Below are 56,443 nucleotides of genomic sequence, written 5' to 3'. Positions count from 1 at the left end.
CGGCGCTCGCGCCGGGCGTGTTGGCGTTTCTGCAACGCGATGCGACGGCACCCGCGGCACCGCACGACACCGGCGCTGACGCCCACGACGCGCCGACCCACCGCTTCACCTGGCGGCCGGTCCAGATCGAGCCGCTGCCCGAGCTGCCGGCGGCCGAGCTGGGCGGCAAGCGGATCGCGATCGTCAACGGCCTCGGCCGCACGGTCGAGCGCGTGGTGGCGGCGCTCACGCGCGCGTGTGCGAAGCCGGTTGTGTTCGCACCGGCCGACGACGTGGATCCGGCGTCCGCCGCTGGCGCGTTCGTCGTGCAGTCGGGGCCGTTCGACGGCATCGTCGATCTCGGTGTCGAAGCGCCGTTTGCACTCGACGTGCGCGATCAGTGGGAGGCGCCGCTGCGCCGCACGGTCGCGTTGCTGCAGGCGTGCTACGGCGACTGGGTGCAGGAGGAGGCGACGTCGCGGCTGTTCTATCTTGCGCTGACCTGGCAGGACGGATTGATGGGATACGGCGACGGCCTGCTCGTGCAGCCGCTCGGTGGACTGTGGGCGGGGCTCGCGAAGACGCTGCCGCAGGAGTTGCCGAACTGCAATGTGCGCGTGCTGGACGTCGCGCCGGACGAAACAGGCCGCGTCGACGGGTTGATCGCGCGTGAGCTGTATCGCTGGGGGCGCTTCGAGGTCGGCCATCGCGGCGGGCGCCGCCACACGCTCGTCGCGACCCGCGACGACCTGCCGCCGCAAGCGGCGCCCGACTGGGGGCCCGACGACGTCGTGCTGTTCTCGGGCGGCGCGCGCGGCATCGGGTTCCTGGCCGCCTGCGAGATCGCGAAGCGTCATCGCTGCACGGTGGTCGTCACCGGCCGCGACGCGCTGCCGGCCGGCGACGAGCCGTGGCTCGCGCTCGACGACGCAGGCTTCAAGCGCTACGGGCTCGACCTGCTGCGTCAGGCGACGCCGGAACGGTCGCCGAAGGCGATCCGGCTCACGCTGCAGCAACTCGAGCGGCGCCGCGAGCTCTGGGCGTCGCTCGACGCCGCGGCCGCGCTCGGCCTGCCGGTGCGCTACCGCGTATGCGATGTGACCGACGCGAACGCCGTGCGCGCGCTGTGCGACGAATTCGGCGCGCGACTGCGCGGCGTGATCCACAACGCCGGCATCGATCAGCCGGTGCGGTTGCCGCGCAAGTCCGCGGACGAGTTCGTCGGGACCGTGCGCGTGAAGGTGCTCGGGTTCATGAACCTGTATGCGGCGGTGCGCGAGCGGCCGCGTGTCGACTGCTTCATCAACGTCGGTTCGCTGACAGGCCGCTGGGGCGGCATGACGGGCGAGACCGACTATGCGGCGGCGAACGAGGCCCTCGCGCGGCTTGGCTGGTGGGCGCGCCGCGATTCGCCCGCGCGGGCCGCGAAGACGCTCGTGTGGCCGACGTGGGACGGCGTCGGCATGATCACCAACCTTGCCGTCACGCGGCGCTATGTGACGCCGATGCCCATCGCCGACGGCGTGCGTCACTGGCTGGCGGAACTCGCGGCCACTACGACGGCCGCAACGTCCGGCGGCGGCGAACCGATGTACATCGGCGCGGTCGGCCGTGCGCTGACGCCGATCCAGCTGCGCGGCTTCGATGCGGTCGACGGTTTGCCGAATCTCGGCGAACTGGCGACACGCCGGCACCATGCGGGCGAACCGCGACGGTTCCGGCCGTTCGCGTTTTTCTCGACGCGCTTTCGCGTGGCCGGCGCGCCCTATGTGCGCGCATTCCGCTTGGGCGGCCGCGCGGCGGCGCCCGCATCGTTGTTGCTCGAGCACGCGCGCGTCGCCGCCGACTGGGTCGCGCCGCCCGACGGCGAGCGCGCTTACCTGCACGAGGCCGTCGACGTGACGATGGCGCTCGACGCGCTCGCCGACGCGATCGATGGCCACGGCGATCTCGCGCTCGACTCCGACGTGACCGGCCGCATGGCCGACGGCGGCTGGCGCGTGACGGTGCGTTGCGCATCGCTTGCCGGCCGCGCGCTGCTCGATGCGACGTTCGTCTACCGAAGCCGTCCGCCGGCAGGCGTGATGGTGACGCCGCCGCACGATGCGCGGGACGATGCGGTCCGGCCGACCGCGCGCGCGAGCTGGCGCGGCGACCTGCTGCCCGAGGCGCGATGGAGCGGCGCAATCGCGCAGGTCAGGGCCGCCGACGCCGACGCGCTGTGGCGCGCGCCGGGCGACGGCGACGAGTGCGGCGCGGCGCCGTGCCCGCAGTTGTGGCTGCCGGTCAATCATCTGGAGAACGTATTGAACGTGCTGCTCGGCGCATGGCCCGACGACGGCGAGCCGCCCCGCACCTGGCGCATCGGCCGCATCGTGTTCGGCGCCGTGCAGGCCGGCGATGCCGAACTGTTGTTGCGCTATCCGCACGGGCGCTTCGCGATCGCCGATCGCGGCGGCGCATTGATCGCCGACCTGCACGACGCGCGGCTGGCCGGCGCGACCGACAGGCAGGCCGCGGCCGCGTCGGCTCTTTGAACGGAACAGGAGATCATCATGACGGAGCGCAACGACGGCGCGCGGTACTGCATCATCGGCGCGGGCGCGGCGGGGATCGCCGCCGCGAAGAACCTGCTCGCGGCCGGGATCGGCTTCGACGTGATCGAGCGCGAGGACGACGTCGGCGGCAACTGGTACTACGGCCGGCCGAGCGGCGCCGTGTATCGCTCGATCCACATGATCAGCTCGAAGCGGTTTTCGGAGTACACCGACTTTCCGATTCCCGACGACTATCCGACGTATGCGCGCGGCGATCAGGCGCTTGCGTACCTGCGTGCATACGCGCGCCGTTTCGGCGTGTACGACCGGATCGAGTTCGGCCGCTCGGTGCTCGAGATCGCGCCGGTTGCCGGCGGCTCGCAGTGGCGCGTCGAACTGGATCGCGGCGAAGTGCGCACCTACCGCGGCGTGATCGTCTGCAACGGCCATCTGTCGCATCCGCAGTTGCCCGACTATCCGGGCCGCTTCGACGGGCTGCAGTTGCATTCGTCGCAGTACCGCACGCCGGAGATCTTTCGCGACAAGCGCGTGCTCGTGGTCGGCGCCGGCAATTCGGGCTGCGACATCGCGGTCGACGCGTCCCACCATGCGCGCGCGGTGTTCCACAGCACGCGGCGCGGCTACTACTACTGGCCGAAATTCCTGTTCGGTATTCCGGCCGACCAGTGGGCCGAGTGGCCGCTGCGGCTGCGCATGCCGCTGTGGGCGCGACGCTTCTTCGGCGAACGGCTGCTGCGGCTGACGACGGCCGGGCAGCCGGAGGACTACGGGCTGCGCAAGCCCGATCACAAGCTGTTCGAGTCGCATTTCATCATCAATTCGACGCTGTTCTACCACTTGGGTCACGGCGATCTCGACGCGCGGCCCGACGTGCGCGAACTGAAGGGCGACCGTGTGGTGTTCGCGGACGGCCGCGAGGAGCCGGTCGACGTGATCGTGTACGCGACCGGCTATCGGCCGAGCTTCCCGTTCATCGACCAGGCTCATCTGCAATGGCACAAGCAGCAGCCGTCGCTGTACCTCAACATGTTCGACGCGCAGCATCGCGACCTGTTCTTCATCGGGCTGTTCCAGACGTCGACCGGCAACTGGCCGCTCATGGACTATCAGGCGCAACTGCTCGCCCGCTATCTGCGTGCCCGCGACGCGGCGCCGCGCAAGGCCGCGCGGATCGACCGGCTGATCCGGCGCGGACGCTCGGACTGGAGCGGCGGCATCGTGTTTCATCGCACGCCGCGGCACGTGATCGAGGTCGAGCATTTTGCGTACCGGCTGCAGTTGCGGCGGCTGATCGGCAGTTTGCCGGCCGTGCCGGGCGCGGCGGCAACGGCAGCGCGCCCCGCGCAAGAGGCCCAAGGTGCACCGGCGTCGGCCGCGCGCGCGGGAGGTGCGTCGTGAGTCTTGTCAACGTCGAACACCTGTCGAAGACCTACCTGCTGGACAGCGTGCGCGTGACCGGGCTCGCCGACGTGTCGGCGACGCTCGATGCCGGCCGCTTCACCGTGTTGAGCGGGCCGTCGGGCAGCGGCAAGACGACGCTGCTGAACATGATCGGCTGCATCGATCGTCCCGACAGCGGGCGCGTGACGATTGCCGGCCACGATACCGCGTCGCTGTCCGACGATGCGTTGTCCGACTTTCGCGCACGCCATGTCGGCCACGTGTTCCAGACCTTCAACCTGCTGCCGGTGCTCTCCGCTTACGAGAACGTCGAGTATCCGCTGCTGATGGCCGGCTGGGCGCCGGCGAGGCGGGCCGCGCGGGTGCGCGACCTGCTCGATGCGGTCGGGCTCGCCGACAAGGCGCGGCACCGGCCGAGCCAGCTGTCGGGCGGCCAGCGCCAGCGCGTCGCGATCGCGCGTGCGCTGGCGGCCGAACCGGCGATGGTGCTGGCGGACGAGCCCACCGCGAACCTCGATAGCGTGACCGGGCACGCGATCATCGCGCTGATGCGCACGATCCAGCGCGAGCGCGACGTGTCGTTCATCGTGTCGTCGCACGATCCGCAGGTGGTGAGCGTTGCCGACGAGGTGATCCGGATTCTCGACGGCCGTATCGTCGGCCAGGAACGGGCCGACGACGACACGGCGACGCAGGAGGCGGCCCGATGATCCACACACTGATGCTCGCGCTGCGCAACCTGCAGCGCAATCGCCGGCGCTCGCTGACCACGCTGCTCGCGATGATCGTCGGTGTCAGCGCGATTCTGTTGTTCGGCGGTTTCAGCCGCGACATCACGCTCGGGCTGCAGACCGACTTCGTGCAGCGCAGCGGCCATCTGCAGATCCAGCGGCAGGGCTATTTCCTGTACGGCACGGGCGATCCGGCCGCATACGGGATCCGCAATTATCCGGCGCTGATCGACACCCTGCGGCGCGACCCGCAGCTCGCGCCGCTGCTGCAGGTCGTCACGCCGACGCTGCAGTTCGGCGGGATCGCCGGCAATTTCGCGGCCGGCGTGTCGCGCACCGTGATGGGCTTCGGTGCGATTCCGGACGACCAGTACCGGATGCAGCAGTGGAACGCGTACGGTTTCCCGCTGCGGCCGCGCGCGTTCGCGCTGCGCGGCAGCGCCGGCGACGCGGCGCTGGTCGGTCTCGGCGTCGCCCGCGTGCTGCATCTGTGCGAGCCGCTGCGCGTGCCGGATTGCCGCGATGCACCGCCAGGCCCTGCCGAACCGGCCGCCGCCGGTCCGGACGCGAATGCGCCGGCCGACGTGCTCGCACTCGCACGGGGCGAGGCCGGCACGCAGCCGGCCGACGACGGCGCGACCCATGTCGAAGTGCTGACCGCGAGCGCGGGCGGCGCCCCGAACGTCGGCCGCTTCTCGGTCGTGAAGGCCGAGCAGCAGGGCGTGAAGGAGCTCGACGACGTGTATCTCGCGGTGCGTCTGCCGCAGGCGCAGCGGCTCGTGTACGGCGGCGCCGCGCCGCGCGCAACCGCGATCGAGATCCAGCTCGCGCGCACGGCCGACCTGCCGGCGGCCCGCGCGCGCATCGGGCAGCTGCTGCACGGCGGCTTCGACGGTCAACCGCTCGACGTCGTCGATTTCGCGACGCTGAACCCGTTCTACGACCAGACCAACCGGATGTTCTCGGTGATCTTCGGTTTCGTGTTCGTGCTGATCAGTGCGATCGTGCTGTTCGTGATCAGCAACACGATGAGCACCGCGATCATCGAGCGCACGGTCGAGATCGGCACGCTGCGTGCAATGGGCATGCGGCGCGGCGGCATTCAGGCGCTGTTCGTGTGCGAGGGCGCGCTGCTTGGCGTGGCCGGCGCATCGCTCGGCGTGCTGGTCGCGCTCGCGATCGCCGCGGCCGTCAATCACAGCGGGCTGGCATGGACGCCGCCCGCGCGCATCGACGCGGTCGCGCTCACGGTGCGCGTGTGGGGCGAGTGGCGAACCATCGCCGTTACGTTCGCGGGGCTGGCGTGCGTGGCCGGCCTGTCCGCGTGGCTGCCGTCGCGGCACGCGGCACGGCTGTCGATCGTCGATGCGCTGCGGCATGTGTGATGCCGTGCCGATGCGGTTTTTTTCGTTCATTTCACTTTCGGGAGAGCGCTCGTGCGTCGCCTGTTCGTTTCATGCTGTCTGAGTCTTTCGTTCCTGGCCGGCGTAGCGCTTGCGCAGCCGGCGCCCGATCCGCAGAAGGTGCTCGCGGCGAGCGACGCGATCCGCACGCCGGAGAAATCGTTCGTGCTGACCGCGACGCTGATCGAGTACCGGTCGGGCAAGCAGGTGGACGGCAACACGCTGTCGATCTATTCGAAGCCCGACGCGCCCGGCGGCGCGTTCCGCACGCTGGTGCGCTTCGTCGCGCCGGCGCGCGACACGGGCAAGCTGATGCTGAAGAACGGCAACGACCTGTGGTTCTACGATCCCGCGAACCAGGCGAGCGTGCGGATCTCGCCGGATCAGCGGCTGCTCGGGCAGGCCGCGAACGGCGACGTCGTGACGGTCAATCTCGCGCACGACTACACGGCCGAGCTGAAGGGCATCGAGGATATCGCCGACGGCGACCGGCAGACGCGCCGCGCGTACCGGCTCGCGCTCACCGGCCACGGCGATGGGCTGACGTACCGCCGCATCGAGCTCTGGGTCGACGTGGCCAGCAGCCGGCCGCTGAAGGCGCGCTTCTATGCGGAAAGCGACCGGCTGCTGAAGACCGCGTTCTACCGGCGCTACACGATGCAGCTCGGCGTCGAGCGGCCGACCGAGACCGTCATCATCGACGGGCTCGACAGCAACTGGGTCACCGTCATGCGTTTCTCCGACTACGCGTGGCGCGACATTCCCGATGCCTGGCTGCAGCGCGACTACCTGTCCCGCTTCCAGGCGCAATGACGATGCGGCGTCGCTGTCGAATCGCCGCGCTCGCGTGCGTGCTGCTGCCGGCGCTCGCGCGTGCGGCGGCGGCCGACGGCGCGGACGCGTCGAGCAGCGCCGGTGGCGCGGGTGGGGTGGGCGCGGCCGACGCGGCGGCGCTCGATCTCGCCGATCGGCCTGCCGCGGCGCCGGCCGATACCGCGAAGCCGTGGAAGCTCGACGTGCAGGAGGCGTTGCGCGCGAGCCGCTACCGCGACGGCGGGGATGCCGGGCGCAACCAGCTGTCGATCGAATTCGAATACGGGCAGTGGCTGACGCCGACGTTCGCCGCGCACTTCTCGATGCGTTTCGACCGCTTCGATCCGCTCGCCACGTCACGCACGTCGTCACGCGACGTGACGCTCGTGAAGGAGGCGTATGCGAGCTGGCGCACGACGCCGACCTTCGTCGTCGACGCGGGGCGCGTGAACGAGCGGCTCGGCGCGGCGATCGGCTACAACCCGACCGATTTCTTTCGCGCGGGCGCGGTGAGCCTCGACGTGCCGCCCGATCCGGACAGCCGTCACACGAACCGGCTCGGCACCGTCGCGCTGCGCGCGCAACAGGTGTGGGATACGGGCTCGCTCTCGGTGCTGCTGTCGCCGCGGCTCGAGCGCCGCAGCCGGCCGGGCGATCCGGCCGCGTCGTCCGACCTCCAGCGCACCAACGGTGTCGATCGCTGGATGCTCGTCGCGAGCCAGCGGCTGAGCGCGGCGCTCCAGCCGCAATGGATCGTCTACGGCGAAAGCGGGCAGGCGCCGCAGTTCGGCCAGAATCTGAGCGTGCTGCTCGGCAACTCGGTGGTCGCCTACGTCGAATGGACGGGCGGCTACCGGCGCTCGCTGATCGCACGCGCGACCGATGGGGCGGCCGACAGCGCATTCCGCACGAGCTCGTCGGCGGGCGTGACGTGGACGCTGCCGGTCGACCTGTCGCTGACCGCCGAATTCCAGAGCAACGGTGGTGGCGCGGACGCCGCGCAATGGCGCTCGCTGCAGCACGCGAACGCGGCCGCATGGGGCCGCGCGGTGCAGACGTCGATCGCCGCGCAGGAACTGCAAACCCGTCACGGCGTGTTCCTCATGGCCGCATGGCGCAATATCGGCGTGCGCCGTCTCGATCTGTCGGGCTTCGTGCAGGCCGATCTCGGCGGCGGCAGGCAATACTGGCTCGAGCTGCGGCGGCGCTTCGACCGGTTCGACGTCGCGCTGCAATGGCTGCATCAGGGGGGGCCATCGTGGAGCCGCTTCGGTGCGATGCCCGAGTCGAGCAGCGTGCAGGTACTGGGTATTTTCTATCGATGATGCAAGGAGAGTTCGAATGAGCAAACGCGCGCTTCAGGCGGCGACTGCCGTGCTTGCGCTGGTCCCGTCGATCACGGGGGTGCTCGGCATGATGGGCATCCACGATCCGCTGTACGGGTCGCTTGGCATCGCGCTGCCGGCCGACGCGACGCTCGACGGCAACCTGCGCTTCTACGCGGGCGTCTGGTTCGGGCTCGGGCTCGCGGCGTTCTCGGTGATCCCGGCGATCGAGCGCCAGGGGCGGCTGTTCGCGACGCTGTGGATGATGATCTTTCTCGGCGGCATCGGCCGGCTGATCTCGCTCGCGTCACTCGGGCTGCCGTGGCCGCCGTTCGTCGGCTTCACGGTGCTCGAAGTCGTCGGCGCGCCGTTGTTCATCGCATGGCAGCGGCGGGTGGCCGCTCGCGCAACCCTGGAGAACGCACATGCATGACGTCGTTATCGAACGACGCGCCGCGACGGCGCGACGTTTTTCGCGCGCGTGCGCGCGGCTGCTGTCCCGCGTCGCGCTGGCCGCCTCGCTGGTCGCAGGGTCCGGACTGGCCGCGACGCCCGCCGGCGCGCAGACAGCGGCCGGCGCCCCGGTCGACGACTACGCGGCCGCCCGCTATCCGATCATCCTCGTGCACGGCCTGACGGGTACCGACGACTATTTCGGCGTGGTGCCGTACTGGTACGGGATGCAGGCCGACCTGCAGCGGCACGGCGCGACGGTCTACGTCGCCGACCTGTCGGGGTTCCAGGGCGATCTCGGTCCGAGCGGGCGGGGCGAGCAGTTGCTCGCCTATGTGAAGCAGGTGCTCGCGGTTACGGGTGCGGCCAAGGTAAACCTGATCGGGCACAGCCAGGGCGGCCTGACGTCGCGCTACGTTGCGTCGGTCGCGCCGGCGCTCGTCGCGTCGGTCACGACGATCGCCACCCCGCACCGCGGCTCGCAGTTCGCCGATTTCGTGCTCGGCGCGCTGAAGCTCGACCCGACCGGCATCGCGACGCCGGTGTTCGGCGCGCTGCTGAACGTGTTCGGCATCCTGACCAGCGACAGGCACAACACGAACCAGGATGCGATCGCGGCGCTCAACGCGCTCGGCACGACACAGGCCGCGCAGTTCAACCAGCTGTTCCCGAGTCCGGGCCTCGGCGCGGGCGCATGCCGCGCCGGCGCGCCGTCGGAGACGATCGGCGGCAACGCGCACCTGCTGTATTCGTGGAGCGGCGCCGCGTACCAGCCGGTGTCGCTGCTCGGCATCGTGACGGGCGCAGTCGACACCAGCGTGATTCCGGTTCTCGATCCGGCGAACCTGCTGGATCCGTCGACGCTCGTGTTCCTGACGGCCGGCGGCATCATGGCGCTGGCCGGCGCGGGACCTAACGACGGCTTCACGTCGACCTGCAGTGCGTTGTTCGGCACGGTGATCTCGACGCGCTACCACTGGAATCACTTCGACGCGATCAACCAGTTGCTCGGCATTCGCGGCGCGTATGCGGAAGATCCGGTCGCCGCGCTGCGCGTGCATGCGAACCGGCTGAAACTGCAGGGCGTTTGAGCGATGAAGGTCCGCAGGATCCTGTCTCGCGCGGTGCTCTACGCCGCCGCCGGCGCGGTTGCGGCCGCGGTGGTTTGGCAAGCGCTCGGCCGGCCGGCGGCTTCGCCGCGCGCCGTCACGTTGCCGGCCGCCGGCGCCGTGAAGCCCGACGCGGCGCCGCGGCCCGCGCCGGCCGCGTCCGATGTCGCGCTGCCGGCGTCGCTGGCGGGTTCGCGTGCGCCTCGCCTGCCGCTCGGGCTGGACGGGCATCTCGCGAAAGCGCATGCGGTGCGGGACTTCTTCGATTACTTCCTGCTCGCGCAGCACGACCTGACGCCGGCCGCACTCGACGCGCTGGTCGCGCGCGAGATCGACGCACAGCCGATCGGCGCGCCGGCGCGGCGCGAAGCGCTCGACGTGTGGCCGCGCTATCGCGCGTGCCTCGCTGCCTTCGATGCGCAGCCGGAACCGGGGGCGGTGCAGTCCGGCACGCCTGTCGATCCGGATGCGATCGCGGGCGAACTCGAACGGCGCGCGACGCTCGCGAGCCGCTGGCTCGGCGACTGGAGCACGCCGTTCTTCGGCGCCGAGTTGCGGCAGCAGCGTGACGATCTCGACCGGATCCGGGTTGCACGAGATCCGGCGTTGAGCGACGTGCAGAAACGCGACCGTCTTGCGGCGCTCGATCAGTCGCTGCCGCCGAGCATGCGCGATGCACGCGAGCAACTGGCGCGGCAGCGGGAGACGATCTCGACGGTGGCCCGGCTCGACGCGCAGCGTGCGACGCCCGATGCGCTGCGTGCGCAGCTCGGCGCCGAGGTCGCCGCACGCGTCGTGCAACTGCGGCAGGACGACGATGCGTGGCAGGCGCGTTATCGCGACTACGCGGCCGAACGCGAGCGCCTCGACACGCAGCAGCTTGCGCCCGACGCGCGCGATGCGCAGCTCACGCAGCTGCGGCAGCGCGCCTTCCCGGAACCGGCGGACGCGTTGCGCGCCGCTGCGCTCGACGCGGGCGGCGCCGTGCCCGCGCAACCGCACGCGAGGTAGCGTGCGGCACCGCCCGACTCGCCTGCGCCGTTCCGCCCGTTCCACGTTCGCCGTCCGGGAAGTGTGCGCTACGCCACCCAGCCCGCATTATTTCGATGCAGGAGTGATTTTGATTTTAAGAGTTAATTGCATTCCGGCGTATTGGTTGTTGCGGGCCATTTTCAATGATCCATCGGTGAAACATCTTTATAAGGCCGGTATTTAAATAGTCACTATTTGATTGACGATACAAGAGTCTTCAGGCGGCGGACGAAACTGTCAAATTACTTCATGTAACAAGGTCCGAACGCCTATGACGGCAGGGCTGCGTGATACCTTTTTGCCCAATGCACCGGAAAGAAAACGGCAAGGCCGGTTGGTTTTAAAACACTATGAAGTTTCGGTGTCCAAGGGCGGGGATATAACGTACGAGGTGCGTCGTGACACACCAGGCAAACAATGTCATCGAGCTGCCGCAGGCACTGGGTGCCAATCATTTCCTGTCTGCACTGGATGGAATAACCCGGTCGGAATTGGCGCCGCATTTACAGCTTGCGAATCTCAAGACCGGTCAGGTGTTGTGCGATGCCGGCGAGGATCTGGAGGCCGCCTATTTTCCCGTGACGGCGGGTATTTCGCTGCAGTACACGGCGGGCGGCAGGATGACGCTCGGCGTGACGGAAATCGGCCGCGAGGGCGTCGTGTGCGACGACGTCGTCGGCAGCGCGATGGAGCGGCGCGTGGTCGTCTATCGCGGCGGCTTCGCGTACCGGCTGTACGCGCGCCATTTCGCCAGCGCGTGCGACGCGTCGGCCGCGATACGGCAGCAGGTGTTCATGCGCATGCAGCTGATTCTTTCCCAGGCGTCGCAGGTGATGTTCTGCGGCCGCCATCACGTGATGCGGCAACAGCTCGGCCGATGGCTGCTGGTCGCATACGAGCGCTCGCGCAGCATCGAGATCCCGGTCACGCACGGGATGCTCGGCCAGATGCTGGGCGTGCGGCGCGAGACCGTCACCGAAGCGACGCGGCAGCTTCACGAACTGGGCTTGATCGATCAGCACCGCGGCGCGATCGTGCTGACCGACCTCGCGAATCTCGAACGGCAGGGGTGCGATTGCCACCGGGTCATCCGGGACGAGACGCGCCGCATTCTCGCGATCGATCCCGCGACCGGCGGCGCCGCCGCATCGTCACGCCGCATCGGGACGAACTAGCTGTCCGCGCCGCGCACGAGCCGAACGGTGCAGGAGGGAGGTGGGAGGAGAGAGGCACCCATGCCGGAAGTCCGGCAGGCGCCGGGCCGTCGGCGTCGAGAATAATCAGAAATTCAGTATGGAAAACTTATCGAACCTCCAGAGTCAGCGCAGCTCGTTTCACGTGTGGCCGTGGAGTCCCGCGCTCGGCATCCTGCCGATCGTGGTCGTGATCGGCGCGCTGGCCGGCTTCGTCGCCGTCAGCCTGATCGTGATCATGTCGCTACGCGTGTACGTCGGCGGCGAAAGCAGCTGGTCGAAGGCGCAGAAGGACGAGATCATCCTGCTGACCCGCTACGGGCAGACCGGTGATGAAAAGCTGTTCGACGACTACCTGGCGGTCGACCGGACCCTCGCGTTTCTCGGCGTCGCGCGCCGTGCGATGACCGGCTTGCCGGCGGATCGCGGCACCGCGCGCCGGGCGATGATCGAGGCCGGCATCAACCCCGTCGATGCGGCGGCGGTGGTGTGGTTCTATCCGATCCTGAGCAGCTTCGCAGGCCTGAACGTCGCACTGCAATACTGGGAGAGCGCGGACCGGCAACTGGTCGACCTGCGCGCGGTGGCCGAGGCGCTGCGCGAGTCCGTGCACGCCGGCGACTTGCGCCGCACGTACCGCCTGAACCGCGAGATCTGGAATCTCAATTCGCGCATCGAGCCGCTGCCGAAGCGTTTTTCCGACGAACTGAGCGCCGAATTCCGCTCGGCCGTGATCCAGTTGTTCCTGTCGTACCTCGCCGCGTCGCTGCTGATCATCCTGCTGTCGGTGCGCTGGGCGGGCCGCGCGCAACGTCAGCAGGTGTCGATGCAGACCGAGCTCGACCGGAGCCAGGCGTTTGCCGAAGTCGCGCTGCGCTCGGTGGCCGACGCGATCGTCACGATCGGTCTCACGCGCAGCATCGAGACGGTCAACCCGGCGGCCGAGCAACTGCTAGGCGCGTCGTCGGAGCTGTGCGTCGGCAAGCCGATCAACGACGTGCTCGACCTGATCGACACGTCGACGGGCATGTCGATCAAGCTGCTCGCGTCGCTCAGCAACAGCGGCGACCACACGTTCACGCGCGATCTCGACCTGCTGCGCGTGGGCGGCTCGGCGGTGTCCGTGCGCGCGTCGTTGTCGAAGATGGACAACGCGGCGGGCCGCTGCGTCGGCTACGTGCTGATCCTGCGCGACATGACGCGTGAATACCAGTTGATCGAGAAACTGACGTGGCAGGCGTCGCACGACGCGCTGACCGGACTGATCAACCGGACCGAGTTCGAGCGGCGCCTGGGCGACGCGCTGACGGAGCGTGCGGGCGGAATGCTGATGGTGCTCGATCTGGACGGCTTCAAGGAAGTCAACGACGTATGCGGTCACGCGGCCGGCGACGCGCTGCTGCGCGATGCGGCGGCGGTGTTCCGGCGCTGTCTCGACGCCGCCGACCTGGTCGGCCGGCTCGGTGGTGACGAATTCGGCATCCTGCTGCCGGCCGCCCGGACGAGCCCGCCGGACGGCGGCAAGGCCGAGCGGATCCGCGCGGGCGTCGAGGATTTCACGTTCCTGTGGCAACGCGAGCCGTTCAAGATCAGCGTGAGCATCGGCGTGCTGGACCTCGCGTGCCGGCCCGAGAGCGTCGAAGCGGCGATGCAGATGGCCGACATCGCGTGCTACGTCGCCAAGGACAGCGGCCGCAATCGCGTGCACGTCGCCGATTCGCGCGACATGAATTCGAGCCGCCAGGCGTATCACATGCAATGGAGCCGCCGCGTGAAGACGGCGCTCGAAACGAACTCGTTCCAGTTGTATGCACAACGCATCGTGCCGATCCAGTCGGGACAGGACGCACCCGAGCGTGCGGAGATCCTGCTGCGCATCCCGGACGCCGACGGCAAGCTGATTTCGCCGGTTTTCCTGCCCGCCGCCGAGCGATACGGCCACATGACGATGATCGACCGCTGGGTCGTGCGCACCGTGATCCGGCGTCTTGCGCGGCTGGAGCGGCGCCGCTACGTCGAATACAACGTGAACCTGTCGGCGATGTCGATCACAGACGAGCGCTTCGTCGAATTCGTGATTGCCGAGCTGTCGGCGTCGGGGCTCGACCCGTCGCTGCTCTGCTTCGAGATCACGGAGACGAGCGCGGTACGCAACCTGGAAGTCGCGTCGCGCTTCATGTGCGAACTGCGCGATCTCGGCTGCCGGTTCGCGCTCGACGATTTCGGCGCGGGCATGTCGTCGTTTTCATACCTGCGCCAATTGCCGATCGACTATCTGAAGATCGACGGCAGCCTCGTGTCGGACATGACGTCCGACGGCATCAAGCGCGGCATCACGTACGCGATCAACGACATCGCGCACGTGATGAAGTACCGCACCGTCGCCGAGCACGTCGAGGACACGACGACGGCCGACATGCTGCGTGCGATGGGCGTCGACTATTGCCAGGGCTATTACTTCGGCCGCCCCGCGCCCTGGCAGGAAGGGGGCTTTCATTGAACAAGCGAGGAACGAACGCATGAGTGCTCCATTTGAACTGACCGGCGACCTGATGGACCTGGCCAGCTATCCGGGCTGGCTGTGCGACGTGGTCGGCGCGACCGACGAGCTGAAGGCCCGCATCCTCGCGCATCCAGTGTTCGCGGCGATGAGCGCCGGGACCTTGCGCGCAGCGCAGTTGCGCGCGTTCTTCGTGACCGGCTGGGCGGTGGTCAGCCAGTTTCCGGAGTACATGGCGATGAACCTGGTGAAGACCGCCGCGTACCGGTCGCGCGGCGACGAGAAGGCGCGGCGTTATCTGATCCGCAATATCCGCGTCGAGCAGAATCACGTCGATCACTGGGCGAACTGGGCCGCGGATTCCGGCGTGACGATCGACATGATGCTGCGTGGCGATGCGCCGCTGGACGGATTCGCGCTGAGTCACTGGTGCTGGAAAAGCGCCAGCGCGGACGCGCTCGCGCCGAGCATCGCCGCGACCAACTACGCGATCGAAGGCGTGACGGGCGAGTGGAGTGCGCTGCTGTGCGCGTCGCGCTACGAAGAGCGGTTCGACCCGGCCGTGCGGCATCGCGCGATGCGATGGCTGAAGCTGCATGCCGACTACGACGACCGGCACCCGTGGGAGGCGCTCGACATCGTCGCGACACTGCTCGGCCGGTCGCCGGCCACCCGCGACGTGCGGGACGTCGAGACGTCGATCCGCAAGAGCCTGAGCTATTTCATGACGAGTCTCGATTGCTGCATGCACGTATAGGCGGCGGCCTCGCGCGATCGCGGGTTCGGGCCGGCCTCCCCGGCCGTTGCGGCCGGATGGTGACGCCGCGTGACGTCGCGATGCGCTGTCCGGGCCGACGCGTTGGATGATTTCTCATGGCCATCCAGGTTCTTGTCGTAGAGTCCGATCCGCACACGCGCGACATGATTCGCGCGTTTCTGCGCGACTGCCGGATCGACACGTCGGTGCTCGACGATGTCTCGATGCTGTTGCAGCACGTGAGCGCGGCGCCGCCGACCCTGATCGTGCTGCGGGTCGAGCGACCCGCCACGACGGTCCACATGGCGCTCGGCGCACTGCGGCGCGCCGGTCACGACATGCCGGTGATCGTGATCAGCCGTGGCGCGCACGTGGTCGACAAGGTCGTCGCGCTCGAAATCGGCGCGGACGACTACGTGGTGGAGCCGTTCGAGCCGATGGAGCTGGTCGCGCGCGTGCGCAGCGCGGTGCGCCGTTATGCGCCGACGCGCTTGACGCCGCCGCGCGAGCCGGGTTTTCCTGAACCCTATGCATTCGGCGACATCAGCGTGAATTTCGCGACCCGGCGCGCGACCCGCGCGGGCGACGACCTCGGGTTGCGCGCCAGCGAATTCGCGCTGCTCGAACTGTTCATCTCGCGGCCGATGCGCGTACTGTCGCGCGCGGAAATCCTCGCGCTTTTGGGGCGCAATGCGGCGGGACGCTCGGAGCGCGGGCTCGACGTGCTGATCTTCCGGCTGCGCAACCTGATCGAGCAGGCGGTCGGCGACTATCGCTACATCCGCACCGTGCGCGGCAAAGGCTACATGTTCGTTCCGATCGACACCCCGGCGGACGCTGACGACGCGCAGCCGCCGCCCGCATGACCGGCGCGTGACGCGGGCGCGCCGCGCACCGGGCAGGCGCCGGTCGCCCCCGCGCATGCCGCGATCGTCCCGATTCGTCGCCGGGGTGATTCGCCATTGTCGTTTTAGAACGACCGTGCTAAATTTCCCGCCAGCATTTGCAGTCACCGACCCACCCATCCGGTTCCGGCAACCGGAGCGAACGGGCGCGCCGACGCGCCGCCCGACAGGAGACAGACGTGATGAAGCCTGTATCGATCGAGCGCGCGCGGATCGGCCGGCGCGGGCAGGGCAGCGGCCACGCGTGGCGCTCGCCGGCCACGCGGAGGGCGTCGCGATGAGTCTGCTGATGTCGCGACGCGATCTCGCGTTCCTGCTGTATGACTGGCTCGACGCGGAAGCGCTCGTCGCGCTGCCGCGTTACGCCGAGCTCGGTCGCGAGACGTTCGACGCGGTGCTCGACACCAGCGAGCGGATTGCCGAAGACCTGTTCGCGCCGCATGCGGCGCGTGGCGATCGCGAGGAACCGCAGTTCGACGGCGAGCGCGTGACGCTGATCCCGGACGTCGCACCGGCCGTGCGCGCCTTTGCGGACGCCGGGCTGATCGCCGCGGGCCATGACGAAGCGCTCGGCGGCATGCGCTTGCCGAAGCTGGTCGAAGCCGCATCGTTCCTGTTCTTCCAGGCCGCGAACATCGCAACGTCCGCCTATCCGTTCCTGACCGCCGCCAACGCGAACCTGCTCGTCGCGCACGGCAGCGCCGCGCAGATCGACGCGTTCGCGCGCCCGGAGCTCGAAGGGCGCTACTTCGGCACCATGTGCCTGTCCGAGCCGCAAGCCGGGTCGTCGCTGTCCGACATCGCGACGCGTGCGGATTTCGAGGGCGACTCGCCGCTCGGCCCGCGCTACCGGCTGACCGGCAACAAGATGTGGATCTCGGGCGGTGAACACGAACTGACGGAGAACATCGTCCACCTCGTGCTCGCGAAGATTCCGGACGAACATGGCCGGCTGCAGCCCGGCACGCGTGGCATCTCGCTGTTCATCGTGCCCAAGTACCTGCCGGGCGCCGACGGCGCGGCCCTGGGCGAGCACAACGATGTGGTGCTGGCCGGGCTGAACCACAAGATGGGCTACCGCGGCACCACCAACTGCCTGCTGAACTTCGGCGAAGGCACGCGCTACCGCCCGGAAGGGCGCGCAGGCGCGATCGGCTATCTGGTCGGCCAGCCGAACCATGGCCTCGCATACATGTTCCACATGATGAACGAAGCGCGCATCGGTGTCGGCGCGGGCGCGGTGGCGCTCGGCTACACGGGTTATCTGCACGCGCTCGACTATGCGCGCAACCGGCCGCAAGGGCGCCCGCTCGGGCCGGCGGGCAAGGATGCCGCCGCGCCGCAGGCGCCGATCGTCGAACATCCGGACGTGCGGCGCATGTTGCTCGCGCAGAAGGCCTATGTCGAAGGCGGTCTCGCGCTGATCCTGTATTGCGCGAAGCTGGTCGATGAAGCACGCGCGCACGACGATGCGGACGTACGCGCCCAAGCGACGCGCCTGCTCGACATCCTGACGCCGATCGCGAAAAGCTGGCCGTCTCAGTGGTGTCTCGTCGCGAACGACCTCGCGATCCAGGTGCACGGCGGCTACGGCTACACGCGCGATTACGCGGTGGAGCGGCTCTATCGCGACAATCGTCTCAACCCGATCCACGAAGGCACGCATGGGATCCAGGCGCTCGACCTGCTGGGCCGCAAGGTCGCACAGGACGATGGCGCATTGCTGCACGCACTCGATGCGCGGATCGGCGTGACGGTCGAACGCGCGCGAACGCTCGATGCCGGCCTGCGCGAACAGGCCGACGCGCTGGCAAAGCGCTGGGCGCGGCTCGTCGAGGTCACGCGGCAACTCGGCGCGATCGGCGATCCGCAGGCGCGGCTCGCGAACGCGAGCGTCTATCTGGAAGCGTTCGGCCATCTCGTCGTTGCGTGGCTGTGGCTCGACGTGACGCTTGCCGCGCACGGGCACGCCGACGATTTCCATGACGGCAAGCGTGCGGCGGCCCGCTATTTCTTCAACTGGGAATTGCCGAAAGTGGATGCGCAGCTCGATCTGCTCGCGAGCGTCGACACGACGACGCTCGACATGCGCGACGCGTGGTTCTGATCATCGCTTCACCGATATTCCGGAATGCAGACGATGTCGCGGATGCCGGATCCGTCGGCTGTTGCGTATTCGCCGTGATCCGGCCGTGCGGGCGTGCCCCGCGGGATGACTCGATGCGCGGCGAAGCCGCACAAGGAGAGAGACGAACATGAAAGCCCTGTTGTGTACCGCATTCGGCCCGATCGACAGCTTGCGCATCGAGGACGTGGCGATCCCCGAACCGGGCGCGGGCCAGGTCCGGGTTCAGGTGAAGGCCGCATCGCTCAATTTCCCCGACGCGCTGATCGTCCAGGGCTTGTACCAGGTGAAACCGGCGTTGCCGTTTTCGCCGGGCGCGGAATTTGCCGGCGTGATCGACGCGGTGGGCGAGGGCGTGACCGCGTGGCGGCCGGGTGATTCGGTGGTTGCGTTCACCGGGCACGGCGGGTTCGCGCAGCAGTGCGTGGCCGATGTGCACCAGATTGCCGCGCTGCCGCCGGGCATGACGTTCGAGCAGGGCGCGGCGCTCGTGCTTGCGTACGGCACGTCGCTGCACGCGTTGCAGCAGCGCGCGCGGCTGCAAGAAGGCGAGACGTTGCTCGTACTGGGTGCGGCGGGCGGCGTTGGCCTCGCCGCGATCGAGATCGCGAAGGCGCTCGGTGCGCGCGTGATCGCGGCGGCGTCGAGTGCGGACAAGCTGGCGCTGTGCCGTGAAGCGGGCGCCGACGAGACGATCGACTATGCGACCGAAGACCTGCGCCGCCGCGTGGACGAGTTGACCGGCGGGCGCGGTGCGGACGTCGTCTACGATCCGGTCGGGGGTGCCTACAGCGAAGCGGCGTTGCGCGCGACCGCGTGGCGCGGCCGGTTCCTCGTGGTCGGCTTCGCCGCCGGCGAGATCCCGAAGCTCGCGCTGAACCTGGCGCTGCTCAAGGAGCGCGACATTCTGGGCGTGTTCTGGGGCGACGCGGTGCGCCGCGATCCGAAGCAGCATGTCGCGAACATGCGCCTGCTTGCCGAATGGTTCGCGGCCGGCAAGATACGACCGGCAATCACCGAGCGTGTGTCGCTGGCCGACGCGGCCGATGCGATCGCGCGGATGGCCAACCGGCAGGTGAAGGGCAAGGTGGTGATCCTGCCGGACGCGTGACCGGTTTCCCCGCGCGTGGCGTGTCGCGTTTGGGCACGCGCCGCGCGGTTGCGCTGAGGCGCTCATGTGCGTAACGCGATCTGCTGCGGAAGGGCCGCGACCCGCTGCCCGAGCGCACGATGCCGGTCGGCCGCGAAGTGAACGCCTTCGCGTGCGAACCGCTCCAGTACGCCGGCACGCGTCATCAGGCGTGTGCCGTGCGTGTTCGAATCGCCGCAGCAGCGCACGGTTTCTCCGTCATCGGCATTTCCTCCGCCAATCGTTCAGTCGTTCAGTCTTTCGGCAAGCGCAGCACGTCGAGCGCATGCTGTGAGAATTCGACCCAGAACCGCTCGTTCGCGATGCCGGCCTGCAGGACCAGGTGCTGAAGGCGCTTCGTGCGCGAATCGGCGCTTTCCGAGAAATCGCGCGCCTCGATCTGCAGATACAGGTCGAGCTTCTCCTGGTGCAGCGCGATGCGCCGCCTGATTTCGTCCTCCAGGCCGGCCGGGCCGAGCACCGCTTCCGCACGCAGGCGCACCATCAGCGCTTCGCGCAGCGGCGTCGGATCTTCCTGTTCGGCGATCCAGCGCCGCAACTCCTTCTTGCCGGCCGGCAGGATCCGGTACGCGCGCTTGCGGCCGCGCCCCGATTCGGCCGGCAGCGATTCGATCCAGCCCGTTTCCTCGAGACGCCCCAGCTCGCGATAGATCTGCTGGTGCGTCGCCTGCCAGAAATAGCCGATCGAGCGATCGAAGCGGTCGGCGAGTTCGGAGCCTGAACCCGGGCGTTCGGCGAGAGCGGTGAGGAGTGCGTGGGGCAGGGACATGTCGGATCGGAGGAGGCCGCGGAATGAACCGCATCTTGCCATATCGGGGCCACAGTACAAGATGTGGGACGCGTTTGTGCAACGGGTTGCATAAACGAAAGTGGTCGACTACTATCTGTGCAACTTGTTGCATAAAAACGGAGACACCTCATGACGTCGCGTTATCCGCATCTGACGACCCCGCTCGAGCTCGGCTTCACGTCGCTCAGGAACCGAGTGCTGATGGGGTCGATGCACGTGGGCCTCGAGGAAGCGCCGAACGGCTTCGAGCGGATGGCGGCGTTCTATGCGGAGCGTGCGCGCGGCGAGGCCGGCCTGATCGTCACGGGCGGATTCGCGCCGAACGAGCGGGGCCGTCCGGCGCTCGGCGGCGCGATGCTGACGACCGAAGCGGAAGCCGAGCGTCATCGTGTCGTGACGCGCGCGGTGCACGCGGAGGGCGGCAAGATCGCGCTGCAGATCCTGCATTTCGGGCGCTACGCGTATCACCCGGCACTTGCCGCGCCGAGCGCGCTGAAGGCGCCGATCAACCCGTTCACGCCGCATGCGCTGAGCAGCGATGAAGTCGACGAGACGATCGCCGATTTCGTCCGATGTGCGGCGCTCGCGCAGCACGCGGGCTACGACGGCGTCGAGATCATGGGGTCCGAAGGCTATCTGATCAACGAATTCATCGCCGCGCGTACGAACCATCGCGACGACGCATGGGGTGGCGCCTACGAGAACCGCATCCGCTTCCCGGTCGAGATCGTGCGGCGCGTGCGCGAGCGGGTCGGCACGAACTTCATCGTCATCTACCGGCTGTCGATGCTCGATCTCGTCGAAGGCGGCTCGACGCTCGACGAAGTGATCCGGCTCGCGCAGGCGATCGAAGCGGCCGGTGCAACGATCATCAATACGGGCATCGGCTGGCACGAGGCGCGCATTCCGACCATCGCGACGAAGGTGCCGCGCGCCGCGTACGCCTGGGTCACGCGGCAGTTGATGGGCAAGGTCGGCATCCCGCTCGTCGCGACCAACCGGATCAACACGCCGGAAGTCGCGGAGCAACTGCTGGCCGACGGCTACTGCGACATGGTGTCGATGGCGCGGCCGTTCCTCGCCGATGCCGAGTTCGTCCGCAAGGCGCGGGAAGGGCGCGCGGACGAAATCAACACGTGCATCGGCTGCAACCAGGCCTGCCTCGACCATACGTTCAGCGGCAGGATCACGTCGTGCCTCGTGAATCCGCGTGCATGCCATGAAACCGAGCTCGTGATTCGCCCCGCCCAGCTGCGCAAGCGGATCGCCGTGGTCGGCGCCGGGCCGGCAGGCCTCGGCTTCGCGGTCACCGCGGCCGAGCGCGGTCATGCGGTGACGCTGTACGAAGCCGGCGCGGAGATCGGCGGCCAGTTCAATATCGCCAGGAAGGTGCCCGGCAAGGAAGAGTTCAACGAGACGCTGCGCTATTTCAGCCGGCAGATCGAACTGCGCGGCGTGACGCTCCATCTCAACACGCGTGCGACCGCCGAGATGCTGCTGCAACGCGAATTCGACGAAGTGGTGATCGCGACGGGCATCGTGCCGCGCACGCCGCCGATCGACGGTGTCGGCCATGTCAAGGCGCTCGGCTATCTCGACGTGCTGCGCGACGGCAAGGCGGTCGGCCGCAATGTTGCGATCGTCGGCGCCGGCGGGATCGGCTTCGACGTCGCGGAATATCTCGTGCATCGCGAAGGCGCCGAGCACGTCGACGCGGACCGCTTCTTCGCCGAGTGGGGTGTCGACCCGTCGTATGCGAACGCAGGCGGCTTGCGCCATGCGCGGCCCGAGCCGGCGGCGCGGCAAATCCATCTGCTGCAGCGCAAGGCGTCGAAGGTCGGCGACGGCCTCGGCAAGACCACCGGATGGATCCACCGCACGGCGCTGAAGGCGCGCGGCGTCGGGATGTCGTCGGCGGTGAGCTACCGGCGCATCGACGACGAGGGCTTCCACGTGACGATCGACGGTGTCGAGCAGACGCTGCCGGTGGACAACGTCGTGATCTGCGCGGGGCAGGAGCCGCAGCGCGAACTGGCGGAGCAACTGGAGGCCGCCGGGCGCAAGGTGCACGTGATCGGCGGCGCGTACGAAGCGGCCGAGCTCGATGCGAAGCGCGCGATTCACCAGGGCACGACGCTGGCCGCCACCCTTTGAAACTGATTCGTTTCTTTTCCGCCCGACGATACTGGAGCCTTCGATGACGAACGCACCGCTGCATCTTCAACCCGCTGTCGCGCAATCGCTCGACAAGTGGCATGCAATGATCGAGCGCAAGGATTTTGGCGCGCTGGAGTCGATCGTCCATCCGGACGCCGTGTTCCGTTCGCCGATGGCGTTCAAGCCCTATGGGCCGGCGCCCGCGCTATTGCTGGCGCTGCGCACGGTAGTCACGATTCTCCAGGATTTCACCTACTACCGGCAGTTCGTCACCGACGACGGCAAGAGTGTGGTGCTGGAGTTCAGCGCTGCCATCGGCGACAAAGCGCTGAAGGGGATCGACATGATCCGCTTCGACGACGAAGGGCGGATCGTCGAATTCGAGGTCATGATCCGGCCGTTCAATGCGCTGCAGGCGCTCGGCGCCGAAATGGGCGCGCGGCTCGCGCAGCAGTTGCCGGCGTTCAAGCTCGGCGGTTGAGCGGGGCGATTGCGGGGCGGCGGGCGCCGCGCGCTTGGCGCCCGAGTTGTGCCAGCGCGCGTTCGGATTCAGTTGCGCCCGCAACATTCCACCTCACGACGTGGCGGATCACGCGGTGCGCTCCGCGGGATTGAGCACGAAGTCGTATTCGAGCGTGTAGAACGGCGTGTCCATGCGCGAGCCGTCCGGCGCGATGCCGGGCGCGTGCCGGGCCCAGTCGGCGACGAGCGTCGACCGTACGCCGAACACCGCATCGGAGTCGAGATAGCGGTCGCCGTCGCGGAACACGTGCGTGATCAGCGTTTCGTAGCCGCGCGCCTCGATCATGAAGTGCAGGTGCGCGGGGCGCCAAGGATGACGGCCGAGCGCGTCGAGCATCGCGCCGACGGGGCCGTCGTGCGGAATCGGATACGGCTCGGCGAGGATCGAGCGGAATGCGTAACGGCCGTCGGCATCAGTGCGCAGCCGGCCGCGCGCGCGGTGCGTGACCGAGCCGTCGTCGGCCGGAAGCTGCACGTCGTAGTGCCCGTCCTCGTCGGCTTGCCAGACTTCCAGCGACGCGTGCGCGATCGGCAGGCCGTCGATGCCGCGCACATGGCCCGACACGAAGCAGGGCTCGCCGCAGGCGCCGTTCGCGATGTCGTCGAACATCCCGAAGTCGCGGCTGCCTTCGACGTAGAACGGACCGAATACGGTCGCCTCCGTGCAGCCGGCCGGCTTCGCGTGATTCTGCGCGGTGACGAGGGTCGACAGCCCGAGCACGTCGGACAGCAGGATGAACTCCTGGCGCTTGTCGTCGGTGATGTGACCCACCGCCGTCAGGAAGCCGATCGCGCTTTGCCATTCGGCCTCGGTGAGCTTCGTCTCCCGTGCAAAGGAATGCAGATGCTGGACGAGGCTGGTCATCACCGTGTGCAACCGCTCGTCGCGACAGCCGCCCAGCGACGCGATCACGGCCTGTGTGATGGTGTCTTCGTCGAGATTGCGCATAGGGGGTGTCTCCTGATGTCGTTGGATAGCGCGTTGACGTAACATTAATTCCTCCCTGGATCGTAAAAAAGAGGGTTTGCGGGAGTTTTGTTCTCCGCCAGGTGGAAGAATCGAGCGCATGGACAAGTGGACGCAGATCGAATTTTTCGTGCAGGTGGCCGAGCTGGGCAGCCTGTCGAAGGCCGCCGAGCGGCTCGGGATGTCGAGCGCGGCGGCGAGCCGCTGCCTGAACGCGCTGGAGGAGAGGCTGGGGGCGCGGCTCGTCGAGCGCACCACGCGGCGCCTGTGGCTGACCGACGCCGGGCATGAATACCATCGGCGTTGCGTGGCAATCCTGATGGAACTGTCGGAGGCCGATGCGGCGGTCAACGAAGCGAGCGTCAATCCGGCCGGCACGCTGCGTGTGACCGCGTCGGTATCGTTCGCGTCGATGTATATCGCGCCCGCGTTGCCGGAGTTTCACCGGCGCTACCCGAACCTGAACGTGCAGATCGTCGCGGCGAACCGCTATCCGGATTTCATCGAGGCCGGCATCGACGTGGCGATCCGCACGCGCGAGCATGAGGCGGATTCGGGCATCACAGTGCGCAAGCTTGCCGAGACGCGGCGCGTGCTGGCCGCGTCGCCCGGGTACCTGGCGAAGCACGGCGCGCCGGTGACGCCCGATGCACTATGCGACCACCGGATGCTGGTCTACAACCTCGCGAACGATCCGTACGTGCTGCATTTCCGCCACGGCGCGAAGAAGCAGTCGGTCACGATCAAGAGCGTGCTCGATGCGAACGAAGGGCAGGTAATCCGCGCGGCGGCGCTTGCCGGGCTCGGCATCCTGATCCAGCCGCTCTACATCGTTCACGACGACATCGTTGCGGGGAAGCTGGTGCCGGTGCTCACCGACTGGCAACTGCCGGCGCTCACCGTCAATATTGCGTACCAGAGCCGTCGTCACCAGCCGGCGAAGATCCGCGTGTTCACCGAGTTCCTGATCGAGCGTTTCGAACGCCTCGGGCTCGCGCGCAAATGGAAGGAAGTCGGCCGTTGATTGGAGGCCGGCGCCAAGGCCGGGGCGGACTGCTTTCGCGGGCAAGCGGCCGCGATCGGCCGCAGCTGCGCGACATGTGGGCGCCGGCGTCGGTCGCGGTCGTGAAATACCAGCACGCGTTCGCGGTGCGCAACCGGCTGCGGGGCGACAAGCCGTGGGGGCAGTTCTGTTTCCCCTTGCAGGCGCGACGTGCGGCCACGGCCGCGCACCCGGCCGGGACAACCTGACAAAATCCTGACGAATCAAGATGATATATTGTATCATCTGACGTTTGCGCCACCGGCGGCGCCTGGCGGCCGGGCACGGCCGCGTGCGACGCCACCCTCCGAAGATCGATACGACGTGACGAAAACCAGACACACCCCGGCGCGCGGGGAGCGGCACCGCGCCGCATCGCGCCGGAACGCCGACGCCTGGCGCGTTCGCGCGGCACGCGGCTGTACGACCCTGCTGGGCTGCGCGATGGCGACCTCCGGCGCGTTGGCTGCCGAAGTGGCCGCACTCGCACCGGACGAGCGGCATGCGCTGCCGGCGATCGACGTCAGCACGCGATCCGCACCGGCCGACCCGCTGACGCAACCGCTCGAAACGGGCTCGCGGCTCGGGCTCGCGAGCCTCGACACGCCCGCGAGCGTCGAGACGGTCACGGCCGACACGATCGACGCGCGCGGCGATCGCACGGTGCTCGATGCGGTGACGCGCACGGCGGGGTTCTCGAGTGCGATGGCGCCCGGCACGGGTGGCACCGCGTTGAGCGTGCGCGGTTTCCGCGGGCAGGAATCGGTGATGACGCTGTTCGACGGCGTGCGGCTGATGCCGGCCGCCGACACGATCACGTTCCCGTTCGATACGTGGTCGGTCGAGCGCATCGAGGTGCTGCGCGGCCCGGCGTCGGTGCTGTACGGTGAAGGGGCGATCGGTGGCGTCGTGAACGTGGTGCCGAAGCGGCCGCAGCGCACGAGAGAAACGACACTGCAGGTTGGTGTTGGCCCCGACGGCGCGAAGCGCGCCGCGTTCGATACGACGGGCGCGCTTGGCCCGCGGCTGTCGTATCGCTTCCATGCGAGCGACGCACGCGCGAACGGTCTCGCCGAGCGGGCCGATACGCACACGACGGCCGTCGGCGGCGCGCTGAAGTTCGACGCGAGCCCGAAGCTCACGCTGACGCTCGACTTCGACTATGGCCGCCAGATGCCGGCGACCTACTACGGCGTGCCGGCACCGAACGGCGTGCTCGATCCGTCGCTGCGCAAGGTCAACTACAACGTCGGCGATGCGTCGATTTCCTATTACGACCAGTGGACGCGCCTGTCGGCCAGCTACCGGCCGGCAGCCGGCGTGACGATCGACAATCAGCTCTACTACCTGACGTCGAATCGCCAGTGGCGCAATGCCGAATCGTATGCGCTCGATGCCGCGACGGGCCTCGTCACCCGAAGCGACTATCTCGACATTGGCCACCATCAGCGGCAGATCGGCGATCGGCTGAGCGCACGCTTCGACGGTACGCTGTTCGGCCGCGCGAACCGCTTCGTCGTCGGCACGGAATTCAGCCAGATCACGTTCAGCGGGACCAACAATTCGCCGTACGGCGGCGAATCGACGGTGCCCGCGCACGGCTTCGATCCCGGCGTGTTCACGAGCCCCGACCCGACGGTGCCGCAGTTCAGCACGCGGGCGCGGCAGGCCGCGGTGTTCGCCGAGAACCGGCTCGAAGTGCTGCCGCGGCTCGCGTGGGTGAGCGGCCTGCGCTACGACCACATCGCGTTCAGCCGCGAGCAGGCGGCAACCGGCGCCGGCTTCGACAAGCGCTTCGCGAACGTCGGCTGGCGCACGGGCTTCGTGTTCGAGGTCGCGCCGACGCTCAGCGTGTATGCGCAGTACACGACGGGCGCGGAGGGCCTCGGATCGCTCGTGACGCTGTCCGCGTCGCAGGCGAGCTACCGGCTCGCGACCGGCGAACAGTGGGAAGCCGGCGTCAAGCAGGCGCTGCTCGCCGGCCGTGCATACTGGACGTTCGCCGTATACGACATCACGAAGCGCAACCTGCTGAGCACCGACCCGTTCAATCCCGCGCTGCGCCAGCAGGTCGGCCGGCAATCGTCGCGCGGCATCGAGCTGACGGGCGGCGCGCGGCTGCCGCACGGCTGGACCGTCGATGCGAACGTCGCGCTGCTGCGCGCGCGCTATGACGCGTTCAACCAGAAGGTCGGCAGCGCGACGGTGTCGCGCGCCGGCAATGCGCCGGCCAACGTGCCGCAGCAGACGGCGAACCTGTGGCTCGGCTGGGCGTTTGCCGAGCGCTGGCAGGCGAACGCGGGCGTGCGCTACGTCGGCGCGACCTATGGCGACGACGCGAACCGCGTGCAGGTGCCGTCGTACACGGTGTTCGACGCGTCGCTGCGCTGGCAGCCCACGTCGCGCACCGAACTGGCGCTGACCTTGCGCAACCTCGCAAACCGAACGTATGCGGTGACGACGTCGAACGGCGGCGAGCAATGGCTGCTCGGCCCGTCGCGCTCGGCGGAGCTCGTCGCGACGATGCGCTTCTGATGCGGCGCGGCGAGCCTCCCGTGAAGCACATGCTCGACATCGAACGCGTGAGCTGGTCTCCCGGCAGGGCGATCACCGTGCTCGATTCGGTGACGTTGAGCGTGGCCGAAGGCGAGTTCGTCGGGCTGGTCGGCCCGAACGGCAGTGGCAAGACGAGCCTGCTGCGCTGCGTGTTCCGTTACGCGCGGCCCGATGCCGGCCGCGTCGCGCTCGATGCGCAGGACGTGTGGCGCATGCGGCCGCGCGCGGTCGCGCAGCGCATCGCGGTGCTGCAGCAGGAGACGCCGGACGACTTCGGGCTGACGGTCGACGAACTGGTCGGCATGGGGCGCACGCCGCACCAGCGGCCGTTCGATGCGGAGACGGCGGACGATCGCCGGATCGTCGAATCCGCGCTGCACGACGTCGGCCTCGTCGAGCGCCGTGCGCAACGCTTCGCGTCGCTGTCGGGCGGCGAGAAGCAGCGTGCGCTGCTGGCCCGCGCACTCGCTCAGCAGCCCGAACTGCTGCTGCTCGACGAACCGACCAACCATCTCGACCTGCGCCATCAGCTCGAACTGCTCGCGCGCGTGCGGCGCCTCGGCATCGCGACGCTCGCCACGATTCACGATCTCAATCTCGCGGCCGCGTATTGCGACCGGCTCCACGTGCTCGCGCACGGCAGGGTCGTTGCCTCGGGCACGCCGGCCGACGTGCTGACCGAAGCGCTGCTGCGCGACGTGTTCGGTGTCGTCGCGCTCGTCGATCGCCATCCCGTCACGGGCCGCCCGCGCATCACGCCGCTTCATCCGGAATGACCGCCATGCCGATTCCTGTCTTGTTCTCCGCTGTGTCTTCTGCTTTATCGCCCGTCTTATCGCCCATTTTCCGCCGGCTGGTTGCCGCGACCGTGCTCGGCTGCGCGGCCGCCCAGGCGGGAGCCTATCCCGTCACCGTGCGCAGCTGCGATCGCGACGTGACGTTCGAGCGCGCGCCGACGCGTGCCGTGAGCAACGACGTGAACCTGACCGAAATGATGCTCGTGCTCGGCCTGAAGGACCGGCTCGTCGGCTACACCGGGATCGGCGGCTGGAAGACGGGCACTGCGCGCGTGCGCGATGCGCTGCGCGGCGTGCCCGAGCTGGCGAGCCAGTATCCGTCGCTCGAGGTGCTGGCGGCCGCGCGCGCGGACTTCTATCTCGCGGGCTGGAACTACGGGATGCATGTCGGCGGCCCGGTGACGCCCGCGACGCTCGCGCCGTTCGGCATCCGGTCGTACGAGCTGACCGAATCGTGCTCGCACGTGATGAAGCAGGCGGCCGCGTCGTTCGACGACGTGTTCCGCGACCTGAACAATCTCGGCCGGATCTTCGGCGTCGACGCGCGCGCCGCGCAGGTCGTCGCGGCGATGCGCACGCGTCTCGCGGCGGTGTCACGTGCGATCGGGCATCCGGAGCCGCTGCGCGTGTTCGTCTACGACAGCGGCACCGACAAACCGATGACGGCCGGCGGGCTCGCGATGCCGACCGCGCTGCTGGCGGCGGCCGGGGCGCGCAACGTGATGGCCGACCTGCCGCGCAGCTGGACGCAGGTGAGCTGGGAAAGCGTGGTCGCGCGCGATCCGCAGGTGATCGTGATCGTCGACTATTCGGCCGTGACGGCCGCGCAGAAGCAGCAGTTCCTGCTGAGCCAGCCGTCGCTCGCGCACGTGGCCGCGATTCGCGACCGGCGCTTCATCGTGATTCCGTACGATGCGGCGACACCGGGCCCCGAGAACGTCGCGGCCGTCGAGACGCTCGCCCGCGCGCTGTACCCGGCCGCGTTCGCCGGGCCGGCGCGATGAGCGTGCACGTGCGTGCATCGCGGCCCGCCATGCGCGTGGTGCTGCCGGCGCTGGCGCTGCTGTTGATCGTGTCGATCGTCGCGTCGGCCGCGTTCGGGTCGGCGCCGATCGCGATGCCGGCTGCGGTGCGGATCGTCGCCGTGCACATCGTGTCGGCGTTCGGCGACGCCGGCGCATTTGCGGCGGGGGCGGGCGACGACAGCATCGTCTGGTTGATCCGGATGCCGCGCGCGCTGCTGGCCGCGATCGTCGGCGCGACGCTGGCGGCGGTCGGCGTTGCGCTGCAGGCAGCGACCGCGAACCGCCTGGCCGATCCGCACCTGCTCGGCGTGAGCGCCGGCGCGATGCTCGGCGCTGTCGCGGTCACGGTGCTGGCCGGCGCGGCATTCGGCCCGTTCACGCTGTCGGCTGCCGCGTTCGCGGGCGCACTCGCGGCGACCGCGTGCGTCATTGCGCTCGCTTACCGGCGCGGCCGGCTCGAGTCGGACCGGCTGTTGCTCGCGGGCGTATCGGTGTCGTTCATGATGGCCGCGTTCGGCAACCTGCTGCTGTATCTGGGCGACCAGCGCGCCGCGTCGTCGGTGCTGTTCTGGATGCTCGGCGGCGTCGGGCTCGCGCGCTGGGATCTGCTGCCGGTGCCGGCCATCTGCGCGGCGTTCGCCGGCGGCGCGTTGTACGCGCGCCGGCGCGAACTGAATGCGCTGATGTCGGGCGATGTTGCCGCGGCCGCGCTCGGCGTGCCGAGCGCGCGGATGCGGCGCGAGGTGTTCGTCGTCGCGTCGTTCGCGACGGGCGCGATGGTGGCGGTGAGCGGAGCGATCGGCTTCGTCGGGCTCGTGACGCCGCATCTGTGCCGCCGCGTCGTCGGTGCCGAGCATGGCCGGCTGCTGCCGGTGGCCGCGTTGACCGGTGCGATCCTGCTCGTCTGGGCCGATGTGGCCGCCCGCACGCTCGCGGCGCCGGAGGATCTGCCGATCGGGATCGTGACCGCGATGTTCGGCAGCCTGTTCTTCGTTGCACTGCTGCGCCGCCGCTGAGCGGCGTGCAGGTTAGGCGAGGGCGGCCGGGGCGCCTCCCGCCGGGCGCCTCATTGCCGCGGGATGGCCATGCCGGTGCTGCCGCCGAACGCGCCGGCGTGCGTGAGGGCATCCGGCAAGTCGAACAGGTTGTCCGGCAGCGACAGCGCGGGCAGCGTGATCACGAAGCGTGCGCCGCCGAGCGGTGAATCCTCGAGCCGCACGTCGCCGCCATGCACCTGCGCGACGCGCCGCACGATCGCGAGCCCGAGCCCGAAGCCGCCGGTCTGCCGGTCGCGGCTGGAGTCGAGCCGCTGGAACGGCTCGAACACGCGGGCGCGTTCGGCGGCTGGAATGCCGGGACCATCGTCGTCGACGCTCAGCACGAGCGCGCCCGACGCGTTGCGCTTGGCGGCGAGCAGCACCGTGCGCGATGCGTAGCGCGCGCCGTTGCGGATCAGGTTCAGCAATGCGCGGGCGACCAGCTTCGGGTCGCATACGTGGGTCGCGGGCGCGCCAAGCGCCGACACGTCGAGCGTGACGCCGCGATCGGCGACGTCGTTCGCGACGTTGCCGGCGACGCTGTCGAGCAGCGCATCGACGACGACTTCCATCGGCGCGAGCTGGCTCGCGCCCTGTTCGAGCCGGCCGATCGTGAGCAGCTCGGTGACGAGCTCGTCGAGTTCGCGCACGTCGCGCCGCAGCGCATCGCGGCGTTCGCGCATCCGTCCCGTTTCGTCAGCTTCCGCGAGCAGCGCGAGCCCGAATTCGAGCCGTGCGAGCGGCGTCTTCAGCTCGTGCGAGATGCCGTGCATCATTTCGCGCTGCTGCTTGATCGATGCCTCGATGCACTCGGCCATGTCGTTGAACTGTTGCGACAGTTCGTAGATGTTCGACTTGCCGGACAGCTTCACGCGCGTCGACAGCGTACCGGCGCCGAATGCGCGTGCGGCTTCCTGCAGCCTGCGCAGGTCGCGCCAGTGATAGTGAACCCACAGCACCACCGCGAACAGCGCGCTGAGCGCGAGCAGCATGTATGCATAGATCTTGATGTCGAGGCTGAATATTTCGATCGGCCGCGCATGCAGCACCGAACCATCCGCGAGCGGCATGTAGTAATCCTTGCGGTCGTAGCTGATCGCGATCCGGCCGGCGTCGAGATCGCGCAGCGGCTCGCCGCTCAATTGCGCGCGGGCGGTGGCCATCGGCATGAAGTCGAATCGTTCGTTGCCGTGTTTCGCGAGCTCGCGCAGCGCGAACTTGCGCTGCTCGCCCGGGTGGCGTTCGAGGTAATCGTTGAGCACGAACGCGTAGGTCGTCAACGATTCCCGCTCCGCCTGCGCGCTGCGATCGTAAAAAATCCGGTCGAACGACAGCTGGACGAAGATGATCGACGAAGCGACGAACAGGATCACGACGAGGTAAAGCCGAATCAACGGGCGGAGCATTTATTCGTCCCACGCGGAAGGGCTGAACAGGTAGCCGCGGCCCCAGATCGTCTTGATCTTGTGCGGCTCCGACGACGCATCCTCGAAGCGGCGGCGCAGCTTCGAGATGCCGGAATCGACCGAGCGGTCGAGACCGTCGAACTCGATCCCGCGCAGCTGCTTCAGGATATCGTCGCGGCTCAGCACGGTGCCGGCCGCGCGGGCGAGGATCAGCAGCAGGTTGAATTCGGCTGTCTTCAGGTCGACCGGCTCGCCGCGCCACGTGACGGTGCGGTTCGGCGGCGAGATCGCCAGTTCGCCGAACACGAGCGCTTCGGGCGCGGCCACCGGCGCTTCCGCGGCGGCCGGCTGCGCACGGCGCAGCAGCGCGCGGGCGCGGGCGACCAGCACGCGCGGTTCGATCGGCTTCGTCACGTAGTCGTCGGCGCCCGTCTCCAGGCCCGCGACCTGGTCGTAGACGTCCAGGCGCGCGGTCAGGATCAGCACGGGGACGTTGGTGAACGCACGGATGCGCCGGCAGACTTCCATGCCGTCGAGGTTCGGCAGCATCAGGTCGAGTATCACGAGGGCCGGCTGGTGCTCGCGCACCGCGGCGACGGCGAGGTCGCCGCGTCGCACGACCGTCACCGCGAATTCATAGCCGTCGAGGTACTCGCGGACGAGCTGGGCCAGGCGGTCGTCGTCTTCGATCAGCAGTACACGGTATTTGAGTGGGTCTTCGTTCATGGTCTCCTCGGGGCGCACGCGCGAACTCACGCCCTGGCAAGCCGGTGCGTGGCGCGGCACGCGAATTCTATCCGGTGCACCGAAGGCCGGGGGAGCGGGGCGACAATCTCGAACAATCGAACACAATTGGGCACAGATTCCCCGAATATTCAGGACAGTTGCGGCGCAGGGCGGCACCTAGACTGCGGGCTCCGTCACTCTTATCTCAATATTGTGCGCCCAATACTCCGCCGCTACCGCTATTGCATGCCGCTCGCCGGCCTGACCCTCGCCGCCGCCGCCCACGCGGAAAACCAGTATTCGCTGTCGCTCGGTGGTGGTTTCGCGCCGCGCTACCCGGGCAGCAACCAGTATCGCGGCGTCGCCGCACCGGGTTTCTCTGCGAAGTTCGGCAATGGCTTCTTCATCGACAGCACCCAGGGCGCGGGCTACCGGCTGGACCTGCCGCACGGCGCGTTCGTGTCGGCGGCGGTGAGCTACGACGCGGGTCGAGCCGACGAGAACCGCTTCGACATGCCGGGCTCCGACTACCTGAAGGGCATGGGCCGGGTTCCGGGCTCGGTGCTGGTGGGCGTGCGCGCGGGCGTGACGCTGTTCAACGCGGCGGAACTGAGCGTCACGATCGACTCACCCGTGACGCACACGTCGCGCGGCGTGTCGGGGCACATGGATCTCGCGGTGCCGGTGTTCAAGACCGCACAGCACGAGATCATCGTGACGGGCACCGTGCATGCGGGCTCGGGGCGCTACACGCAGACGTTCTACGGCGTGACCGATGCGCAGTCGATGACGAGCCGGTTCCGGCCGTATTCGACGAGCGGCGGGATCGACAGCGCGTCGATGGCGGTCGCGTGGAACTGGACGCTGTCGCAGCACTGGTCGGTGCTCGCGACCGGTGGCGTGACGCGGCTGCTCGGCCGTTACGGCGACAGCCCGATCGTCCAGTCGCGCAGCAACTACTACGCCATCGCGGGCGCGACCTACAAGTTCTGAGCGAATCGTCGCGGCACGCATCGTGTGGCGCAGTCGGCCTGCAGGTGCCGTCGCGCCGCGCGGCGTGCGGTAACATGCAGGCGGCTTCGGCGGCAGGCCGAACCCGCGGCCGGGGGCACGCAGAATCGCGTGGCCCGGGCGCGCGGACCGAACATGCATGCAACGCCCGGTCGGCGGGAACGCCGCACAGGTTCCACGGGGCGCAACAGGGAGAATCCGATGAAGAAGACGATCGCGATGATGATGGCACTGGTTGCGGGCGCAACGTTTGCGGGATGCACGGACATGAAAACGAAGAATGCGACTGCGGGCGGCATGGTGATGAATGGCGAGCCGGCACGCACGTCGCAGGCCTGCAAGGCAGACGCGGGGCCGGACGACGCGCTGGTCGGCAAGACCGAGGCCGATGCGGCGGCGCAACTGGACGGCTGCCTGTGGCGCGTGCTCGAGCGCGACGGCAAGTCATTGCCGGGCACCATGGATTACCGGCAGGAACGCCGCAATCTCGGCATTCGCGACGGCAAGGTGATCTGGGTGCGGCGCGGGTGAGCGGTGTGGCCGGTGGCGGCGTGCGTGCGGGTACGCGCGTAAATGTTGTCGGCATGTGTGCGGCGCTGGTCGTGCTCGGCGTGCTGGCCGGATGCGGACGACATGACGACGCAGCGTCGCCGGCGCGTCGCACCGTTTGCATCACCGGCTATAACGAGTACACCCGCAAGCTTCACGAGTTCTGGCTCGACAACGAACACCGGTCGGGATGCTTCGGCAATCCTTCTGCACGGGAGGCAGGCGAGGCCTTCGGCGGTGGGGGCGGGTTCGCCTGCGGCTGCCAGGTGACGCCGGGGCAAGCGGCGAAGCTCGCGTGGGTGTTCGCGCAACCGCTGGACGAGATCGAGCGCGGCGTCGCGGCGGAGCACAAGACGATCGACGTGACGATTCCGCAGCCGGAATCGTCGACGTCGCGCTATCTGCGCGTGTATTTCAGGAAGAACGGCACGGCCGAGCTGCAATGGGTGGACGACATGAACGCGCCCAAGCTGCCGCCGACCGTGGCGCAATGATCGCCGCGCGACGCGTGCGATCGGCGGTGCGCTACTTCGAGATGTACCACAGCGCATCCGCGCTCGCGCGCGAAGGCTGAGCGGCCGCAGCCGGCACCTGGGCCGGCGCGGGCGGCGGCGTGTTCGACGTGATCGCGGTCGGCAGCGTGGCCGGAATGTTCGCGGTCGACGGCGAGGCCGCCGTGGTTCCCGACGTCGACGGCGTATTCACGTACCACAGCGCATCGGCCGACGCCGTGCGTTTTGCCGCTGTCGCGGTCGTTGCCGTCGGATTGGCGGCTGCATTCGTCGCCGTGTTCGCCGGCTTTTTCGATCCGGCGGCCGGAGCCGCGCCCCCCGTCCCGGCCTGCGCCGTCATGCCGGCGCCATTGCCCGCGCTACGCTGCGCGCGCGCCTCGAACGGCCCGAGCTGGAAGATCAACGTTTGCGCGGGGCGCGTCAGGACGGCATACGGAAACTGCAGCTCCCACGACATCAGCACGCGCCCGGACGACGTCTCGGTGAAGATCGCCGGCACGTGCTTCATGTCGCTGAACTGCACGTAGATCCGTGCGCCGTCGTCGAAGACCTGGGTCGGCTTCGCCTGGTCCGCGCCCGTGACCGTCCATCCGAAGTTGTACGAGCCGGCCGGGCCGGCGGGGCCGCCCTGCGGCGGAGGCGGCGGCGGGGCCGACGAAATCGTGCGCGGACGCGTGACCTGCTGCGGGGCGGACACGCTCAGGCTGGCGAACGGGTTGTACGCCTCGGCCTGTTGCGGCGGCGTAAAGGACGGTGGAAGGATGGGCATGGGAGTATCCGGCGAATCCGGCATGGTCCGGATTGCATCATAGACCTTGCGCGCATACGCGAGGCGCTTGTCGGGCGATGCGGAGTTGTACGCGCCGATCGCGTTCCAGTTGGCGCCGAGCTGGCGAATGTTCTGCGACAGGATCCACGCGCCGACATACGCGTTCGTGCAGGCATCGAACAGGCTTTCCCGCGTGATGCCTTCGCGCGCGAGCGTCGGCAGCCAAGTGCTGTTGATCTGCATCAGGCCGATGTCGACCGTGCCGTTCGTGTTGGTGTTGACGGCGCGCGGATTCATGCCCGATTCGACCTGCGCGATGCCGCGCATCAGGCTCACGCTCACGTGCTGGAATGCGGCCGCGTCGTCGAGGCAATCGGCCCGCGCGACACCGTGCAGCGCGCACGACATCGCAATCGTCGCGGCGATTTTCAGCGTGGCTCGGCTGATCGAACGGGTTGTATGACGCGGCATGGCAGGATGGGGCGGAATCCGTCCGCCCGATGCAAGGAAATTACGCAGACGCGAAGTGTGCCATAGCGGGCAGGCAAATGGCGCGCGTCAAACTTTCCTTTGCATTTCCCCATGCGTTCGCCACGCATTTTTATCGCGGCCGATCACGGGGTTCGGCGACGCATTATCGGTAAAAATGGCCGGATTTTCGAGCGAATGCCGGGGTAGTGGCGGCGCCGGAATAATGACGCGCTGCGTCATTCGCATGGGGAAATCGGTGCTGAATCAAACCGGACGGAAATCGGGCGGCAGGCGGGTTGAAAAAGGTGAAGAAAAGGCCGTTCGAAAGCATCGGCAGCCGAAGCTGCCGTTTCGGTGAAAGCGGATTCGACCGGCCGCGCGGCGCGCAGCCGGCCGTGTTGCATCAGAAGCGGTGACGCAGGCCGAGGTTGACCATCGTCTGCGAGCTCGTGCCCGCATAGCCGTACGAACCGATCGACGCCTGCGCGGCCATCGAGCCGCCGTTGCCGTCGCCGGTCTGGCCGCTTGCGTGCTGGTACGCGGCGGTCACGTAAACGTCGGTGCGCTTCGACAGGTTGTAGTCCGCGCCGGCCGATACCTGGTGATAAGTGGCCGACGTGTCGCCGCCCGAGCGCGTGTAGCTGTAGCCGACGCCGACCAGCAGTGCATTGGTCGCCTGGTAGTTCACGAAGCCTTGCCCCGTGTTGTAGTGCTCGTTCGAGCCGAACACCGAGCTGCCGTCGCGGCGGTACTGCGCGTTGCTGTAGCCGAGGCCGAACGTGAACGGGCCGGCGACGTACTGGCCCGCGACGCGCGCGATGCCGATCGAATGCGCGCTCGCATAGCCGCTGTTGACCGGGCCGTCGAACGTGCCGTCCGACGAGCTGGTCCAGCCGCTGCGCTGCGTGTTCGACGCGGGGCTGTTGGTCGTGTGGAAGTAGCCGCCCGCGACGCTGAACGGGCCGTTGTTGTACGACACGGCGGCCGAATACGAATTCGCGGCGCCGGTGCTGCCGGCGATGCCGCCGAACGAGTACATCGCCGAGAACTGCAGGCCCGAATAGACGGCCGACGTGTACTTCACCGCGTTGTCGACGCGGAAGCTGTTGTCGTAGTTGTCGACGTCGCCCGCCGTTGCGAAAACGCTGCCGAGATAGTTGTCGGCGGTGATGCCCTGCACGAGATCGACGAGCGGATCGTACTGGCGGCCGAACGTGAGCGTGCCGTAGCGGTCGCTCGTCAGGCCGACGAACGCCTGCCGGCCGAACATGCGGCCGCCCTGGCCCATCCGGCCGTTGCTCGGGTCGAAGCCGTTCTCGAGCTGGAACAGCGCCTTCAGCCCGCCGCCGAGATCCTCGGTGCCTTTCACGCCCCAGCGGCTGCCGGCCAGGTTGCCCGCGCTGCTGTTGCCGAGCATCCAAGCGTTGTCCTTGCCCTGTGCATGGTTCACGTAGGTGATCGACGTGTCGATCACGCCGTACAACGTGACGCTCGACTGCGCATGCGCGGCGGGTATCGCCGCGAATGACGCGACGGAAATCAGCGAGAGGGTCGTGCGTTTCATGTCATCTCCTTGCGCATTGGCTTGTGTTCGTGATCCGGAATGGCAGGAGACTACCGAGCCCGATTAAAACGGCAAAAATGAAATTCTCTTTTGTGGCCTGACGCAGACAGGGGTGTCCTCCGATCGACGCGATCGAGGGATTTGAATTGTTGAAAATTGCGTATCAATCGATTGGCATTTCGCGATTTCGCCATTTGCGGCTTGCATATCTCGCGATAATTTCGCGCAATCCAGGGAGGAATTGAGACGGCCGGGAAATTGTTATCGATCCGTCAAATAACTATTTAATGGATCGAATTGGCCGGGTTGTAATGAATGTGTTAATTACGCGGCGCGCGCGTCCGGCGACGGCCTCGCGGCGGGTGCCGGGTTCCTCATCGTTGGCGCTGCGTGTGTGGCACGCCGTGCGTGTGGTACGCCGGCGCACGCCAGCCACCACCGCGCACCGAAACGCCGGTCGCCGACCTGGTTTTGTATATAATAATCATTCTCATTTACAAAATCGTTGACGCCTGCGCACTCCGGAACCCGGCCATGTCTGCTGACAAGCTGTCTCTCCATCGAGAAATCGACGCCCTTTATACCGGCCACCACGCGTGGCTGCGCGGCTGGTTGAGCCGGAAGCTCGGTTGCGCGCACCGCGCGGCCGATCTCGCGCATGACACGTTCATGCGCCTGCTTGCGCGTGACGAGCCGATCGGTGCCCACGAGCCGCGCGCGTTCCTGACGACGGTCGCGCAGCGCGTGCTGAGCAACCACTGGCGGCGCGAGCAGATCGAGCGCGCGTATCTCGATGCACTCGCGCTGCGCCCCGAAGCGCATGCGCCGTCGCCGGAGGAGCGGGCCGTCGTGCTCGAGACGCTGCTCGAAATCGACCGGTTGCTCGACGGCCTGCCGCTCGCCGCGAAGCGGGCGTTCCTGCTCGCGCAGCTCGACGGGCTCACGCAGGCCGAGATCGCGCGCGAACTCGGCGTGTCGCTGGCGACGGTGAAGCGCTATCTCGTGAAGGCCGGCACGCAGTGCTTCTTCGCGATGGCGGCCTGACCGATGGCTGCCCCGGGAGCGCCGGCGGTGCCGCCGCACGTGGCGCGGCGCGCGGTGGAATGGTGGGTCGACCGGCAGGCCGGCCGCACCGACGAAGCGTTCGACGCCGCGCTCGCGCGCTGGCGCGCCGAGGATCCGGCGCACGACGCGGCATGGCGCCATATCGAAGCGATGCAGCGCAGGTTCGGCGGGCTCGCGGCCGGGCTCGACCCGCAGGCCGCGCAGGCGGCGCTGCTGCCGCCGCGTGCGGGCCGCCGCCGCGCGGCCGTGAAGACTTTGGCCGTGCTGCTGTGCGCGGGCGGTGCCGCATGGATGGCCGAACCCGCGCGGCGCGCGGCGATCTGGCCGGCTGACCTGCGCACGGCGGTCGGCGAGCGGCGCACGGTGACGCTCGCGGATCGCACGGTGGTCGTCCTCGATACCGACACGGCGCTCGACGTGCGCTTCGACGATGCGACGCGCGGCCTGCGCCTGTTGCGCGGCACGATCATGGTGACGAGCGGCCACGACGAGCGCGTGCCCGCGCGGCCGCTGGTCGTCGCGACGGCACAGGGTGAACTGCGGCCGCTCGGCACGCGCTTCGCGGTGCGGCAGCGCGACGGCGCGACCCGCGTCGAGGTGTTCGCCGGTGCCGTGCGCGTGCAGCCCGACGATGCGACGGCCGACGCGCGCGTGATCGCGGCCGGGGAGGGCGCGGATTTCACGCGCGACGCGATCGACGCGCCGGCGCCGCTCGATGCGTATGCGTCCGCGTGGACGGGCGGCATGCTCGTCGCGTCGCGGATGCGGCTGGCCGACCTCGTCGCCGAGCTCGACCGCTATCGCCGCGGCAGCCTGCGCTGCGACGCGGCCGTGGCCGACCTGCGCGTGTCGGGCACCTATCCGCTCGACGATCCTGCGCGCGTGCTCGACACGCTGAAGGCGACGCTGCCGATCGACGTTCACTACCTGACGCGCTACTGGGCGACGGTCGTGCCGGCCCGTTCGTGAGCTTTTTTAAAAAAATGTCTGCCGACCTGAGCTGTTTCTCGATGTTCGCGTGACATGGGTAATGAAAGCAGCACTGGCCCATCGTCCACCGACCTCCCGATCATGGTTTCCATCCGTCTCACGTATCGGCGCCGTCCGGCGCCCGCCCGACATCTGCCGCGCGCGTCGCGCCCGGCTGCATCCGCCGCACCTGCCGCGAAGGGGCGCCTCGCGCGCCGGCTGGCCGGCGCGGTCCTGATGTCGGCGCTGCTGCCGCTGCCCGCGCTGGCCGACACCGACACCGATGCGGCGCCGGCCGCGCAGCGCGCGGCGCGTCGTGCGTTCGACATTCCGGCCGGGCCGCTCGAAGCGGCGCTGAACCGGTTCGGCCGCGATGCAGGGATCCTGCTCGCGTTTCCCGCCGAATTGACGGCCGGCCTGACGAGCGGCGGCGTGCAGGGGCGCTTCGACGTCGACGGCGCGCTCGACCGCCTGCTCGCCGGCACGGGGCTCGTCGCGTTGCGCCAGCCGGCTGGCGGTTACACGCTCAAGCGCGCGGACGGCTCAGTCGCGCGGCCCGCGGCGGCCGGCGTCGCTGCGGGCGCCGAGTTGCCCGCGATCGATGTGCGCACCAGCGCGCTGCGCGCCGAGAGTTATCGCGCGCCGAAGGAAGCGGGCGTGCTGCGTTCCGAGATCCCGTTGCTCGATACCGCGCAGGCCGTCAACATCGTGCCCGCGCAGGTACTGCGCGACCAGCGCCCGCGCAATCTCGACGACGCGCTCGGCAACGTCAGCGGCATCACGCAGGGCAACACGCTCGCGGGCACGCAGGACACGATCATGAAGCGCGGCTTCGGCGGCAACCGCGACGGCTCGATCATGCAGAACGGGATGCCGCTCGTGCAGGGGCGCGCGTTCAACGCGGCGGTCGACAGCGTCGAGGTGCTGAAGGGGCCGACGTCGCTGCTGTACGGGCTGATGGACCCGGGCGGCGTGGTCAACGTCGTCACTAAACAGCCGCAGCTCAAGCGCTACAACGCGATATCGCTCGGCGCGTCGACGTTCGGGCACGGCAAGAACGGCGGCAGCGCGACCTTCGATTCGACCGGGCCGGTCGGCGATTCGCGGCTCGCGTACCGGCTGATCGTCGATCAGTCGAACGAGCAGTACTGGCGCAACTTCGGCGAATACCGGCAGACCTTCGTCGCGCCGTCGCTCGCGTGGTATGGCCGCGATACGCAGGTCGCGGTGTCGTACCAGTACCGCAAATTCCATACGCCGTTCGATCGCGGCACCGCGCTCGACCCGCGCACCAACGCGCCGCTCGACATTCCCGCGCGGCGGCGCATCGACGAGCCGTTCAACAACATGGACGGCGAATCGCACCTCGCGCAGCTGAGCGTCGATCACCAGTTCAACGCGGACTGGAGCGCGCATTTCGGCTACAGCTACAACCGCGAGACCTACGACGCGAACCAGTTGCGCACGACCGGCGTCGATCCGGTGAAGGGCACGATGACGCGCAGCAACGACGCGACGCACGGCTCGCTCAGTACCGACAGCTACGGGATCGGCTACGTGAACGGCAAGCTGATGCTGGGCGGGATGCAGCACGACGTGCAGGTCGGCTTCGATACCGAATACCGCCGCATCTACCGCAAGGACATGCTGCGGCAGGCCGTGAAGACGCCGTTCAGCTATCTCGATCCGGTCTACGGGCTGCTGCCGCCGTCGAGCACGGTGTCGGCGAGCGACAGCGACCAGACCGACACGCTGCACGATGCGTCCGCGTTCGTGCAGGACACGATCCACCTGACCGACAAGTGGATCGTGTCGGGCGGGTTGCGCTACATCACGTACAACCAGGTCGCGGGGCGCGGCCGGCCGTTCGTCGCGAACACCGATCTCAGCGGCTCGAAGTGGCTGCCGCGCGCGGGTGTCGTCTACAAGTGGACCGACACGTTCTCGCTGTACGGCAGCTATTCGCAATCGCTGAAGCCGTCGTCGTCGATCGCGCCGATGACGGGCTACATCATCGACGGCGCGACGCCGCCCGAGGAAGCGACCGCATGGGAAGTGGGCGGCAAGCTCGACCTGCCGGGCGGGATGACGGGCACGCTCGCGCTCTTCAACATCGACAAGAAGAACGTGCTCGTGTCGCAGTACAACGACGCGACCAAGCTGACCGACTGGCGCACGTCGGGCAAGGCGCGCTCGCGCGGGATCGAGCTCGACGTGTCGGGCAAGATCGGCGAGCGCGTGAACGTGATCGCGAGCTACGCGTACATCGACGCGAAGACGACCGAAGACCCGCTGTACGCGGGCAACCAGCTGTGGAACGTCGCGCGTCACACCGCGTCGCTCGCGGCCGTCTACGACTTCGGCACGGTGGCAGGCGGCGACGACCTGCGCATCGGCGCGGACATGCGCTACGTCGGCGCGCGGCCCGGCGATTCGGCGAACAGCTTCACGCTGCCGTCGTATGTGCTCGCCGATGCGTTCGCGACGTACGACACGCGGATCGGCAAGCAGAAGCTGTCGTTCCAGCTCAACGTGAAGAACCTCTTCAATCGCACTTATTACCCGTCGAGCGCGAACCGTTACTTCGTCGCGATCGGCGATGCGCGACAGGTGTCGCTGCTCACCACGCTGCAATTCTGACCATGCAATCGCCGCGCGGCCGTCACGGCGGCGCGCGGCTTCGGAGAAGATCCAGATGAACCGGAACATGAAGACCGGCGCCGTGCGCGCCGTGGCCGCCGGTGCGCGGCGCCGCGCATTGCGCGCGATCGCGGGCTCGGTGCTCGCGATCGGCGCGGGCCTGGGCCTCGGCGCAGCGGTGGCCGCCCCCGCGTTGGCGGCCGATGCGCCGCAGGCCGTCACGCGCGTCGCGATGCTCGTGCAGTTGCGCGGCCCGAACCTGAAGGTCGACGAACGCATCGTCCAGCATCTCGGCGAACGCGGCTACGCGGTGCGCCTGATCGACGAATCGTCGACGCCCGATGCGGCGCGCGACGCCGATCTCGTCGTGATCTCGTCGACGGTGTCGTCGAAGAACGTGCGGCCCGGCTGGCGCGCGCTCGACAAGCCGCTCGTGACCTGGGAGAACGACCTGCTCGACGATCTCGCGATGACGGGCAAGCGTCACGACGTCGACTTCGGCGAAACGGGCAAGGAGCGCTACCTGTGGCTCGTCAATGCGCCGCACCCGATCTCGGCCGGGCTGCCGGCCGGCACGACGAACGTGTACGGCAAGCAGGCGCCGATGAGCTGGGGCAAGCCGGGGCTCGGTGCGATCACGATCGCGACCGTGTACGGCCAGCCCGACAAGGCCGCGATCTTCGCGTACGAGAAGGGCGCGACGATGGACTACGAAGCGCTTGCGCCGGCGCGCCGCGTGATGTTCTTCCTCGACAACGACACGTTCGTGAACCTGTCGCCGGCCGGGGTCGCGCTGTTCGACGCGGTCGTCGACTGGGCGGCCGGGCGGCGCTGATCTTCACCGTCGGCGCTACGCCGACTGCCGCGCCGCCGCCTCGATCAGTTGCGCGAGCATTTGCGCCGGCTCCGACATCGTGCGCCGCGCGCGATGCACGAGCCCGATGTCGCGGTGGAACGTGTGATGCTCGAGGTCGATCGCGCGCACGCCGGCCGGCCAGCGGCGATACACGGCGGTCTGCGGGACGATCGCGATGCCGACGCCGTTTTCGACCAGCTTGACGATCGCGTCGAGCTCATCGAGTTCGCAGGTGTCGCGCACCGCGATATGCATCTTCCTCAGAAAGCGGTCGACCTGGCGGCCGCCGAACGACGCGCGGTCGTAGCGCACGAACGGCTCGCGCGCGAGCAGCCCGGCCCAGTCCTTGCCCTTCACGCTGCGCGGCACGATCAGCCGGAACGGTTCCTGCACGAGGGTCGTCCAGTGCAGGTCGCTCTGCAGCGAGAACGGCGGCCGGATGATCGCGGCCATGTCGATCTCGCCCGCATCGACCCGGTTGACCAGTTCGATCGACAGCCCCGGTATCACGCGCGTGCGGCACGCGGGATGCCGGCGATGGAAATCGGCGAGCGCGGCCGGCAGCAGCGCGCTCTGTACCGATGCGATCGCGCCGATCGTCACGCGCACGGCGGCCGGCGAGCCGGGCGACGTCGAGCTCAGGTTCTCGTACAGGCCGATCAGCGCCTGTGCCTGGTCGAGCACGTGATGCCCCATCTCGTTGAGCCGCGCCGACCGGCCTTGCCGGTCGAACAGCGCGAAGCCGAGCTCGGCTTCGAGACGCTGCATCTGCGCGCTGACGGCCGCCTGCGTGAGCCCGATACGGTTGCCGGCCGCGGCGAACGTGCCTTCCCGGGCGACGGCGACGAGGGTTTTCAGTTCGCGGATCATTCATCGATTTCGTTTGTGAATGACGCAACTATATATTGATTTAATTTCTGCTCGACCTTGACTACCATGGTGCCGTCCTCGCGCCACGCGAGCGTTCCATCACGAGGCCACCATGAGTCTTTCCCCGTTTCACCTGGCGATTCCCGTCTACGACCTGCCGGCCGCGCGCGATTTCTACGGCCGTGTGTTCGGGCTGTCAGAAGGGCGCTCGAGCGCGCAGTGGGTCGACTTCGACTTCTACGGGCATCAGCTCGTGATTCACGAGCATCCGAAGACCGCGTCGCAGGAAGGCGCGCATACGAACGCGGTGGACGGTCACGACGTGCCGGTGCCGCATTTCGGGATCGTGCTCGACTGGCCGAGCTGGGAAGCGCTGGCCGAACGGCTGAAGTCGTTCGGCGTGACCTTCGTGATCGAGCCGTATGTGCGGTTCCAGGGGCAGGTCGGCGAACAGGCGACGATGTTCCTGTTCGACCCGTGCGGCAATGCGCTCGAGTTCAAGGCGTTTCGCGATATCGGCCAGTTGTTCGCGAAGTGACCGGCGGCGCCGTCGGCGCCGATCGACATTGGGTGCGAGAATGCGGCCTCCGGCCCGGTTGCGCGGCTGCGCACCGGCCGGCACCGCGCCGCACGGCATCCGTCCGTGCGAGCCGTTCTCCAAGGAACCCGTATGGACAGTCACATCGCTCCGGTGGAGCTGAAGAAGGCCTACCGTCTCCTCAACCACGGCCCGACCGTGCTCGTGTCGGCCCGCCATGACGGCGTCGACAACGTGATGGCCGCCGCCTGGGCGTGCGCGCTGGACTTCCTGCCGCCGAAGCTGACGGTCGTGCTCGACAAGACCGCGAAGACGCGCGAGCTCGTCGAGCGCAGCGGCACGTTCGTGATCCAGGTGCCGACGGCCTCGCAGTTGCAGCTCACGCATGCGGTCGGCAGCCACAGTCTCGCGGAGCGCCCCGACAAGCTGCGCGAAGCGGGTGTCACGCTGTTCGACGTCGAAGGCCACGACCTGCCGTTCGTCGCCGGCTGTTCGGGCTGGCTGGCGTGCAGGCTGATTCCGGAGCCGCACAACCAGCAGGCGTACGACCTGTTCATCGGCGAGGTGGTCGCGGCGTGGTCCGACACGCGCGTGTTCCGCGACGGTCACTGGTATTTCGAATCGGCCGATCCGGCGCTGCGCAGCCTGCACTACATCGCGGGCGGCAATTTCTATGCGATCGGCGAATCGCTGCACGTCGATCCGGACACGAAGTAAGCGTCGGGCGGGCGACCGGTTCCGCCGATCCGGGCGCGCGGTTCACGCGCGCTTGTTCAGTTCCGTCAGCATCGCTTCGGCGAACGCCTGCGCGACGCGCGGCAGCGTGCGGCCGCGCTTCGCGACGAGTGCGATCGGCCGCACGAACGCCGGGTCGTCGATCGGCTTCGCGACCAGTTCGGGCTCGGCGCGCACCTCGCGCGCGGTTGCCGGCAGGATCGTCACGCCGAGGCCGCCGCGCACCATCGCGACGGCCGTCATCATGTAGGTCGGCTCGCACGCGATGTCGGGCGTGCAGCCGGCCGCGTCCAGCGCGGCATCGACGACGCTGCGCACGCTCGTGCCCCGTGCGGTGAGCACGAGCGGCACGGCTGCGACGTCCGCAGTGGTCAAGCGGCGCTTGCGCGCGAGCGGATGATCCTTCGGGCACACGGCGACGAGCCGGTCGGCGCCCGCATACAGCACCTCCAGCGACGCATCGAAGGTGTCGCCGCCGGTCAAGCCGAGATCGGCTTCCTCGTTGCGCACGAGCGCGGTGACGAGGCTCGCGACGCCGTCGCGGATCTCGAAGCCCGCGCGCGGCACCTCGCGCCGAAACGACTGGATCAGCTCGGGCAGCACGCTGGACGCGAAGGTCGGCAGGCACGCGAGCCGCACCGTGCCGCTCGCGCCTTCGCCGAGCGCACGCGCATCGCGCAGCACGCGCTCCATGTCGTCGAGCGAGCGCTGGAGCAGCGGCAGCAGCTCGCGCCCGGTCTGCGTGAGCGCGACGCTGCGGCTGTTGCGGTCAAAGAGGCGCGCGCCGACGATCTCCTCGAGCCGGCGAATCTGCACGGTCAGCGCCGGCTGCGACAGGTGCAGGCGTGCGGCCGCGCGCGTGAAGTTGCCGGCCTGCGCGACGGTGACGAACGCGCGAATGTCGCGGAGATTCAGATCCATAACGGTTCGTGATTGCTGCGATCAAATCATTTCAATTGTGCTATCGCTGCGCCGACCTTACGCTCGTCTCCAACAAAAGACAAGGTAGGAGACACGGATGCTGCCGTTACTCGGGCTTGGCACGATCGTCGTGCTGCTGGCCGCGATTCTGTCGAAGCGGATGTCGCCGCTCGTCGCGCTGATCATCGTGCCGATCGCCGCGTCGCTGATCGGCGGTTTCGGGCTGCACACCAGCAAGTTCGTCATCGACGGGCTGAAGGGGCTCGCGCCCGTCGTCGGGATGTTCGTGTTCGCGATCCTCTATTTCGGGACGATCACCGACGCCGGCACGCTCGACCCGATCATCGACCGCATCCTGCGCGCGGTCGGCACGCGGCCGACGCGCATCGTGATGGGCACGACGCTGCTCGCGCTGCTGATCCACCTCGACGGTTCGGGCGCCGTCTGCTTCCTCGTGACGATTCCGGCCGTGTTGCCGCTGTACGACCGGCTGAAGATGGACCGGCGCGTGCTGGCCGCCGCGGTGTCGATGGCCGCGGGCATCAACTTCCTGCCGTGGACGGGGCCGATGATCCGCGCGTCGGCGTCGCTGCACCTGCCGGTGTCGGCGCTGTTCAATCCGCTGATCCCGGTGCAGGCGATCGGGCTCGTGTTCGTGTTCGGCGTCGCGTACTGGCTCGGGCGGCGCGAGGAGAAGCGGCTCGGCCTGTCGCGCGACGATGCGTCGATCCCGCTGCCCAAGCGCGAGCTGACGCCCGACGAGCAGGCGCTGCGCCGGCCGCACCTGTTCTGGTTCAACCTCGTGCTGACGCTCGTCGTGCTCGGCACGATGGTCGTGATGGGCGAGAAGATCCCGCCCGCGATCATGTTCATGGTCGGGCTGTGCATCGCACTGATGGTGAACTACCCGGACGTCGACATGCAGAGGAAGCGCATCGACGCGCATGCACGTGCCGCGCTGATGATGGCCGGCATCCTGCTCGCGGCCGGCGTGTTCACCGGGATCATGCAGGGCAGCGGGATGCTGAAGGCGATGGCGCAGGCGGCGGTCGGCTTCGTGCCGCCGTCGATGGCCGGCCACATTCCGGTGGCGCTCGGCCTCGCGTCGATGCCGCTCAGCATGCTGTTCGATCCCGATTCGTTCTACTTCGGCGTGCTGCCCGTGATCGCGGAAGTGGCCGGCCAGCTCGGCGTGCCGGCCGTGCAGGTCGGACAGGCCGCGCTGCTCGGGCAGATGACGACGGGGTTCCCGGTCAGCCCGCTGACGCCCGCGACGTTCCTCGTCGTCGGCCTGTGCGGCATCGAGCTGGCCGAGCACCAGAAATTCACGTTCCCGCTGCTGTTCGGCGCCTCGATCGTGATGACGATCGCGTGCGTCGTGCTGGGCGTCTTTTGATCTTTCCCGGCGGTGACATCCGCCGGACGACGGTACGGACATGACAGCAAAGCAACCTGAACGGCGCGTGCGCATCGGCGCGGGCGCCGGCTACTCGGGCGACCGGATCGAGCCCGCGGTCGAACTGGCCGAACACGGGCAGCTCGACTATCTCGTCTTCGAATGCCTGGCCGAGCGCACGATCGCGATCGCGCAGCAGGCGCGGCGCAAGGATCCCGCGCTCGGCTACGACCCGCTGCTCGATGCGCGGATGCACGCGGTGCTGCCGGTCGCGGCACCCAAGGGCGTGCGCATCGTGTCGAACATGGGCGCGGCGAATCCGCGTGCGGCTGCGCGGCGCACCGCACGGATCGCGCAATCTCTTGGCTTCGCGAAGCTGAAGGTCGCGGCGGTCGAAGGCGACGACGTGCTCGACGTGGTGCTGCGCGGCGCATTCCGCTTCGAGGAATCGGGCGACGACGTCGCCGCGTATCGCGACCGCATCGTGTCCGCGAACGCGTACCTCGGCGCCGCGCCGATCGTCGATGCGCTCGCGGCCGGCGCGGACGTCGTGCTGACCGGGCGCGTCGCCGATCCGTCGCTGTTCGCCGCGCCGCTGATCCACGCGTTCGGCTGGCGGATGGACGACTGGGACACGCTTGGCGCGGCGACGGTCGTCGGCCACCTGCTCGAATGCGCGGGGCAGGTGACGGGCGGCTATTTCGCCGATCCCGGCTACAAGGACGTGCCGAACCTCGCGCGGCTCGGGTTTCCGATCGGCGAAGTCGCGGCCGACGGCTCGGTCGTGATCACCAAGGTGCCGCACGCGGGCGGCCGCGTGAGCGCGGCGACCTGCAAGGAACAGCTGCTCTACGAGATTCACGACCCGGCGCGGTATCTGCAGCCCGATGTCGTCGCGGATTTCACGCAGGTCGCCGTGGCCGAGGAGGCGATCGATCGCGTGCGCGTGACGGGCGGGCGCGGCACCGCGCGGCCCGACACGCTGAAGGTATCGGTGGCTTACGTCGACGGCTGGATCGGCGAAGGCCAGATTTCGTACGGCGGCCCGGGTGCGCTCGAACGTGCGTGTCTCGCGCGCGAGATCGTTCGCGAGCGGCTGGCAATGACCGGCGTCGCCACGACCGAGTTGCGCTTCGACCTGATCGGTGTCGATTCTCTGTATGGCGATGCGACGCCGGCCGCGCGCGGGGTGCCGGCCGAGGTGCGCGTGCGGGTGGCCGGCCGTGCGGCGAGCGCCGCCGAAGCGGCGCGCATCGGCAACGAAGTCGAGACGCTCTATACGAACGGGCCGGCCGGCGGCGGCGGCGCGTTCAAGTCGACGCGCGAGGTGATCGCGGTGCAGTCGGTGCTGCTGCCGCGCGCGGCCGTGACGCCGTCGTTTTCATTCGTGGAGGCCTGATGCAACTGCGTGAACTCGCGCATGCGCGCACCGGCGACAAGGGCAATACGCTGAACGTGTCGGTCGTCTGTCACGATCCGCGTCATTACGATCACCTGCGCATGCATCTCGATGCCGACGCCGTGAAGGCGTGGCTCGCGGGCATCGTGCACGGCGACGTCGTGCGCTACGAATTGCCGGCGCTCGGCGCATTCAATTTCGTGCTGCGCGATGCGCTCGGCGGCGGTGTCACGCGCTCGCTCGCGCTCGACGCGCACGGCAAGTCCGTCAGTTCGGCGCTGCTGGCGATCGAGGTGCCCGGCCCGGCGTGACGGATGTCGCCGCCGCAGGCGGGCACGCGCTTACGGAATCAGCAGTTCGCGCAGGCCGTTGGCGTGCTCGATGCGTTCGCCGGCGATGTGCAGGCGCTGATCCCGGCGATAGTCGTAGACCGCGCGCGACGCGGCGAGCTGGTCGAAATCGAGCTCGACCGCATGACGCGATTCGGCATTGCCGGCCTCGAAGATCAGGTTGCCGAACGGATCGGCCGCGAGGCTGCCGCCCGCGAACACGACGTCGTGCGAGCTGCCGCCGACGCGGTTGGCGACCACCGCGAACACCTGGTTCTCCATCGCCCGTGCCGTGGCCGACGTGCGGTGGACGGGGCGGTACGGCTCCATGTTGCCGTCGGTGATGAGGATCAGCTCCGCGCCGAGCGCGGCGAGCGCGCGGCCGGTTTCGGGAAATTCGTTGTCGTAGCAGATCAGCAGGCCGATCCGTACGCCGCGCCATTCGATCGTCGCGAAACGGTCGCCGGGCAGCACGACGCCGCGCTCGCTCACCCACAGATGCGTCTTGCGATAGCGCAGCGCGATGCCGTCCGGCGTGACGAATACGGTCGTGTTGTAGAAGCGGCCGCCGTCGTTCTCGATCAGCCCGACCACGACTGCCACATCGCGTGCGCGCGCGGCTGCAATGACCGCGCCGACGCTCGGGCCGTCGAGCGGCTCGGCGCATTCCGCAAGATTCGACGGATCGAGGAAGCCGGTGAGCTGCGCTTCCGGAAACATCACGATGTCGGTGCCTGGTGCGCAGGTTGCGATCGCGTCGAGCGTGCGTTGCAGGTTGTAGTGCGTGTCGCCGTCGCGACCGGCGAGCTGGACGATGTCGAGCTTCAGTTTCATGGCGATGTCGGTAGCAGGGGCCCGTCGCCGGTGGCGTCGGAAGGGTGGTAAGGAGGCCCCAGTATGCGCCGAAGCGGCGGATTTCCCATCCCGCCGGCGCGTTAACCCTTCAGGGGTATTGATCTGTGGCGCCGCCGGTGCCGGCGGGCATCGACATGCGCGTCGCGAAATGCGCGTCAGGTGCCGGTTTGCGCGTTCAGGAACAGCGAGAACAGCTCCGATTGCGAGTTGATGGCGAGCTTCCCGTAGATGTTGCGGCGATGGACCTTGACCGTTTCGGCCGATATCGCCAGCTTGTTCGCGACTTCCTTGTTCGAGCGGCCGCTCAGGATCAGCCGGATCACGTCGAGCTCGCGCGCGGTGAGCGGCGTGCCGAGCCGCGCCATTGCGCGCTCGAAGCCGTCCTGTGCGCGGGTGCCGGCCCGCGGCGATGCCGCGGCTTCGATGGACGCCGGTTCGAACGCGAGCCGCTGCCGCATCAGCCCGGCCACCCACGGCCGGATCAGGTCGAGCAGCGCCACCTGCTCGGGGCTGAAGCGCCGCTTGCTGCCGAGCGACAGGCACAGCGTGCGTGCACCGTCGAGCACGACGTTGAACTGCACCTCGTCCTCGACGACGTTGTGCGTGAAATAGAGCGTGTAGTACTCGGTATCGCGGAAGCATTCGGGCGCGACGTCGGACAGCCGGAACAGGCCGCTCTTCGGCGCGTCGCGGTTCGCGATGTAGAACGGGTCGAGCTGGTACAGCCCCTGCACGTAGTCGCGGAACAGCGGGTCGGGGCCGCCGCCTTCGTACGGGCATTCGGCGAACACCTGCGGGCGGCCGTCGCCGAACGTGAGCGCGACCCAGCTGTCGACCGCGACGTATTCCTCGATCAGCCGGATCAGCGCCAGCCAGAAGCACGGCTGGTCGAGCGACTCGATGAGCCGCCCGACCGAGCGGTGCCATGCGACATCCTGCAACGTGAGGTTCATGCGTGGGTCCATGTCGGGCAGTGCGATGCGCGCTTGCGGTGCCATGCGTGTACGCTACGGGCTCGCGGGCCGATTCCCGCGCGCATCGAACGGAGCCTGGGTTGAAGAAAGAGATCGTAACGCCGGCCGGCACGAATGGCGAGGCCGTATGCGGCCGCCGGTTCGCGGCTGTCGCCATGAGCGCCGTGCTGGCGTGCCAGGGCGCGGTGACCGTGCAGACGGCCGCCGCCGCACCGCCGGCGTCGTGCAATGATCAGTTGGCGCGACTGATCGTACCGGCACTGCGGCAGACCGGGATGAACCGGCGTGACATCCATGCCGACGTGGACGAGCGTGACGGCGACGTCTACCGCGTCAGGCTGTTCACGATGCCCGATCACTCGGGCACGCCGAATCGCGAGGCAACGATTGGCTGGGTAACACTCGATACGCAGGCGATGCGTGCGCTCGACGTCACGCGCGATCCCGACCGGCCGGACGTGCTGAAGATCGACCCGCACGCGTTGTCGCGATTCGTGTCGACGTGCGTTGCGCCGGCCGCACCGGTGCGTAACGTCGTCGATTGCGATGCGCTGAACCGCCGCGCGCAGGCGCAGGGCGATTACGTGATGGGCAGCGATGCCGGGCGCGTCGTCACCGGCAAGGGGCGACTGCCGTTCTATTCCGCGCCGGACGACGCGTGCCGGATCGACGGGCTGTTCATCGTCGAGCACGATCACGTCGATGCGCGTGCCGACTATGGCCGTTTCACGTCGGTCGTCTACCTGAATCCGCGCACGCGCGGCATCGCCGAAGGATGGGTGTCGACCGCGCTGCTGAAGCCGGACGGCACCGGCATCGCGCCACGGCAACCGTGATCGGGTGGGCCCGCCACCATTCGCGACACCTCTTTTCGACCAGAACGATCCTCGTCATGACAGTCCCGCACCGGAACACACGTTTGAAGCCGCTCGCGGCTTCGCTTGGCGCACTCGCGGTGCTTGCCGCACTTTCCGCGATGTCGCCCGTTTACGCGGCCGAGCCGGCCCAGCCCGACCCTCTGTTGAAGACCTTCATCCACGACACTTACGGCAACTGGCGCGCGGACCGCAAGGGCTGGCAGGCGGATGGGGACGACGTTGTCTACGCGCCTTGCGGTTCGCTGCGTGTGGCAACGGCCGACGGCCCGCGCACGCTGCTCGCGATGTGCGGCGAGACCGAGGCGGCGGTGCAGAACGGGATGCCGGGCATGGATTCGGACGCGACGACCGGCACGATCGACCTGTACGTGCTGAAACCGGCGGCGGACGGCAAGACGCTCGAGCCGGTCATGAAGAAAACGGAGATCGCGTCGGGCGGGCGCGGCGAGCCGGGCGCCGTGCGCATCGAGCGGCTCGGGCCGCACCTTTTCGGTTTCGTCATCGGCGAAAGCGACACGCGGCAAGGCTATTCTCAACGCTTCCGCGCGATCTGGCTGCCGGTCGGCAATGCGCTGGTGCCGGCGGCGGCGCGCATCGACGAGGCGCTCGACAACGCCGAGTCGACCGAATGTGCGAACGCGCGGGCCCGCTGCGAGGAACGTCGCTTCGAGATCGCGCCCGACACGACCGGCGCCGGCGACGTCTATCCGTTGACGGTCACGGAAACGGGCACGCGCGGCGACAGGGCGATCCGCGCGCGCCATACGGTGAAGTTCGACGCGGCGCGTGGCCGCTACGTCGTGCCGAAGGCATTGCGCGAAGGGTACTGATCCTTCGCGCGCAGGAACGGGCGGCGTTGCGCCGCCCGCGCATCACACGTACAGATATCGCACGAGGTGGAAGAACACCGGCGCGGCGAAGCAGATCGAGTCGACGCGATCGAGCATCCCGCCGTGGCCCGCGATCATCGAGCCCCAGTCCTTGGTGCCGAGCGAGCGCTTGACGGCCGACAGCACGAGGCCGCCGACGAAGCCCGCGATCACGATCGCGAGCGAGATGCCGAACGCCGACCCGAAGCTGAACGGCGTCACGCGATACAGCGATGCGCCGCACAGCGTGGCGAGCAGACCGCCGCCGACGAAACCCTCGATCGTCTTCGACGGCGACAGTTGCGGCGCGATCTTGCGCTTGCCGAACAGCTTGCCGACCACGTACTGCAGCACGTCGCTGATCTGCACGACGAACAGGAAGAAGAACAGCAGCAGCGCGTTCTGCCCCGCGTAGTGCGGAATGTCGAGGATCAGCACGGCCGGCGCATGGCTCAACCCGTACACGCATACCATCAGCGCCCAGTTGATCTTCGCGTTGCGGCTCAGGAATTCGCGCGTGTCCTGCGTGAGCGCCGACACGAGCGACATCGCGAAGAACAGGTGTACGGGCACGAAGATCGAATACATCCCGTACCAGTTGATCCCGAGCAGCAGGTATTGCACGGGAATCGCGATGAAGAACGCGATGAAGAGCGTCGTATGGTCGCTCGGCGTGGTGGGGGTGAGCGTGATGAATTCGCGCAGCGTCAGGTAGGACAGCACCGCGAAAACGAGATACGTGATGTTGTTGCCGAGGCCGATCGCGATGGCCATGATCGCGATCATCGCCCACCATGCGCGGATGCGCTGGTTCAGGTTGACGATGGTCGCGCTCGTGCCGCCGCTGCGTGCGCCGAGGATCGCGCCGATCACGGTCGCGACGACGAGCACGCCCGTGACGCCCGCGACCAGTTCCCAGAAAATGGTTCGCATGGTTGATATCCGGAAAGGGAAGAAGAGGGCGCCGCGATCAGCCGGCCGGCCGCTGCGGCGGCGCGAGCGCGACGACCGCGTCGCGCATGCGGGCGAGGAACGTCGGCTTGTCCTCGTCGGCGCCGCGCTGTTCGTTCGCGCCGAAGTGCACCTTGCAGATCAGCGGCACCGGCCAGATCGCGCCCTTCGGCATGATCCGCTGCAGGTTCTCGAGATAGACGGGCGCGAGCGCCACATCCGGGAACTCGGTCGCGAGGTGGAACAGCCCGCTCTTGAACGGCTGCGGCAGGATCTCGGCGCCGCGCGTGCCTTCCGGGAAGATGATGATCGAATGGCCCTGCTTGAGCGCATCGCGCACGGGGTCGAGCGGATCACCGCCGGATTCGCGGTGGCGATCGATCAGCACGACGTTCAGCAGCTTCTGCGCGATGTGGCGCTTCATGTCGCTGCTGTCCCAGTAGTCGCGCGCGGCGACCGGCCGCACGACCGCGCGCACGTTGCGCGGCAACGCGGCGAGGATCGCGAGCGTGTCGATGTGGCTCGTGTGGTTCGAGAAGTAGATCTTCTGCGTCGGGGACGGCGGCGCCTGATGCCAGACCGGATACGCGCCGGCGACGAGCCGCACGATGGACAGCAGGAAATCGCGCTGCCAGACGTTGAGGATGTTCATCGGCGCTGCGCCTCCTGCCTGCCTGCATGGCCCGCTGCTCGTGAGCGGCGGGCGGGACCCCGGAATGCCGGCGCGGCAGGATGCGCGCCGGACGGCCCTTGTTTAAATTTTTTCAAATTCGTGGCTGCCTGTCGCAGGTCCGCGATAATCGGACGATTCGCCGTCACCCGCTGTTGCGTCGCGGCGAATGCGCCGGTCGGCTGCGTGATAATCGGCTGTTGCACGAGTGCCCGTTTGCAGTTCGAATAGATGTCGCTGCGCTCGGGCCAGCGGATTATCGCGAGTTTCCGTCAAAAACGCCAGATTGGCGCCGCGCGTGCGGGCCGGGCGCGTGCTTGACGCATCGGGGCCGCTCGGCGACGATTAGGGCCGTCCATGGAAGGCCGTCCAAGGACGTTTCGCCGCCCGGGGCATGGCGGCGGAAAATGTATCCGACTGTGCCGCACAAATAAAACGATGAGCCTCTACGCACTCAAACCCAAATTCCAGAACCGTCTGCGCCCGTTCGCGAACTCGCTCGCCGAGCGCGGCGTGACGGCCAACCAGGTCACGCTGTTCGCGGCCGGCGGCTCGATCGTCGTCGGCGCGCTCGCCGGCCTCGGCGTGTTTGCCCGCGCGCTGTTCCTGCTGATCCCGCTGTGGCTGTTCGCGCGGATGGCACTCAACGCGATCGACGGGATGCTCGCGCGCGAACACGGGCAGAAGAGCACGCTTGGCGCCTACCTGAACGAGCTCGGCGACGTCGTGTCCGATGTCGCGCTGGTGCTGCCGTTTCTCGCGGTTCCGGCGTTCGCTCCGGCGGATGTCTGGCTGTTCGCGCTGACGGCGGTGATCGTCGAATGCGCGGGGCTGATCGGCCCGCTGGTCGGCGTGAGCCGCCGCTACGACGGCCCGTTCGGCAAGAGCGACCGTGCGCTCGCGCTCGGCGCGTTTGCGCTGTGGATCGGGCTCGGTTTCCCGGTCGGCGGCGTTGCCGCATGGTTGTGGCGGCTGCTGATCGTGCTGTCGATCGTGACCGTCGTGCGGCGCGTGCAGGCCGGCATCGCGGAAAAGGGCGGTTGAAGAAGTCGTCAGGGCAGTTGCGGTACCGGGCGCCGGAGGGCGGCGCACCAAGATTCGAATAACGAAACGAGAGAAAAACGCATGAGCGCACGCACGGCCCGCGAGGCCGACTTCATCACGCACGACGGCGAAACGCTGTTCTATCGTCACTGGCCCGCCACCGGCCCGCGCTGCCGCGGCGCCATCGTGTTGCTGCACCGCGGCCACGAACACTCGGCGCGCGTCGCGCACCTGGTCGACGAGCTCGACCTGCCCGATTTCGCATTTTTCGCGTGGGATGCGCGCGGCCACGGCCGCTCGCCCGGCGCACGCGGCTACAGCCCGAGCGCGGCCGCGTCGGTGCGCGACCTGCAGACCTTCGTCGAACATATCCGCGACACGCACGGCATCGCGATCGAGGACATGGCGGTGGTCGGACAGAGCGTCGGCGCGGTGCTCGCAGCCACCTGGGCGCACGATTATGCGCCGCCGATCCGCGCGCTCGTCGTCGCGTCGCCGGCGTTCCACATCAAGCTCTACGTGCCGTTCGCGCGGCCGGGCCTGCGGCTGATGCACAAGCTGCGCGGGCTGTTCTACGTGAACAGCTACGTGAAGCCGAAGTTCCTCACGCACGATCCCGAGCGGATCGCGAGCTATGCGTCCGATCCGCTGATCACGCGGCCGATCGCGGTCAACATGCTGCTCGACCTGCACGACACCGCGCAGCGGATCGTCGCCGACGCGGCCGCGATCACCGTGCCGACGCAGCTGCTGATCTCGGGCGCCGACTGGGTCGTGCATCGCGGCCCGCAGGACCGCTTCTTCGAACGCCTCGGCGCCGCGCGCAAGGAGCGCATCGTGCTGCCGGGCTTCTATCACGACACGCTCGGCGAACGCGACCGCGCGCAGGCGCTCGCACCGCTGCGCGCCTTCGTGCTGCGCGAATTCGATGCGCCGAGCCCGCGCGTGTCGCTCGCCGACGCCGACCGGCGCGGCGCGTTCCACGACGAATACGCGGCGCTCGGCCGGCCGCCCGCGAATGTGTTCGCGCGTGCGTACTGGGCGCTCACGCGCGCCGGCCTGAAGGCCGGCGGGGCGCTGTCGGACGGCATCGCGCTCGGGCTGCGGCTCGGCTTCGATTCGGGCTCGACACTCGACTACGTGTATCGC

General features: G+C 68.4%; 52 protein-coding genes (1 of these 52 cut by a window edge). 39 read left to right on the top strand and 13 right to left on the bottom strand.

The window, feature by feature from the left end:
* The 15 genes from FFS49_RS30685 to FFS49_RS30615 all read left to right on the top strand — a co-directional run.
* Positions 1-2,516 carry the 3' portion of a cytochrome P450 gene (locus FFS49_RS30685; protein ID WP_105816871.1) on the top strand. 1,507 nt of this gene lie to the left of the window's left edge, so 2,516 of the gene's 4,023 nt are visible here — the last part of the coding sequence; its start codon lies beyond the left edge, outside the window; its stop codon occupies positions 2,514-2,516.
* An 18-nt stretch (positions 2,517-2,534) separates the two neighbouring features.
* Entirely contained in the window at positions 2,535-3,935 is a 1,401-nt protein-coding gene (locus tag FFS49_RS30680; protein ID WP_105816870.1) for an NAD(P)-binding domain-containing protein, read from the top strand.
* Positions 3,932-4,648, top strand: coding sequence for an ABC transporter ATP-binding protein (locus FFS49_RS30675; RefSeq protein ID WP_105816869.1), 717 nt, complete (start codon positions 3,932-3,934; stop codon positions 4,646-4,648). Before FFS49_RS30680 ends, FFS49_RS30675 begins: the two co-directional genes overlap by 4 nt.
* On the top strand, positions 4,648-6,054 hold the full coding sequence (locus FFS49_RS30670; protein ID WP_105816885.1) for an FtsX-like permease family protein: 1,407 nt from the start codon (positions 4,648-4,650) through the stop codon (positions 6,052-6,054). The genes FFS49_RS30675 and FFS49_RS30670 overlap by 1 nt, the downstream gene beginning before the upstream one ends.
* A 51-nt stretch (positions 6,055-6,105) precedes the next feature.
* Positions 6,106-6,885 (top strand): outer membrane lipoprotein-sorting protein, encoded by a 780-nt coding sequence (locus FFS49_RS30665; RefSeq protein ID WP_071334270.1) that lies wholly within the window; start codon positions 6,106-6,108, stop codon positions 6,883-6,885.
* A complete protein-coding gene (locus tag FFS49_RS30660; RefSeq protein ID WP_105816868.1) occupies positions 6,882-8,210 on the top strand; it encodes a hypothetical protein in 1,329 nt (442 codons plus the stop codon). Before FFS49_RS30665 ends, FFS49_RS30660 begins: the two co-directional genes overlap by 4 nt.
* A 16-nt stretch (positions 8,211-8,226) precedes the next feature.
* A complete protein-coding gene (locus FFS49_RS30655; protein WP_071334272.1) occupies positions 8,227-8,643 on the top strand; it encodes a DUF4345 domain-containing protein in 417 nt (138 codons plus the stop codon).
* Positions 8,636-9,754 (top strand): triacylglycerol lipase, encoded by a 1,119-nt coding sequence (locus tag FFS49_RS30650; protein WP_105816867.1) that lies wholly within the window; start codon positions 8,636-8,638, stop codon positions 9,752-9,754. The genes FFS49_RS30655 and FFS49_RS30650 overlap by 8 nt, the downstream gene beginning before the upstream one ends.
* Before the next feature lie 3 nt (positions 9,755-9,757).
* A complete protein-coding gene (locus FFS49_RS30645; RefSeq protein WP_105816866.1) occupies positions 9,758-10,783 on the top strand; it encodes a lipase secretion chaperone in 1,026 nt (341 codons plus the stop codon).
* Between the two features lie 419 nt (positions 10,784-11,202).
* Positions 11,203-11,979 carry a Crp/Fnr family transcriptional regulator gene (locus FFS49_RS30640; RefSeq protein ID WP_071334274.1) on the top strand — a complete coding sequence of 259 codons (777 nt, stop codon included), beginning with the start codon at positions 11,203-11,205 and terminating at the stop codon, positions 11,977-11,979.
* A 118-nt stretch (positions 11,980-12,097) separates the two neighbouring features.
* The gene (locus tag FFS49_RS30635; protein ID WP_105816865.1) at positions 12,098-14,497 is read left to right on the top strand and encodes an EAL domain-containing protein; all 2,400 of its coding nucleotides are present in this window, start codon (positions 12,098-12,100) and stop codon (positions 14,495-14,497) included.
* Positions 14,498-14,516: 19 nt separating this feature from the next.
* Positions 14,517-15,254, top strand: coding sequence for an iron-containing redox enzyme family protein (locus FFS49_RS30630; RefSeq protein WP_105816864.1), 738 nt, complete (start codon positions 14,517-14,519; stop codon positions 15,252-15,254).
* A 116-nt stretch (positions 15,255-15,370) separates the two neighbouring features.
* The gene (locus FFS49_RS30625) at positions 15,371-16,120 is read left to right on the top strand and encodes a response regulator transcription factor (RefSeq protein WP_105816863.1); all 750 of its coding nucleotides are present in this window, start codon (positions 15,371-15,373) and stop codon (positions 16,118-16,120) included.
* 316 nt (positions 16,121-16,436) lie between these two features.
* Positions 16,437-18,266 carry an acyl-CoA dehydrogenase gene (locus FFS49_RS30620; protein ID WP_137909903.1) on the top strand — a complete coding sequence of 610 codons (1,830 nt, stop codon included), beginning with the start codon at positions 16,437-16,439 and terminating at the stop codon, positions 18,264-18,266.
* 148 nt (positions 18,267-18,414) lie between these two features.
* Positions 18,415-19,395: an NADPH:quinone oxidoreductase family protein gene (locus FFS49_RS30615; protein ID WP_105816862.1), complete on the top strand. Its 981-nt coding sequence runs from the start codon at positions 18,415-18,417 to the stop codon at positions 19,393-19,395.
* Positions 19,396-19,666: 271 nt separating this feature from the next.
* Here FFS49_RS30615 and FFS49_RS30605 read toward each other — a convergent pair whose 3' ends face one another.
* Entirely contained in the window at positions 19,667-20,203 is a 537-nt protein-coding gene (locus FFS49_RS30605) for a PadR family transcriptional regulator (RefSeq protein ID WP_069247687.1), read from the bottom strand.
* A gap of 150 nt (positions 20,204-20,353) precedes the next feature.
* Between FFS49_RS30605 and FFS49_RS30600 the strand changes: the two genes are divergently transcribed.
* A complete protein-coding gene (locus FFS49_RS30600) occupies positions 20,354-22,378 on the top strand; it encodes an NADPH-dependent 2,4-dienoyl-CoA reductase (RefSeq protein WP_105816860.1) in 2,025 nt (674 codons plus the stop codon).
* 43 nt (positions 22,379-22,421) lie between these two features.
* A complete protein-coding gene (locus FFS49_RS30595; RefSeq protein WP_105816859.1) occupies positions 22,422-22,862 on the top strand; it encodes a nuclear transport factor 2 family protein in 441 nt (146 codons plus the stop codon).
* A 108-nt stretch (positions 22,863-22,970) separates the two neighbouring features.
* On the opposite strand, the gene FFS49_RS30590 is transcribed toward FFS49_RS30595, so the two are convergent.
* Positions 22,971-23,852, bottom strand: coding sequence for an intradiol ring-cleavage dioxygenase (locus FFS49_RS30590; RefSeq protein ID WP_105816858.1), 882 nt, complete (start codon positions 23,850-23,852; stop codon positions 22,971-22,973).
* A 118-nt stretch (positions 23,853-23,970) separates the two neighbouring features.
* Here FFS49_RS30590 and FFS49_RS30585 point away from each other — a divergent pair, with 118 nt between their 5' ends.
* The 6 genes from FFS49_RS30585 to FFS49_RS30560 all read left to right on the top strand — a co-directional run bounded on the left by FFS49_RS30585 (position 23,971) and on the right by FFS49_RS30560 (position 30,306).
* Positions 23,971-24,894: a LysR family transcriptional regulator gene (locus tag FFS49_RS30585; RefSeq protein WP_039347592.1), complete on the top strand. Its 924-nt coding sequence runs from the start codon at positions 23,971-23,973 to the stop codon at positions 24,892-24,894.
* 74 nt (positions 24,895-24,968) lie between these two features.
* The gene (locus FFS49_RS30580; protein WP_175918220.1) at positions 24,969-25,121 is read left to right on the top strand and encodes a hypothetical protein; all 153 of its coding nucleotides are present in this window, start codon (positions 24,969-24,971) and stop codon (positions 25,119-25,121) included.
* Positions 25,122-25,356: 235 nt separating this feature from the next.
* Positions 25,357-27,447 carry a TonB-dependent receptor gene (locus FFS49_RS30575; protein WP_105816857.1) on the top strand — a complete coding sequence of 697 codons (2,091 nt, stop codon included), beginning with the start codon at positions 25,357-25,359 and terminating at the stop codon, positions 27,445-27,447.
* Positions 27,447-28,244, top strand: coding sequence for an ABC transporter ATP-binding protein (locus tag FFS49_RS30570; protein WP_105816883.1), 798 nt, complete (start codon positions 27,447-27,449; stop codon positions 28,242-28,244). The genes FFS49_RS30575 and FFS49_RS30570 overlap by 1 nt, the downstream gene beginning before the upstream one ends.
* Complete coding sequence (locus FFS49_RS30565) at positions 28,241-29,269, top strand: ABC transporter substrate-binding protein (protein WP_105816856.1); 1,029 nt, start codon at positions 28,241-28,243, stop codon at positions 29,267-29,269. Before FFS49_RS30570 ends, FFS49_RS30565 begins: the two co-directional genes overlap by 4 nt.
* Positions 29,266-30,306 (top strand): iron ABC transporter permease, encoded by a 1,041-nt coding sequence (locus FFS49_RS30560; protein ID WP_171026861.1) that lies wholly within the window; start codon positions 29,266-29,268, stop codon positions 30,304-30,306. The genes FFS49_RS30565 and FFS49_RS30560 overlap by 4 nt, the downstream gene beginning before the upstream one ends.
* Before the next feature lie 50 nt (positions 30,307-30,356).
* On the opposite strand, the gene FFS49_RS30555 is transcribed toward FFS49_RS30560, so the two are convergent.
* Positions 30,357-31,733 carry an ATP-binding protein gene (locus FFS49_RS30555; RefSeq protein ID WP_105816855.1) on the bottom strand — a complete coding sequence of 459 codons (1,377 nt, stop codon included), beginning with the start codon at positions 31,731-31,733 and terminating at the stop codon, positions 30,357-30,359.
* Entirely contained in the window at positions 31,734-32,459 is a 726-nt protein-coding gene (locus FFS49_RS30550) for a response regulator (RefSeq protein WP_046545396.1), read from the bottom strand. It abuts the gene before it with no gap.
* Between the two features lie 246 nt (positions 32,460-32,705).
* On the opposite strand from FFS49_RS30550, the gene FFS49_RS30545 reads away from it, so the two are divergent.
* The 3 genes from FFS49_RS30545 (at position 32,706) to FFS49_RS30535 (ending at position 34,513) form a co-directional block, all read left to right on the top strand.
* Positions 32,706-33,452 carry a MipA/OmpV family protein gene (locus FFS49_RS30545; RefSeq protein WP_071334289.1) on the top strand — a complete coding sequence of 249 codons (747 nt, stop codon included), beginning with the start codon at positions 32,706-32,708 and terminating at the stop codon, positions 33,450-33,452.
* Between the two features lie 219 nt (positions 33,453-33,671).
* A complete protein-coding gene (locus FFS49_RS30540) occupies positions 33,672-34,001 on the top strand; it encodes a hypothetical protein (protein ID WP_039347574.1) in 330 nt (109 codons plus the stop codon).
* Between the two features lie 53 nt (positions 34,002-34,054).
* Positions 34,055-34,513, top strand: coding sequence for a DUF3304 domain-containing protein (locus tag FFS49_RS30535; protein ID WP_105816854.1), 459 nt, complete (start codon positions 34,055-34,057; stop codon positions 34,511-34,513).
* A 31-nt stretch (positions 34,514-34,544) separates the two neighbouring features.
* Here FFS49_RS30535 and FFS49_RS30530 read toward each other — a convergent pair whose 3' ends face one another.
* The 3 genes from FFS49_RS30530 to FFS49_RS30525 all read right to left on the bottom strand — a co-directional run bounded on the left by FFS49_RS30530 (position 34,545) and on the right by FFS49_RS30525 (position 37,335).
* The gene (locus FFS49_RS30530) at positions 34,545-35,771 is read right to left on the bottom strand and encodes a transglycosylase SLT domain-containing protein (protein WP_105816853.1); all 1,227 of its coding nucleotides are present in this window, start codon (positions 35,769-35,771) and stop codon (positions 34,545-34,547) included.
* 87 nt (positions 35,772-35,858) lie between these two features.
* On the bottom strand, positions 35,859-36,017 hold the full coding sequence (locus FFS49_RS42165) for a hypothetical protein (protein ID WP_171026860.1): 159 nt from the start codon (positions 36,015-36,017) through the stop codon (positions 35,859-35,861).
* A gap of 157 nt (positions 36,018-36,174) precedes the next feature.
* The gene (locus FFS49_RS30525; RefSeq protein WP_105816852.1) at positions 36,175-37,335 is read right to left on the bottom strand and encodes a porin; all 1,161 of its coding nucleotides are present in this window, start codon (positions 37,333-37,335) and stop codon (positions 36,175-36,177) included.
* 534 nt (positions 37,336-37,869) lie between these two features.
* Here FFS49_RS30525 and FFS49_RS30520 point away from each other — a divergent pair.
* The 4 genes from FFS49_RS30520 to FFS49_RS30505 are packed head-to-tail and all read left to right on the top strand — an operon-like array spanning position 37,870 to position 42,844.
* Entirely contained in the window at positions 37,870-38,379 is a 510-nt protein-coding gene (locus tag FFS49_RS30520) for a sigma-70 family RNA polymerase sigma factor (protein ID WP_039347565.1), read from the top strand.
* 3 nt (positions 38,380-38,382) lie between these two features.
* Entirely contained in the window at positions 38,383-39,369 is a 987-nt protein-coding gene (locus tag FFS49_RS30515; RefSeq protein ID WP_105816851.1) for a FecR domain-containing protein, read from the top strand.
* Positions 39,370-39,423: 54 nt separating this feature from the next.
* A complete protein-coding gene (locus FFS49_RS30510; RefSeq protein ID WP_105816850.1) occupies positions 39,424-42,009 on the top strand; it encodes a TonB-dependent receptor in 2,586 nt (861 codons plus the stop codon).
* A 55-nt stretch (positions 42,010-42,064) separates the two neighbouring features.
* Positions 42,065-42,844: a hypothetical protein gene (locus FFS49_RS30505; protein ID WP_105816849.1), complete on the top strand. Its 780-nt coding sequence runs from the start codon at positions 42,065-42,067 to the stop codon at positions 42,842-42,844.
* 15 nt (positions 42,845-42,859) lie between these two features.
* On the opposite strand, the gene FFS49_RS30500 is transcribed toward FFS49_RS30505, so the two are convergent.
* Entirely contained in the window at positions 42,860-43,735 is an 876-nt protein-coding gene (locus FFS49_RS30500) for a LysR family transcriptional regulator (protein ID WP_105816848.1), read from the bottom strand.
* Between the two features lie 112 nt (positions 43,736-43,847).
* On the opposite strand from FFS49_RS30500, the gene FFS49_RS30495 reads away from it, so the two are divergent.
* On the top strand, positions 43,848-44,273 hold the full coding sequence (locus FFS49_RS30495; RefSeq protein WP_105816847.1) for a VOC family protein: 426 nt from the start codon (positions 43,848-43,850) through the stop codon (positions 44,271-44,273).
* 132 nt (positions 44,274-44,405) lie between these two features.
* Complete coding sequence (locus FFS49_RS30490) at positions 44,406-44,990, top strand: flavin reductase family protein (protein WP_071334298.1); 585 nt, start codon at positions 44,406-44,408, stop codon at positions 44,988-44,990.
* A gap of 42 nt (positions 44,991-45,032) precedes the next feature.
* Here the strand turns inward: FFS49_RS30490 and FFS49_RS30485 are convergent, their stop codons facing one another.
* A complete protein-coding gene (locus FFS49_RS30485; RefSeq protein ID WP_137909905.1) occupies positions 45,033-45,929 on the bottom strand; it encodes a LysR family transcriptional regulator in 897 nt (298 codons plus the stop codon).
* 97 nt (positions 45,930-46,026) lie between these two features.
* Between FFS49_RS30485 and FFS49_RS30480 the strand changes: the two genes are divergently transcribed.
* From FFS49_RS30480 to FFS49_RS30470, 3 genes are read left to right on the top strand one after another with little or no spacing between them, the layout of a single operon-like run.
* Positions 46,027-47,325 carry a citrate:proton symporter gene (locus FFS49_RS30480; protein ID WP_105816845.1) on the top strand — a complete coding sequence of 433 codons (1,299 nt, stop codon included), beginning with the start codon at positions 46,027-46,029 and terminating at the stop codon, positions 47,323-47,325.
* A gap of 40 nt (positions 47,326-47,365) precedes the next feature.
* A complete protein-coding gene (locus FFS49_RS30475) occupies positions 47,366-48,724 on the top strand; it encodes an acyclic terpene utilization AtuA family protein (RefSeq protein ID WP_105816844.1) in 1,359 nt (452 codons plus the stop codon).
* The gene (locus FFS49_RS30470) at positions 48,724-49,035 is read left to right on the top strand and encodes a hypothetical protein (RefSeq protein ID WP_105816843.1); all 312 of its coding nucleotides are present in this window, start codon (positions 48,724-48,726) and stop codon (positions 49,033-49,035) included. The genes FFS49_RS30475 and FFS49_RS30470 overlap by 1 nt, the downstream gene beginning before the upstream one ends.
* Positions 49,036-49,065: 30 nt before the next feature.
* Here the strand turns inward: FFS49_RS30470 and FFS49_RS30465 are convergent, their stop codons facing one another.
* Positions 49,066-49,887, bottom strand: a complete 822-nt coding sequence (locus tag FFS49_RS30465; protein WP_071334302.1) for a carbon-nitrogen hydrolase family protein — start codon at positions 49,885-49,887, stop codon at positions 49,066-49,068.
* A 176-nt stretch (positions 49,888-50,063) separates the two neighbouring features.
* Entirely contained in the window at positions 50,064-50,861 is a 798-nt protein-coding gene (locus FFS49_RS30460; RefSeq protein WP_105816880.1) for a helix-turn-helix transcriptional regulator, read from the bottom strand.
* A gap of 101 nt (positions 50,862-50,962) precedes the next feature.
* Here FFS49_RS30460 and FFS49_RS30455 point away from each other — a divergent pair, with 101 nt between their 5' ends.
* Positions 50,963-51,718 carry a hypothetical protein gene (locus FFS49_RS30455; RefSeq protein WP_224755871.1) on the top strand — a complete coding sequence of 252 codons (756 nt, stop codon included), beginning with the start codon at positions 50,963-50,965 and terminating at the stop codon, positions 51,716-51,718.
* Between the two features lie 56 nt (positions 51,719-51,774).
* A complete protein-coding gene (locus FFS49_RS30450; RefSeq protein WP_105816842.1) occupies positions 51,775-52,590 on the top strand; it encodes a topoisomerase IV in 816 nt (271 codons plus the stop codon).
* Between the two features lie 42 nt (positions 52,591-52,632).
* On the opposite strand, the gene FFS49_RS30445 is transcribed toward FFS49_RS30450, so the two are convergent.
* Together FFS49_RS30445 and FFS49_RS30440 are read right to left on the bottom strand one after the other, a co-directional pair.
* On the bottom strand, positions 52,633-53,562 hold the full coding sequence (locus tag FFS49_RS30445; protein ID WP_039347524.1) for a phosphatidate cytidylyltransferase: 930 nt from the start codon (positions 53,560-53,562) through the stop codon (positions 52,633-52,635).
* 37 nt (positions 53,563-53,599) lie between these two features.
* Complete coding sequence (locus FFS49_RS30440) at positions 53,600-54,232, bottom strand: lysophospholipid acyltransferase family protein (protein ID WP_071334306.1); 633 nt, start codon at positions 54,230-54,232, stop codon at positions 53,600-53,602.
* A gap of 456 nt (positions 54,233-54,688) precedes the next feature.
* Between FFS49_RS30440 and FFS49_RS30430 the strand changes: the two genes are divergently transcribed.
* Entirely contained in the window at positions 54,689-55,294 is a 606-nt protein-coding gene (locus FFS49_RS30430) for a CDP-alcohol phosphatidyltransferase family protein (RefSeq protein WP_039347518.1), read from the top strand.
* 81 nt (positions 55,295-55,375) lie between these two features.
* On the top strand, positions 55,376-56,443 hold a 1,068-nt coding region (locus FFS49_RS30425), incomplete at its 3' end, for a bifunctional alpha/beta hydrolase/class I SAM-dependent methyltransferase (protein WP_137951037.1).

It is taken from the genome of Burkholderia sp. 4NA327C6, from assembly GCF_005502655.1.
In the GTDB taxonomy this organism is placed as follows: Bacteria; Pseudomonadota; Gammaproteobacteria; order Burkholderiales; family Burkholderiaceae; genus Burkholderia; species Burkholderia contaminans.
The sequence above is the reverse complement of the archived record's forward strand: the minus strand, read 5'-3'. Positions and strand labels throughout refer to the sequence as shown.

What these genes read in the sequence shown, in the direction of transcription:
- FFS49_RS30475 (WP_105816844.1), top strand. Translation starts at nt 47,366, where the DNA reads ATGACAGCAAAGCAACCTGAACGGCGCGTGCGCATCGGCGCGGGCGCC.
- FFS49_RS30445 (WP_039347524.1), bottom strand. Translation starts at nt 53,562, where the DNA reads ATGCGAACCATTTTCTGGGAACTGGTCGCGGGCGTCACGGGCGTGCTC.
- FFS49_RS30505 (WP_105816849.1), top strand. Translation starts at nt 42,065, where the DNA reads ATGAACCGGAACATGAAGACCGGCGCCGTGCGCGCCGTGGCCGCCGGT.
- FFS49_RS42165 (WP_171026860.1), bottom strand. Translation starts at nt 36,017, where the DNA reads ATGCGAATGACGCAGCGCGTCATTATTCCGGCGCCGCCACTACCCCGG.
- FFS49_RS30645 (WP_105816866.1), top strand. Translation starts at nt 9,758, where the DNA reads ATGAAGGTCCGCAGGATCCTGTCTCGCGCGGTGCTCTACGCCGCCGCC.
- FFS49_RS30495 (WP_105816847.1), top strand. Translation starts at nt 43,848, where the DNA reads ATGAGTCTTTCCCCGTTTCACCTGGCGATTCCCGTCTACGACCTGCCG.
- FFS49_RS30500 (WP_105816848.1), bottom strand. Translation starts at nt 43,735, where the DNA reads ATGATCCGCGAACTGAAAACCCTCGTCGCCGTCGCCCGGGAAGGCACG.
- FFS49_RS30545 (WP_071334289.1), top strand. Translation starts at nt 32,706, where the DNA reads ATGCCGCTCGCCGGCCTGACCCTCGCCGCCGCCGCCCACGCGGAAAAC.
- FFS49_RS30460 (WP_105816880.1), bottom strand. Translation starts at nt 50,861, where the DNA reads ATGAACCTCACGTTGCAGGATGTCGCATGGCACCGCTCGGTCGGGCGG.
- FFS49_RS30490 (WP_071334298.1), top strand. Translation starts at nt 44,406, where the DNA reads ATGGACAGTCACATCGCTCCGGTGGAGCTGAAGAAGGCCTACCGTCTC.
- FFS49_RS30535 (WP_105816854.1), top strand. Translation starts at nt 34,055, where the DNA reads ATGTGTGCGGCGCTGGTCGTGCTCGGCGTGCTGGCCGGATGCGGACGA.
- FFS49_RS30480 (WP_105816845.1), top strand. Translation starts at nt 46,027, where the DNA reads ATGCTGCCGTTACTCGGGCTTGGCACGATCGTCGTGCTGCTGGCCGCG.
- FFS49_RS30615 (WP_105816862.1), top strand. Translation starts at nt 18,415, where the DNA reads ATGAAAGCCCTGTTGTGTACCGCATTCGGCCCGATCGACAGCTTGCGC.
- FFS49_RS30555 (WP_105816855.1), bottom strand. Translation starts at nt 31,733, where the DNA reads ATGCTCCGCCCGTTGATTCGGCTTTACCTCGTCGTGATCCTGTTCGTC.
- FFS49_RS30540 (WP_039347574.1), top strand. Translation starts at nt 33,672, where the DNA reads ATGAAGAAGACGATCGCGATGATGATGGCACTGGTTGCGGGCGCAACG.
- FFS49_RS30430 (WP_039347518.1), top strand. Translation starts at nt 54,689, where the DNA reads ATGAGCCTCTACGCACTCAAACCCAAATTCCAGAACCGTCTGCGCCCG.
- FFS49_RS30470 (WP_105816843.1), top strand. Translation starts at nt 48,724, where the DNA reads ATGCAACTGCGTGAACTCGCGCATGCGCGCACCGGCGACAAGGGCAAT.
- FFS49_RS30450 (WP_105816842.1), top strand. Translation starts at nt 51,775, where the DNA reads ATGACAGTCCCGCACCGGAACACACGTTTGAAGCCGCTCGCGGCTTCG.
- FFS49_RS30550 (WP_046545396.1), bottom strand. Translation starts at nt 32,459, where the DNA reads ATGAACGAAGACCCACTCAAATACCGTGTACTGCTGATCGAAGACGAC.
- FFS49_RS30520 (WP_039347565.1), top strand. Translation starts at nt 37,870, where the DNA reads ATGTCTGCTGACAAGCTGTCTCTCCATCGAGAAATCGACGCCCTTTAT.
- FFS49_RS30600 (WP_105816860.1), top strand. Translation starts at nt 20,354, where the DNA reads ATGACGTCGCGTTATCCGCATCTGACGACCCCGCTCGAGCTCGGCTTC.
- FFS49_RS30595 (WP_105816859.1), top strand. Translation starts at nt 22,422, where the DNA reads ATGACGAACGCACCGCTGCATCTTCAACCCGCTGTCGCGCAATCGCTC.
- FFS49_RS30590 (WP_105816858.1), bottom strand. Translation starts at nt 23,852, where the DNA reads ATGCGCAATCTCGACGAAGACACCATCACACAGGCCGTGATCGCGTCG.
- FFS49_RS30660 (WP_105816868.1), top strand. Translation starts at nt 6,882, where the DNA reads ATGACGATGCGGCGTCGCTGTCGAATCGCCGCGCTCGCGTGCGTGCTG.
- FFS49_RS30630 (WP_105816864.1), top strand. Translation starts at nt 14,517, where the DNA reads ATGAGTGCTCCATTTGAACTGACCGGCGACCTGATGGACCTGGCCAGC.
- FFS49_RS30575 (WP_105816857.1), top strand. Translation starts at nt 25,357, where the DNA reads ATGGCGACCTCCGGCGCGTTGGCTGCCGAAGTGGCCGCACTCGCACCG.
- FFS49_RS30605 (WP_069247687.1), bottom strand. Translation starts at nt 20,203, where the DNA reads ATGTCCCTGCCCCACGCACTCCTCACCGCTCTCGCCGAACGCCCGGGT.
- FFS49_RS30565 (WP_105816856.1), top strand. Translation starts at nt 28,241, where the DNA reads ATGACCGCCATGCCGATTCCTGTCTTGTTCTCCGCTGTGTCTTCTGCT.
- FFS49_RS30585 (WP_039347592.1), top strand. Translation starts at nt 23,971, where the DNA reads ATGGACAAGTGGACGCAGATCGAATTTTTCGTGCAGGTGGCCGAGCTG.
- FFS49_RS30655 (WP_071334272.1), top strand. Translation starts at nt 8,227, where the DNA reads ATGAGCAAACGCGCGCTTCAGGCGGCGACTGCCGTGCTTGCGCTGGTC.
- FFS49_RS30625 (WP_105816863.1), top strand. Translation starts at nt 15,371, where the DNA reads ATGGCCATCCAGGTTCTTGTCGTAGAGTCCGATCCGCACACGCGCGAC.
- FFS49_RS30530 (WP_105816853.1), bottom strand. Translation starts at nt 35,771, where the DNA reads ATGCCGCGTCATACAACCCGTTCGATCAGCCGAGCCACGCTGAAAATC.
- FFS49_RS30440 (WP_071334306.1), bottom strand. Translation starts at nt 54,232, where the DNA reads ATGAACATCCTCAACGTCTGGCAGCGCGATTTCCTGCTGTCCATCGTG.
- FFS49_RS30510 (WP_105816850.1), top strand. Translation starts at nt 39,424, where the DNA reads ATGGGTAATGAAAGCAGCACTGGCCCATCGTCCACCGACCTCCCGATC.
- FFS49_RS30515 (WP_105816851.1), top strand. Translation starts at nt 38,383, where the DNA reads ATGGCTGCCCCGGGAGCGCCGGCGGTGCCGCCGCACGTGGCGCGGCGC.
- FFS49_RS30680 (WP_105816870.1), top strand. Translation starts at nt 2,535, where the DNA reads ATGACGGAGCGCAACGACGGCGCGCGGTACTGCATCATCGGCGCGGGC.
- FFS49_RS30570 (WP_105816883.1), top strand. Translation starts at nt 27,447, where the DNA reads ATGCGGCGCGGCGAGCCTCCCGTGAAGCACATGCTCGACATCGAACGC.
- FFS49_RS30485 (WP_137909905.1), bottom strand. Translation starts at nt 45,929, where the DNA reads ATGGATCTGAATCTCCGCGACATTCGCGCGTTCGTCACCGTCGCGCAG.
- FFS49_RS30465 (WP_071334302.1), bottom strand. Translation starts at nt 49,887, where the DNA reads ATGAAACTGAAGCTCGACATCGTCCAGCTCGCCGGTCGCGACGGCGAC.
- FFS49_RS30650 (WP_105816867.1), top strand. Translation starts at nt 8,636, where the DNA reads ATGCATGACGTCGTTATCGAACGACGCGCCGCGACGGCGCGACGTTTT.
- FFS49_RS30525 (WP_105816852.1), bottom strand. Translation starts at nt 37,335, where the DNA reads ATGAAACGCACGACCCTCTCGCTGATTTCCGTCGCGTCATTCGCGGCG.
- FFS49_RS30560 (WP_171026861.1), top strand. Translation starts at nt 29,266, where the DNA reads ATGAGCGTGCACGTGCGTGCATCGCGGCCCGCCATGCGCGTGGTGCTG.
- FFS49_RS30635 (WP_105816865.1), top strand. Translation starts at nt 12,098, where the DNA reads ATGGAAAACTTATCGAACCTCCAGAGTCAGCGCAGCTCGTTTCACGTG.
- FFS49_RS30620 (WP_137909903.1), top strand. Translation starts at nt 16,437, where the DNA reads ATGAGTCTGCTGATGTCGCGACGCGATCTCGCGTTCCTGCTGTATGAC.
- FFS49_RS30580 (WP_175918220.1), top strand. Translation starts at nt 24,969, where the DNA reads ATGTGGGCGCCGGCGTCGGTCGCGGTCGTGAAATACCAGCACGCGTTC.